Below are 57,671 nucleotides of genomic sequence, written 5' to 3'. Positions count from 1 at the left end.
ACGGTCTTTTTGTTCCTGACTCAGGTACGTCATCCGGGAGTAAATTTTTGTCCAGTATGTTTTCCGTTCGTAGGTAACAACGCCTTCTGTTTGCTGGGCTACTGCCGATACGCTCATCAGCAGCATAATAAACATTATAAAATTTTTCATATCTAAAAGATAGTCAATCCATTAACCACAACTAACCATTAAAATCCATCCCGGCGCATCTTCGCTGTAACGCCACGCATATTATAGGTAAAGCCAAGCATAAAATAGCGGGCCAGTGTTTGGGTGCGTTCATATTGCGCGTAATTCTGGCTGGCATTTGCCGAAATAGCTATGTTCCGATTGAGCAAATCAACCGACGACAGCCGGATCTCAGCCCGCTTGGCTTTACCCAGAATATGATAAATCGAGGCATTTAGCAGTGGAATACGTTGATCAAAATTGAGCAGATCATTTTTATTGACCCGGTAATTCAGCGTCGTGTTAATATAAAAATCATGGGGCAGCTTCACCGTCAGATCACCGCCAAAATTATTATTCAGGAAAACCTGATTCTGGCCTGTGTTAATTGAATAACGGGTATTGCTGATACCGATATTGGCATTACCGTAGAATGTCAGCCAATCGGTGGGCGTCAGACTAAGACGGGTTCCGAAGCCATAGTTCTGACCCCGTGTCTCATTCGTTACATTGTTAATAGTGGCTGGGTTTGTACTAAAATTCAGGTTCGCATTCAGGTCCAGCGTTGCTTTGGTTTTTTTGAGCGGAAAACCAAAACCCAGATATGATCCAATCATACGCCCGCCCGACAGATTTTCGGGCTGAATAGTCGTAATAAGCGTTTGCGCGTCCGTATTTCGGCTATATACGATCTGATTAACATACTGGGTGCCGTTCACGCCAATATAGAGGTTAATGAAACTCCCCGGATTGAAATAATTGAACCCAATGTTCAGGTTATGCCCTAACTGCGGCAACAGATTCGGGTTTCCCTTATTGATGAATAACGGATTACTATTATTCGTCACCGGTTGCAAATCGCGGGATGTTGGTATCTGTACACTAACATTATAACCACCGTAGAGATACCGGTTATTTTTCAGATCATAATTCAGGTTTACGTTCGGAATAACCGTAGTGAACACACGATTGATTTCCCCGAGTAATGGAGACGTTTGATCACGGGCAAATTGTCCATTCAGTGTAAAGCGCTGCACAGCCAGTCCACCCGATATATTCAACCCTTTAAACGTATAGCGAATACTGCTTCCAAGGCGATTATAGATGTAATTATTCTTATAATACAGGCTCAATGAGTCGTTTCGGACCCGATCGCTGTTGTTTTCGCCCCGGTCAATCACATCCCGATCAACTTCGTCATAGCGTAGGCTAAAATTGTAGAATGTTTCCCAAAAAAACTTTTTGGCAAATGGCTCCACATATTGCAGGCTGGCTTTGTACTCGCTGCGGTGGCTATTGGTCCCCTGATCCTGACGAATAAGCCGCAAGGTTTCGTTGACGCTTGTTGGTTGTGAGAATTGATTGCTGGCGTCCAGTTTCAAATTGGCGTCGTTGGTATTAATTTCGTAGGTAGCGCTGGCGGCAAAACTTCTGCCTTTCTTTTTCATTTTCAGCCGATAGATCAATGAGCTAGACGAAGCAATCTGGCGTTGTGTACTGGCATTTTTGGTCGTATTTTGAGTCGTTACACCGTTATTACGATCCAAATCCTGGATTCTGTCGAGGTTGGCGTTACCATTACCTAACCGGCTGTTGTTAATAAAAACCAACGTATTGACCGAATCCAATTGGGTCTCATACCGTAAACTGACCCGATGGTTTCCGTTAAAATTTAGCTGATTACTGGTTTCATTGATCTGATATTGGCCCTGCGGCAGGTAGTATGTCTGATTTCGGAGGGCGCTTAAGTCAAGCCGTGTCTGGTTATAATAGTAGCTGCTGCTGAATTTCTTTTTCTTCGTATCATAATTATAGTTGATTCCACCAGCCACATTATTAGAAAAACCAGTCCCCTGCCGACCGCTTACTGGAATGCCCAAACCTTCATCGCCACTATCGGAATAGTAAAAGAAGTTGCCCCCACTAAACCCAAAGTCAGCATTTTGATTCCCGTTATATGAATTACTACCTCTAAAATCCTGATAATCATTATACGACAATCCCTGCTGGTTCGTATTATTACCCAGTCCAACCAGCGAAAACTGATTTTTAGCATTGAATTTATTGTAGCTCCCCTTGATTTCGCCCCGCGCCGGTATATCATTGGAAGCAGGCCCGGCACTGGCAGTTACTTTTCCGAAACCGCCTTTCTTAAACTCTTCTTTCAGTTCCAGATTAACCGTTTTTTCTTTCTTCCCATCGTCAACGCCGGTTAATTTAGCCTGCTCTGTTTTATCATTGAAGACCTGCACTTTTGAAATCGATTCGGCCTGTAAGTTTTTAGTAGCCTGTTTGGGGTCATTGCCGAAGAAATTCTTTCCATCTACGGTAACCCGCTTCACCTCCTGCCCCTGAGCGCGAATATTTCCGTCCTGATCGATCTGTACACCGGGCAGTTTACGCAGCAAATCCTCAACAGTCGATCCGGGGGGCACTTTAAACGAACTGGCGTTATACTCGATAGTATCGCCCTTTATCGTTAGTGGAGCCTTAGCTGTTCTGACAACAACCTCCATCAGCTCTCTCGTAATTGGCTTTAGCTTCAAAAGCCCAAGATCAATCAGGGCTTCACCGCCCGATTTGATAACCTGGTTGTAAGGGATAAATCCGACGAATGAAATTTTCAGAACGTAATTACCAGTCTTCAGATTCTTGAATATGAAAGCTCCCTTTTCATCAGTTCTGGTAAAATTGACCAGCGACGAGTCTTTAGGATTTAGCAACATAACCGTAGAAGAAGCCAGTGGAGCCGCTGCGGTGTCAACGGCTCGCCCCTGTAACGTAAATCGAGGGGAGCCCGTCTGGGCATAAAGTGCAGCCGTAAACAGGCATAGCACAGCCAGCATGAAGAGGTTTTTCATTCGCGAATAGGTAAAGGGTGATCGGTGTATCAGAAGCAAAAATAATCGGAACCGAACAAGTTGGTTACAAGGTTAACGTTTTTTAACTAAATTTATAGTAGTAAATTTAACAAACGGTCGACCTCGCTCATAATGAGCGTATCTGATTAGAAAATGTTGCTTCGCTTACAGAAGAAGACTAGAAAAGCGGACGAATTCCACACCGAAAAGCCAATTATATTTTAAACGGTATGCAGTTTTCAGCTGGCCAGGCTCAGTCTGTGAACATTCGTTGATGATTTGCCTGATGCCTGAGGATTACTTACTGAAAAGATCGTTCCAGCACTTCCCGAATAGCCCGCGCCTTTAGCAGACACTCTTCCCATTCCTGCTCGGGGTCAGCATCGTAGGTGATAGCGCTTCCGACAGAGAAGGATGCATATTGACTTTGTGAGTCATAAAGCAGCGTACGGATAACAACATTGAAGTCAAAGTCGCCATCGGGCGTGATGAACCCAATTGCTCCAGAATAAACACCCCGCCGGCTAACCTCTAGTTCGTCGATCAATTCCATTGCCCGGATTTTAGGCGCTCCGGTCATACTGCCCATCGGAAAAGCATGACGAATCGCATCGGCCCAAGTGACCGTATCTCGTAACGTTGCCGAAACGGTCGATATCATCTGATACACCTGCTGAAAACCGTATATCCCAAAGAGCTCGACTACGTGCACAGAACCCGTTTGGGCACTCCGGGCCAGGTCATTGCGAACCAGATCAACGATCATTAGATTTTCGGCCCGCTCTTTTTCCGAATTCAATAATTCAGCGCGAAGTCGGGTGTCTTCATCCGGCGTTTTTCCGCGCCGAATCGTGCCTTTTATTGGCTGCGATAAAACCGTTTGGCCTTCTTTCTTCAAAAACCGCTCTGGCGAAGCACCCATTACATACCGATCACCAAGTTTGAGGAAGCTCGAAAACGGCATTGGCGACCGCTCATTCAACGCCTGGTATACGGTCAGGGGGTCGATGTCGACGTGTTCGGCAAAAAATTCGATGCAATAATTTAACTCATAGACATCACCTGCCAGAATATGCTGTTGTATCTGGCGGACATTGGCCTGGTATTCGTCGGGGGTAACACGGCACGTTATCGTAGTCACGGCACTACCCCATCGATCTGATGGAGGAGTAAGGGAAATCGCATGCATAAGCGCATCTGCGTCACCTTCTCCCCACACGATTACTTCATTCTCCAGAAAGTCGATTACCCACTCTGGCTCAACAAAGTAGGCGTTCGGGAATCCCAGCCGATCCGGATTACGGCTGTTTAGCGCTTCGAGCTCATTTTTTACATCATACCCGAAATAGCCTACCAAAAAGCCGGGCCGGGCGCAATGAGCGTCATATAATTCCTGAAATGTGTCTTTACCCGATAGCGAAATGACCCGTTTCGCCCCAACAAACAGTCGGTTCGGAAACGGGTCATTCGGGTAAGAAATATCGTTATTTGTAAGAAAAGCAACGAAAGCGTCCTCGCGCGTCTGCCGGGTTATGGCCCATGTCAATGCCTGCCAGCGGAAAGCCGGTAAATCAGTAACGAATACACGCTTACTGTTCATGCTTAGGGACGCAGCATCCGTACATCAACAGCAATATCTTTACCTTCGGCGTTCTGGCCAATTGTAAACTCAACGTCGTCGTCTACCTGTAATTCGTTGAAATCAGTATCTATAAGGCTTGTATAATGAAAAAACAGGTTGTTTGGCGGATAATTTATAAAACCGTAACCCGTTTTTAAACTCCGGATCGTACTGATTTTACGGCCTTCCGGATCATCGTCTACCGTATCGGCAACGTTATAATTGGGCTCATCAGAATGCGGGTATTCATCATAGCCATTACCGGAAGCCGAGAACCCGTTCCCGAAACTACTACTGTAACTTCCTCCATTGCTCGCAGCAGCCACAGCAGTAAAGGTTGGTCGCGCCTGTTGCTGTTGTTTCACGAACAGGTTCTGAATAACCAGATCGTTTCTACGGCTCCGGTCGTCAATCATGCCGTGCATCGCAACTGGATAAGAGACTTCCTCCAATAAGTCCTGCGACGTACGAGTCACCTGCTTTTCGCCCTGTTCGTTCAAAAACTCGAAATCCCAGCTTAACACCATGATGCGCGAGCCGAGGGTATTGAGTTTACGAATCAGTGGTACATAATCCCCATCGGATGTAATAAGGACAACGACATCGAATTTCTTATACTGAGCTAATTCGAAAGCTTCGAGTGCCAGCCACACATCGATACCTTTTTCCTGCCGATAGCCCTGGTAGGTTTTTACAGGCAGGTAATGCGTAACGACGCCCTCCGACATTAGAATGTCATCAAACAACCGATCGTAAAATAATTGATTACCCCGCTGATTAGCCTCGTGGGCATTTAGCCGACCTCTAAAATAGTGTGCATCAACAATTTGGCATAAACGCTCATTGACCCCTTCTTCTTCGGCAACCTGCCGCCGTATAAATGCGTGTAAACCTGAAATACTAATCCGGCTGCGCCGTTCGTGAGAGTAATTATAATAATTGCTTACGTGTAAAAAATAGTTACCGTCATAAAAAACCCCTATACGGGTCAATCTTGATGCTGCTGTTGGCATAACTTTATTTGTAATATATGTATGGTACGAAATGCACTTTTAACCTTATCTTATTCTTTGATGGGATAGATATTTATTTCTCTACGGTAAAGCGAGTTACGAACTGATCGGACTTTAAACGTATAAACAACCGGAGGGACACTACAGAAATCCTACTTACAGTATTAAATCGGAATACGCTAAGACGTTGCAAAATTAATACGTTTTCGCTTACAATACGGTTGGTAAGGTATCTTTGTCGATCAGATATTCTTTTTATGCGAAAAATATTGTTCATCGACCGTGATGGGACGCTCATTATTGAGCCCCAGCCCGATCAGCAGGTCGATTCATTAGCCAAACTCGATTATATTCCTAAAGCGATTTCGGCCATGCGTAAGATCGCCGAAGAAACCGATTATGAGTTGGTTATGGTTACCAATCAGGATGGTCTCGGCACCGACTCTTTCCCCGAAGATACTTTCTGGCCTGCTCACAACAAAATGCTTTCTACGTTTGAGAGCGAAAATATTTCGTTTGATGCTGTCCACATCGACAGGCATTTCCCGCGCGACAACTCGCTTACCCGTAAGCCCGGAACGGGGATGTTGACCCAGTATTTTAGCGACGCCTATGATCTGGCCAACAGTTACGTTATCGGCGACCGCCTGACCGACGTGCAGTTAGCGATCAATCTCGGGGCAAAAGCAATTCTGTTTCTACCACCCAACGGCTTACCAACCGTGCAGGCGGCTGATGTGTCGGGGTTGACCGATGCGATGCAGAACGCCATTGCCTTCTCGACCGACGATTGGGATAAGATCTACGAATTTCTGCGTTTACCCGCCCGCACGGCCACCGTCGAGCGGAATACGAAAGAAACGCAGATTCGTGTAGACCTCAATCTCGATGGTCGTGGTCAGGCCAACGTTCATACAGGTCTCGGCTTCTTCGACCATATGCTCGATCAGGTAGCCAAGCATTCGGGTGCCGACCTGACCATTCGAGTACAGGGCGATTTGCACATTGATGAACATCACACCATTGAAGATACCGCTCTGGCGCTCGGTGAAGCCTATCGGCGTGCCCTGGGCGACAAACGGGGAATTAGCCGCTATGGTTTTCTATTGCCTATGGATGAGGCACTTGCTCAGGTCGCCATTGACTTTTCGGGTCGTCCCTGGCTTGTTTGGGACGCTACATTCCGGCGTGAGAAGATCGGCGATATGCCTACCGAAATGTTCTATCATTTTTTCAAGTCATTTTCCGATACGGCGCTCTGTAATCTAAATGTGAAGGTAGAAGGCGATAACGAACATCATAAGATCGAAGCTATTTTTAAAGCCTTTGCCAAAGCCATAAAAATGGCCGTTCGGCGTGATATTAAAGAATTGGATAACCTACCCAGCACAAAGGGAGTCTTGTAAGTGATTTAGGCACAGACAGGAGATTTTCATTTTTTGTCTAATGCTCAGTGTCTAATATCCAACGTCTATTGTACTTTTGCATACGAATTCAACCGAACACAGATATGGATTTATCAACCCCGCTAACACTCCTGTTCTACGTTGTCCTGCTGACGGCTTCATTTATCACTGGCCGCTGGTTGGAGAGCAAAGACCGGAAATACTAAATTGGGTTTACAGTTTATAGTTTTCAGTGCACAAGGCAAGGCTGCCTTGTGCACTGAAAACTATAAACTGTAAATTCTAAATTACAGAAATGCTCAGTGCCCTCACCCGTTGGTTATTTAAAGTCGCCGGTTGGCAGGTTGTTGGCCCTGTACCACACTTACCCAAGGGCATTTGGGCAGTTGCTCCTCATACAACCAACTGGGACTTTCTGGTCGGGTTAGGTGTCCGCCCGACCATTCACATCTGGATTCAATATCTCGCCAAAAGTTCGCTCTTTACCTGGTATTCAGGCTGGCTTTTTCGACTACTGGGGGGTAAACCGGTATATCGTGATAAATCGCACAACCTGGTCGATGCCATCGTTGCTATATTTAACCAGAATGAACAGCTTCAGATTTGCATAGCACCCGAAGGCACTCGCAGTAATGTGTCAAAGCTAAAAACAGGCTTCTATTACATTGCCCTTAAAGCGCACGTCCCCATTATTCCGGTTGGCTTCGACTGGCCCCGGAAACTAGTTATTATAGGCAAACCCATCTATGTAACAGGCAATTACGAGACGGATATGTTCCCATTTTACGAATTTTTCTCGCAGGTTCACGGCATCAGGAAAGACTGGCTGAAGAAGTGGGAGGAAACAGGTGTGATTGACTGGAAAAGCTAGTTAATCTTAAAAGCCATTAGCTTTTTGTTTCCTGTGCGCGTCTCAATTCATCGACCATCCGGCTACCGGCTCGCTCCGATGCGCCGGGTTCGCCCATTTTCCCCTGCACAACTGCGTAACCGGCCAGTTGCCTCTCCCGACCCGGTTCGCCCGGCAAGATGGCTCGTAGTTCGTCCGCAATGCGATCGGCGGTGAGGTCGTTTTGAATCAATTCCTTCACAATCTCACGGTTCGCAATCAGGTTTACAAGTGATATAAACGGCACCGCAATCAGTCGTTTCGCAATGGCATATGACACCGTTGTTGTTTTGTAACAAACGACCTGTGGCACAGTAAACAAGGCGGTTTCGAGCGTGGCCGTACCAGACGTAACCAGCGCAGCCGTTGCAATATGCAACAGATCATAAGCCGCGTCATTAACACGCTTAACAGTTGGGTAACCGCCCAACAGATTGCCATAGAGCGGAGCAGGCAAATTACTGACCGTGCCTACAACAAACTGATAATCTGGGAACTGGCGCGTTGCCGCCAGCATAGCGGGTAAAATAGAGGTAATTTCCTGACGGCGGCTTCCGGGCAGAAGGGCTACAACAGGGCGCTCATCCAATTTCAACGTTGAGCGAAAATTGGGATTTGGCTGAAAATCAGCCAGAGCATCCAGTAGAGGGTTGCCAACGTAGTCGACGTTGTAATCGTATTTCGCGAAAAACTCCGTTTCGAACGGCAGAATCGTAAATAGCCGATCGACATTCGCTTTGATTTTCAATGCCCGGCGTTGGTTCCAGGCCCAAACCTTCGGCGAAATATAATAAAACACGCGAATGCCATGCTGTTTGGCAAAACGGGCCATCCGCAGGTTAAATCCGGCGTAATCGATGAGAATAAGCACATCGGGACGGTGTTCAAGCAGATCGGCCTGACATTCCCGCATGATCCGGCGAATCGTGCCCAGGTTTTTCACTACCTCCAGGAATCCCATAAACGCCATCTCCCGATAGTGTCGCACCAGTACTGCTCCGGCCTCTTCCATCTGCTCACCACCGTATGCACGGCACTGTGCATCAGGATCGTGTCGACGAATGGCCCGAATCAGATTTGCCCCGTGAAGATCGCCGGAACGTTCGCCAGCAATGAGGTAATAGTTCATCTAGTATTGTATGTTATGGGTTGTATGAGACTTGATTATCGGCTTTATCATACACCCCATATCATCCATACAGGCCCTATTCGCCAAAATAATCCACAAAATTTTTCGGTGTTTCGTAAAGTCGAAGCTGGTGCAGGTGTGCTTCTGTTACTTCGCCCAGTGCAAGTTCGAGGATTTTCCAGATTTCCATGATAAAGATCTCACAGCTAGCCATTTTGCCCTGCATGAAATCGACATCCAGATTCAGGTTTTTGTGATCAACTTTTTCAATTACCTCCCGCTTCACAATATCACCCAGCAGTTTCAGGTCAATCACAAAGCCTGTATCCGGATCGGGCTCACCCTTCACCGTTACGATCAGCTCAAAGTTGTGCCCATGCCAGTTAATGTTGGCACATGGGCCAAAAACTTCCTTATTGCGCTCCTCAGACCAGGCCGGATTGTAGAGCCGGTGGGCAGCGTTAAAATGTTCGATTCTGTTAATATAGACCATTTTTCTGGTTTAGATGGGGCGGTTGCCAGAAACGCCGATTTTGAAAATAAGCCACAAAGGTACGAACTCTTTGGGCCTAATGAAACCGTTAGTTTAGTTAAAAAGGCTATTAAGGCATATTAGAGGTATATATGAAAAATACAATTTAATCACTAAAAACGCTATTCCTTTGTTCATCTTAAAATCTGTATCTTTACAGCCACTTTCACTTCATGCTAGCTAGCCTTTTTCTCTTTATCGCAATCAATACGTTTACTTCTAGCTCTTTATGATTATTGTTACGGGGGCCGCTGGCTTTATCGGAAGCTGTTTGATCAGCAAATTGAATCAGGAAAATTTCAATTTTATCATTGCTGTCGATGATTTTTCGGACCCTCGTAAAGAAGCAAATCTGACTGGGAAACGGATTCAGGAGCGTGTTGACCGGGAAGAGTTTTTCGGTTGGCTCGACAACAATTATCAGGAGGTGGAATTTATTTTTCACATCGGTGCCCGCACTGATACCACCGAATTTGACCGCCAGATTTTTGAGCATCTGAACGTTGAGTATTCCAAGCAAATCTGGAATCGCTGCATTGATTATCAGATTCCCCTCGTATATGCGTCATCGGCAGCAACTTATGGTATGGGCGAGTTTGGCTATGATGACAATGAGTCGATCATTCCGCAGTTGAAGCCGCTTAATCCTTACGGTGACTCAAAGAATGAATTTGATATTTGGGCACTGGAGCAGGAACGTAAACCCTTCTTCTGGGCTGGACTGAAATTTTTCAACGTCTACGGGCCCAATGAGTATCATAAAGACCGCATGGCATCGGTAATTTACCATGCCTACAACCAGATTTGCCAATCAGGCCACATGAGGTTGTTCCGGTCTCATAACCCCGATTATACCGACGGTGGGCAGATGCGGGACTTCATTTACGTGAAAGACGTAATCGAAGTTTGTTCATTTCTGATGCATCACCGGCGAAATTCCGGTATCTACAACCTCGGAAGTGGCAAAGCCCGTACATTCCTTGACCTGGCGACACTTACTTTTCGGGCTATGGACCGCGATCCGCAGATCGAATTTATCGATACTCCCGCCGATATCCGCGATAAATACCAGTATTTTACGCAGGCTAACATGGCTAAGCTTCGTTCTATTGGTTATGACCGACCTTTCCATTCGCTCGAAGAAGGCGTTTCTGACTACGTAAAAAAATACCTCAAAGAAGGAAAGTATCTCTAGCTGCTGGTAATCAATCTTTTGTTTTCCGGTACCAGAAACCGACGCACAGAGATCGCCCACAGGCTAGGTCCCTGTGCGTCGACTGGTAGCGTACTTACCATTTTTTGAAGATAAAAAATACCGCTATCACAAGGAATACAAAGCCAACCAGATGATTCCAGGCGAGTTTGTCGGTTTTAAAAAAGTAGACGGTTATTAAGGTAAAAACCGTCAGCGAAACGGCTTCCTGAATTGTTTTGAGTTGGAAAAGTGAAAACGGCCCGCCCGTTTCTTCAGAACCGATACGATTAGCTGGCACCTGAAAAATATATTCAAAAAAGGCAAGGCCCCAGCTAAGCATAATGATGCCGAAAAGCGATAGTTTGGCCAACATAGGGTACTGCTTTAGTTGCAGGTGGCCATACCAGGCCAGTGTCATGAAGATGTTCGATAACGTAAGCAATAAAACGCAATAAAGTCCTTTCATTTATTTATGTTAAAAATTCAGTTCTGGGCAGGACCAAGGTACTGGTAAATCGGAATTCCTGCCAATTGAGGAGTAACTCTCCATCAAGTAAAGTTGTTAAACGATAACTAATCCACAAACCCAGTCCATGCCCTTCTTTGAGTGGATCAGCCCGAAAGTAAGGCTGCATCAGATCAAGTACAGGCCCCGTTTCCCGAACGGTTTGATTCTGAACAAGAACTGTCGGTGCGTTTTCCCAAATCAACCGGATACTCACCACACTACCCGGAACGGCGTACTTGATCGCATTTTCGAGGAGATTCAGTAACACATGCTCCAGCTTAACGGCATCTGTTCTGATCGGTGTAGAAGGCCCTGTTTGTTCCTCAAACTGCGTTATTACTTCATAATCAGTGGCTACAGTTTCCAACTGAGCCAGGCAGTTTTTTATTAATTCCGGCAAATCGACCGGTGTTGTTTTGAGTACCTGACGTGCATGATCTGGGCGGCTCAGCGTCAGAAATTCGTCGAGCAGACGCGTCAGGCGTTTTATTTCATCCAGTTGTCCCAGCAGAAACGGTGTTGTCCGGCCATCTACCTGACCACTGTCAAGGGTCACTTCAAGGCCGGTTTTCATGATGGCAAGTGGCGTCCGAAGTTCATGCGCAGCGGCTCCAAAAAAATTACGCTGTAGTTCAGCACTTTCCCGAATTCGGGCCAGCATCTGGTTTAGCGTATCGGTTAACTGATAAAGTTCATCACGAGCGGTTGGCAGGGCGATCGGTTCAATTGTGGCTGCATTGGTGATCTTTCCCGCCTGATAAACAATTGCCTGAATTGGTTTCAATAGCCATCCAGCGATAACATACCCTCCCAGGAATGCCAGGATCAGGCTTACGAACCAACCGAGCCCAAAGACCCAGCGTAACTGTCGGATATCCTGCATCAAACTAGCATCGGGCACCGCTAATGTCAGACCCACCTGACCACTGGGAATCTGATACGCCATAGTCTGTACAGTCATGGATCGAAATGAACGCGGATGCCGGTCAACGTCGTGCCCTACGCCGGATGCGTTTGGAAAACCAGGACTGCGAAAAAGCTCACGGCTCCGGCCATAACTATGGTATATTACCCGCATCTGCTCGCTTTCGGTAGGCAATGGCAACACAATAGGATCGACACTTACCTGCGAAAGCAACCATCCTGCTCTGGTCGCTACCGCCCGATCAAAAGCGATCTGGAGGCTATTTTCGGCACGGACCAACATAAGCCAACCGGCCAGCAGACTTACTCCAGCAAACACAGCCGCAACGGCCAGCACAATCCGGCTGCGCAGGTTCATACCGATTTGAGCCGATAGCCACGGCTGATAAGCGTCTCAATCAGCCCACGTGTACCAACCGCATCCAGTTTCTTACGCAATTGATAGATGTGTACTTCTATCACGTTACTGCCCATGTCATAATCGGCGGCCCATACCTTCTCGGCAATCTCATTTTTCGTTACCAATAGGCCGATTCGGCGCATGAACAATTCGAGTAAGGCAAACTCCCGATTGGTCAGTTCCAGCTTGATGCCTGCCTTGAAGACTTCATGCGAAACAAGCCTCATTTCTAAATCCGCCATGCGCAATACGACGTTATCTCCGGAGTGGGTTCGTCGCTGTAAAACCCGAATCCGAGCCAGCAACTCATTAAAGTCGAACGGTTTCCGAAGGTAATCAATGGCGCCAAGATCCAGCCCCTCCACCACTTTATCGGAATCACTCAACGCTGATAAAATCATGACCGGCACCATCAGGCCAAAGGCACGAAGGTTTTTAAGAACCTCAAACCCGGTCTGTCCGGGCAACATTAAGTCCAGCAACACAAGATCGTATAAGCCTCCGGCAACCTGATCGAGTCCTTCCGAACCGGTATGAGCCAGATCGACAACATGACCATGTTGTTCAAGCCCCTGCTTTATAAACCGGGCGAGTTTGCGTTCATCTTCAATAACCAGAATTTTCACGCGAGTAAGGGCTGGGTGATTTATTGACTGCTGAAATTGCTGAATGATACCCATCAAATCAATTATTCCAGCAGTCAATCGTTAATTAGCGAACCAGATATTGCTGACCGTTGATTGTCAGCACAACGGCGTTTAAGATATTTGTTTTTTCTAACTGAACCTGGCCTTCCCGAAGGCTTTTAGCATATCCCTGAACCGTAATTGTGCTGCCTTTGGTAGCCAGATTTGTCAGTTGATAAGCCACATGAGGAGGAACGCGCACAACTGTTTTATCATCCAGGACAAGACCGCTAACGCGCCCATCCCGGCCTATTTGATAATCGGCTATCTTGCCCGTTACGGTAGCCTGTGAAGGGGCCGCTGGGGGTGTAACAGGCATTGCTGGAGGAGCGTCAGAGATCGTCGTTTTGCCAGCCGTAAGACTAACCAACCGAAAGCGCGATTCTCCTTTGGGAGTCATTTCAGAATAGCCCGTCACGCTGACGCTACTACCCGGCTTAATCGCCTTTTGTACCTGCTGACCGAGATGGGGAGGGAATTTTACAGTGGTCGGTGTATTCGTTGATCCAGTAAACGTAAAACCCTCCAGAATAGCATCATCGTTACCAATCCATTGGCCTACTGTTCCAGAAACGGTAGTGAGCGATGTAAGTCCACGTTCATGACCACTTCGATCAGCCCGACCCGGCCCTGACTGAGGTGGCCCCATACGGTGTCTGCCAGGACCACTGGGTTGATGCCCACCTCGGGGGCCATGCGGTCCGCGACTATCCAGTCCGGGACCGTCCGGTCGGGAACCATTAGGGGTGTTCAGAGCAATGGGCGGAGGAGGTGTACCCGGTCCTGGATCAGCCACTGTCTGGGCATTAACCTGTGAAGCAGTCAGCATGACCGCGAATAGAAATGGGGTAATTAATTTCGTGTTGCTTTCCATTGTTACTTGTTATTTACTGTTCATGATGGAAGCAAAACTAGTGGCCTCATATAAAGCCAGTCTGAAAACGAAATTAATTTTTCTTCATACTGTCGAAGGTCTTTTGTTTAGAGTCGTGGAGCCATGCCACGGTTTTGAATCGTGGCATGGCTCCACGACTCTAAACATTATTCCCAAATCACCTCAATGACTTCTGTTTTCAAATCTACTGTCGTTTGCTTTTCGCCCGTTGCCCGACGGAGCGCCAGTTTCCCGTTGCTAACCTTCATGGCCTCCTGCTGCAAAATGTGCATGGCATCTTTTTTATGAAAGACTGACACAACCGACTCTTCCGTCGATACAGGTAACGTAAATGACTTGCCGGAAGCTTTTACGGAGCGAGCGGTAGCGGGTAACGGCTGATTTCGAAGTAATGAAATCGCCCGGGAGGCTTGCGGCACACCGTAGCCAACATAGTTGTTGCCATAAGGATATAGATGCGACGATTTTTCAATAATGTCCATGACCTCTTTGTTGGTCAATTTCGGATTTGCCTGCATAATACAGGCTGCAAATCCGGTAATGACCGGAGCCGATAATGAGGTTCCATACAAAGAAAAACAGGAAACATTGGGTTTCATATATGGCAAACTCTCAGGACCGATGCTGCTGTAACCAATCCGATTCCAAAGTCGGGCATTCGTTGCACCAATGGCCAGAACACCCTGAGCATCAGCGGGGGTGCTGATGATTCGCCATGAACGATCATCGCCTTCATTTCCGGCTGACACAACAATAAGAATACCTTTTTTATCGGCCGCAATCTGTGCCGCCCGACTAATCAGGCTGGTATGACCATCCATCTGACGGGGTTCATAATTTTCTTTAGGGTTGCTCATCCCTTTGGCATAACCCAGCGATGTATTGATCAGCCGAACACCAAGACTATCCATCCATTCCATTGCCGCTACCCAGTTATCTTCTTCGCCCCGGTATTCACGATTGCCCTGATCTGTACGGGCGAGGTAAAATGTTGCATCGGTGGCCAGGCCATATTGCGTATTTTCGATCGGATCACTACCGGCAATAGCCGCCAGAACTTCGGTCCCGTGAAAATCCGACATGGTTTCGAGCGTATGGAACAGATCACCGTGGGTCTTTTTGTCATTCACATAATCACGAACCCGTTTCACGCCTTCCCGCGCGAATACATGCTTCAGCGCATTAGCCGAATCTGCACCAAAAAAACCAGCATCGATAACTCCAATGTTTACAAATCGTCCGGTTAATCCAGCCTGAGCAAAATCGGAAGCCTGAATCTGCGTCATGACCGGAGCCATGTGCGGGCTGATTGAACGCGAACCATCAGGATTACCGATTGATGTAATAATAATAGCCGGATCAATAGCCTGAATCCCTGCTACAAAGGGTAAAGCCGCAACCTGAGCAAATTGCTCGGTCGTAAGCCGGGCCGAAACAGCATTCAGCCAGCGCGATTTATTGAGCGGCTGAACACCTTCCTGTTTTAATTGACTCAGATAGGCTGCCGAAACGGGCTGATCAGTCTCATCAAGCGGAAAATTCTGGGCTTTTCGCCGGGTTATGGCTGTTTCCGATAAGGCTGGCCGGACACTCTGGTCTTTAGCCTTGAAAAGAATCCAGTATTTAGGACTATCTGGTCCATAGCCCTTTGTAGTTAGCCAGGTCGCACTGGGATGTGAAACGCCAGGATTCGCTTGAATCAGTAGCGTAAACAGACAGAATAAGAAGTTTAGGCGAAGCGTCATGAACCAGAGAATAGCTATTTACCGTGTTTTCCAGGCAAACCGTACGTTAAAACATAAACACACAAACACGCAAAAACTCTTATAGCTTTGAGTTTTCTTTGCAATTTAATTAGAAAAGCAGTTTCAACGTCCTGATATGCGCTACTTGCCCATTGATAATCAACTTTTCGTTCAAAGTCGCCATCGGCTCACTCAGTTACTGAAACCTAAATCGCTGGTGATTCTGAACGCCAATGACATCATGCCGACCAATGCCGATGGCACAATGACATTTCGGCAAAACAACGATTTATTCTACCTAACGGGCGTCGATCAGGAAGAAACCCGGCTCGTTCTGTTTCCTGACCATCCCGATCCTAAATTTCGTGAGGTCCTGTTTCTGCGTGAAACCAGCGAGCTGATCGAAATCTGGGAAGGCCATAAGCTTACTAAAGTCGAAGCCGAACAAACTTCCGGGATTTCACAAAAGCAGGTCTATTGGACGCATCAGTTCGAACAGATTTTTGTACAAATGATCTTCGAAGCGGATCACGTTTATCTGAATACCAATGAGCACACCCGTGCCGGTATAGATGTTCAGACCCGTGATGCCCGATTTATCGACGAATTCAAACAAAAATACCCGCTGCATCATCTGGAGCGGCTTGCGCCATTGATGCACTACCTACGAGCGATCAAACAACCGCAGGAAGTGCAACTGCTTCAAACAGCCATTAACATCACCGACAAGATGTTCCGCCGGTTGTTGGGTTTCATTAAACCCGGCGTATGGGAATATGAAATTGAAGCCGAGATGATGCATGAATACCTGCTTAACCGGTCGCGCGGGGCAGCCTATTCGCCAATCATTGCTTCGGGAGCCAATGCCTGCGTATTACACTACATAGACAACAGCCAGCAGTGCCAGGATGGTGATGTGATTTTGCTCGATATAGGCGCGGAATACGCCAATTATAATGCGGATATGACCCGTTCAGTGCCTGTTAACGGGCGATTTACGGAGCGCCAGCGAGCTGTTTATGATGCGGTATTGCGTGTGCTGAAAGAAGCGAAACAAATGCTTCGTCCCGGTAATCTCTGGGACGATTATCATCGTGAAGTAGGTAAAGTGATGGAGTCAGAACTTATTGGTCTAAAGTTGCTCGACCGCCTGGAAGTCGAAAAGCAAGATCCTGACGCGCCTTTGTACAAAAAATATTTTATGCACGGCACGTCACACTTTCTGGGGCTTGATGTTCACGATGTGGGTAATAAATACCGTCGAATGGAGCCCGGAATGGTCTTTACAGTCGAACCAGGTATCTATATTCCTGGAGAAAAACTAGGAATCAGACTTGAAAATAACGTGCTGATTACGGAGTCAGGGAACACAGATCTAATGGCCAACATTCCGCTCGAAGCAGAGGAGATTGAAGCGTTAATGAACCGATAACCAGGAATGATGAGTGATGAATGAAAAATACGGTAACAACCAATTCGTCAGTCATCACTCATCATTCCTGATTACTTTACTTCAGCTTTTTTAGCATTTTCACGTTCGAGGGCAATGCTCAAACTAGAGTAAATGCGACGAACTGCGGTTTCGAGCCGCTCCCAACCGGCTTCTGTACGGAGGTCAATATCGCCGATGTGGTCGCGTTGGGTGCTGGTCAGCACAATATGCGTTACAGCGGCCACCATCAGACTCGTAATAGCAATAGGGTCGTAGTCGGCAAATGGCGCCAGTTTATCAACCAGTTTTTTGTAGGAATTATCACGAAATTCGGCCAATCGGCGTGCAAGCTCTGTTTCCCCATGACTCATCTCCCACCGAATTAACTCCTGCGATGGCTTGCGGGTACGGAATTCGCGCATGAACTGAATCGTATATTCAGACCACACTTTGCTTCGGTTGTCCGAAGGAAGATTATCTGGCACGGAGTCCAGAAACTTCTCGTTGAACATGGACAGAAAGAAACCACGTTGTACGTAAGCCTCCAGCAATCCATTCCAGCCACCAAAATAACGATAGATCAGTACTTTATTAACGCCTGCTTTTTCAGCCACGGCATTAATACCGGCCTTTTCGGTTCCCCGCTCGGCCATCACATCACCCATCGCCCGCAAGATACGCTCCATGGTCATCTGGCGATTTCTACGCTTGACAATTTTCATACTGCTAGTAGTTTTTTTTTGTGTTAAAGAGGGGTGTAATGTCTCTACATTCTTTGTAGAGACAAACAAAGAAATCTACTGAAACTTTAGACTGGCGACAAATATGGGGATAACTAATGATGTTATCAAGAGATTACCTTAACGACGTATCGGAAATTTCATAAATTGTTTTTCGGGTTGGGTAATGACTTCTCCCATTTTTGTTGTAGAGACAACAATTGGTAGCCAAAACGAAGAAAATGGATCGTTGCGCCAGACCTGAGCGCTTTCAAAAGCTAATTTGATCTGGAGAAAAAAAATAGTGGCAGTAGCGAATAAGCGGCTAATACGTTGACAGGATTGACCGAAAAGCAACCGCAGTCGAGAGGAAGGGATTTGGTCAAATTGGCGCAGCCAGCTGATCAATACGTTAAAAAACATAAGCTCACTATAGGATAAACAGGACGCTTGCAGGAGGCCGATTAAAACGCCATGGATGTCAAAAAGGAGCCTATATGTCTAAAAAGCAAACCCTGATAAAGCTCAGGTGCCTTATCAGGATTTGTGCTTCAGCCATATAAACTCACCATTATTTACCGCTCGGGATAGCTGGCTAGTTGGCCAGACAAGTCCTGAATAGCTTCGTCTAATTGTTTGCGATTCAGAAGCATATCCATTTCCAACGGAAAGTCAGGATAGGCATGCCATGCAGGTGTTAACGCATGGTCCAATTGAATCTGTAGCTTATAGTTATCGCCAGGTAGTGCAGTAGCTTCAACGCTTAGACCGGGCTCGCAGAATGTTAAGGCAACATGATTAACGGCTTTATTCCAGAGTGAACGAAGGCCACTTAACAACCGCCTAACTTCCCAGGTTTGGAGTGGAGTAGCCTGCGAATCGTGTTGTTGCCGCCAGATCGTTGATACCCGACAACGTAAATTATTCCGTTCGCGCCAATTCGTTGTTTTATTACCGTAGCCTAATATCGAGAATTCGAACGAGCCAGAGGAGGAGATAAATTTCATAACGTGCAGAAGCTTAGTTGAGCGTATTTATTTGCCTACCTAACAAATATACTAAGTGTTTGTTTTCCATCAAAATCAGTTAGCCAATTAATTAACAGGTCAATAAGCCAGAGACTTATTATTCTCGATTCAGGAACATAATCTCTTAACCGACTCTCTAACTGACTTTGACTATCTTTGCGGCCAAAAAATCTGATCTAACAATATGGCAAATGTGCTCATTATTGGAGCGGGTGGAGTTGGTAGCGTAGTAGCGCACAAATGTGCGATGAACAGCACTATCTTCACAACTATAATGCTTGCTAGCCGCACCCAATCGAAGTGCGACCGAATTGCAGCCGAGATTCAGGAAATGCACGGCGTAACAATCCAGACAGCACAGGTAGATGCCGATGTGGTTGCCGATGTGGTTGCGCTGATTCAGTCTTTCAATCCAGTACTGGTTATCAACGTGGCGCTCCCTTACCAGGACCTGCCTATCATGGATGCCTGCCTCGAAGCGGGTGTGCATTACATGGATACGGCTAATTATGAGCCTAAAGATGTCGCCAAATTTGAGTACAGCTGGCAGTGGGCGTATAAAGAGCGGTTTGAAAAAGCGGGCTTGATGGCGCTGCTGGGATGCGGCTTCGACCCCGGCGCTACGCAGGTATTTACCGCGTATGCCAACAAGCACCACTTCGACCGGATGGACTATCTGGACATTGTTGACTGCAATGCGGGCAATCATGGTAAAGCCTTTGCCACCAATTTCAATCCTGAAATAAATATTCGTGAGATTACCCAGCCAGGGCGCTACTGGGAAAATGGCGAGTGGATCGAAATTCCGGCAATGAGTATCCATAAACCCATTGAGTATCCCGAGATAGGTCCGCGCGAGTCGTATGTACTGTATCACGAAGAATTGGAGTCTCTGGTCAAAAACTTCCCTACACTGAAACGGGCTCGCTTCTGGATGACGTTCGGGCAGGCTTATCTGACGCACCTTGAGGTTTTACAAAACGTCGGTATGACCCGCATCGACCCGGTGAAGTTTAATGGAATGGACATTGTGCCGCTCGAATTCCTGAAGGCTGTTCTGCCCGCTCCCGACACGCTTGGCGAGAATTATACGGGACAAACCAGCATCGGTTGTCAGATCAAGGGAGTGAAAGATGGCGTTGATCGTACTTACTACATCTGGAACAACTGCGACCATGCCGAAACCTATCGTGAAGTACGCGGGCAGGCCGTTAGCTACACAACAGGCGTTCCAGCTATGATCGGAGCCATGCTGATTCTGACGGGTGTCTGGCTGAAACCCGGTGTCTGGAACTGCGAAGAACTAGATCCGGATCCGTTCATCGAGCAGATGAATAAACAAGGGCTACCCGTCAATGACCGGGTAGATGTGCCTTTGCCACACGAATACTAGGCAGAGCAAAAGTCCTAGCCTAATTACTTGTGATTAAAGTCGTGCTGTGGTTATTTTGAGTGACATCAGAAACCTGGCACGGCTTTCTGCTTTTATTAACACCCGAAATCACTATTCTTCTGCTACGAATGAAACGTATCCTTGTCTGTTTTCTGATAGCGATAAGCGGAGCCGCATTAGCCCAAACCGCCAATGATCCCACCATCGATTTGCGGCTCAACAACCTGAACAATCCATCGACCGGACCGCTCATTTTTAAGATTGATTCACGTTATGAAGGGCAGCATGGATCACCTTATTTGCTGCCCGACTGGTCAAAAGGTCAGGTTAGTTTACGCGATGGCCGACAGTATAAGGATGTATTGCTTAAGTTCGATGCCTACCGACAGTCCCTGATACTGCTTCGTCCTAAATCAGGTAACGATTCAATCATTCTTGATCGGCAAACAGTGGCCCGTTTTCTGCTCACAAGTCCCGATGGGCAACCCTACTTATTCAGTCGTTATCCAATGGCAAAAACGAGCGATGACGAGGTGAAAGATGGCTATTTTCTGATCTTGTATGAAGGAAAATCGGCCCTACTCAAGCGAGTAGCAAAGACCTTCAAATCGGCTGATTATAAGGGTGGTTACTCAGCCAATGTCCGCTACGACTCGTTCAACGACGCCATCTCTTATTATCTGTTAAAGCCCGATCAGATGCTCACAAAAATAAAGCTCTCGAAGAAAGCCATGCTGGAAGCCCTCAGCGATAAAGGAGAGGCATTAAAGACATTTGTGGATCAACAGAAACTCCTCTTCAAAACGGAAGACGACGCGATAACCCTAGTCAAGCAATATGACAGTTTGTAAGTAATTGGCCAGTGGTCTTCGGAGGGTGTTGGCCACTCTCACTTAGGCTTCATATGGAATTTTTGCCTGGTTGACATCCATGCGGTATAAACCAAACCCGCATACTGTCATGCTTCAATCCGATACTCCTGCACTCACCCTTGACGAGATCATTTTTCAGACTCGCAACCGGGCTTATGGCGCTTTCGATTTGCGCTTACATTACCGATCCGCACTCACCCGCGCCCTGGGATTTGGCATCGGTCTGTTTCTATTAGGGTTATCTGCTCCTACTTTATATAACCAGTTTTGGCCACACAATTTACTGGTAGACAAGCCAGTTATGACAGAAGTAACGCTAACGAAACTCGCTGAACCACCCGTTGAGCAACCGCTAAAAATCCCCCCTCTCGAACAGGCTCCGGCGGTCAAAACCGTTCGCAACCTGCCGCCTGTTGTGATGCCTGAAGAAGAGGTCATTGTGGAAACTCTCCCCCCTACCACGGAGCAATTTCAGGATGCAACCTCAGGCACTCAAACTGCGGAAGGAACTGGCGATGTGGACATCATTGCCGCACCTGAAGTCACTGCGCCAACTGTTGTAGAGAAAGCAATCGAAGCAGAACCTAAACCTGATGAGTTATTTATCAGCGTCGAACAAAATCCCGAATATCCCGGTGGACTTGAGGCTATGCGGAAATTCTTGTCTAAAAATTTAAGTTATCCTCGTCCGGCGGCTTCGGCTGGGGTTTCGGGCCGGGTTTATGTGAGTTTTGTTGTCAATTCGGATGGTAGCCTGACCGATGTGCAAGTACTAAAGGGCATTGGATTTGGGTGCGATGAAGAAGCAACCCGCGTCATTCAGAAAATGCCCCACTGGAAACCGGGCAAACAATCGGGCAGAGCGGTTCGGGTAAAATTCAACCTACCGATCAGCTTCACGCTGGAATAAGCATACAGGATTGTTTGTCGCGGGAAGTTCCCGCGACAAACAATCCTGTATGCTTTATTACTTTAACTACTACGCCGGGAATATGGTATTGAGGTCAAACGCTCCAAAACGCATGGGCTTCATATTCACCTGCATAGCTTTATTTTACAGCATCCCGGCTATAGTGTTGAGCAGGTGCGTCTGGTGGTCAATCGGCTTTGGCGCAAGCAAACCGGCAATGCGTCGACCTATTCGGCATTCACTACGAAACACTCTACACCTGAAAACGCGATGAGCAAAACAACATCGTTCTCGACGGAAAGGCTTTCCCGTAAAAGACTACATCAAACCCGGCCAATCCGATCTGAACCAGTATTTATCTGGCGTATTGGAGTGCATCAAATACCACTTTAAGCCCGATTGCATCCAGATCACCGACGGCAAGTATGGCCTGGAACTGATTAATGAGATCCTGTGCAATACCAAAAACCTGCGCAAGTACAGCCGCTTTGGGGCCTTCTACGGGCAAAGCCTGTTGAATTTCAACGCCTTACAGCCCGACGAAATGCCCACCGGCTTCATGGAGGTTGATGAGGAATGGCAAGAGCCTGGAAGGATGAGTACGACAGCCAGACCAGCGTGGACGGCGTCGAAGAAAACATTATCAACCCCTTTAGGGGCCGACCGGCTACCCGCCGGGAGTTTGATATTGCCATCGGCAGACCCACCGATTTGCAGTACCGGCCCAAAGATTCCCCCACTCCCAACGAAGGCTTTCTCTATAAACGCGATTCGAGGCTGTTCCGAATCGCGCCCAAACTCACCCTCAAACAGGTGATCAAGTTTGAGGGTGAGTTTGGGCAATTACACTCCATGCGATTTTAGCGCCCTACTTGAGTGATGACAGGGCGATGGCTTGGCAGCATCTGGACTGGTTTCAATCGGATCACCGTTGCGACAGACAGCTTCACGGCTTGTCCTACCTTGCTGCTTTTGGACCGTGGCTATCCCTCCATTGACTTGATCGCTCAATTACAGCAACTAAAGATTAACTTTTTGCTGCGCATTAGTGCACAAAATTCGTTGCAAGAAGTGAGAGATTTTGCCGCTACAGGGCAACGCAAGGCTACAATTACCTTAGATGTGACCACCGCTAAACGGAAGAAAAACCAACGCCTACAAGCAGCTCCGGCGTCCCGGTACTCTTCGACAACTAAACCAAGCACCTCTGGTTGTCAATTTGATCTGCCTCGATTTAGCTGAGGGCCACAAAGCGTATTTGATTACCAACTTATCTGCCAATCGGTACGGTATGGCTTTCTTCACGGAGGCTTACCGCAAACGCTGGGGCATAGTTCGGAGCGCCGAAGCGAACCCAGTATGCTTTTGATAAGACGCAGTTGGAAATGGAAAATTTTTCCAGTAAAAAAGTGGTAGGTGTGCGTCAGGACTTCGATGCCTGTATCTTATGCGGCAATATCAGTGGGTTACTGAGTTTAGATGCTCAAAAGCAAGTAGTGCAGCAGGAAGATAAGCCAATCAAAGCGTTCTATCGGATCAATCGATCTGTTTCTTAAGGGCTGCTCAAGGATGAGCCGCTCGGCGACCGTCCGCGGCTGCGGTCCGATTGTTACTATGCTCTTTGGCTGCAACTCTCTGGAATCCAGTTATGACTGGTTAGTGGCACAACTCAGTCGACATAAATGCTTATCGAAACCGAATTGCTCCTTTAGCCGCCAACGAAGCAGGCCTAGAAAACCTCAAATTAATCGAAGAAGAGCTACCCGATGATTAAGTTGACAGCATTGTACGATCCGCCGTGGCGGTTAAGCCCTTCTCGTCGACAGATCTCGGCCACTGACTGCTCGCCTTGCAGCCCTTCCAGCACAATGCGAATCTTTTCTTCAGCCGTGTATTGGCGTCGGGTCTGTCCCGCGCCGGCGTCTGGCTGAATGTCTCTGATGATGGATAGAGCTGGTTTGCACTCGGAGGTAGATAAAGTTGGCTGAGCCGTTTTGGAGCGGCTAGAAGAGGACTTTTTGGCTGAATTGGACCTTACTAAGGTGATTTGAGTGAAACAATTTAACAAATTGTCGCTTCCCATTCCCACCCTATTTGTCCACTTTTATTTGACGATATACACTTTTACGTTTCGTTAACATTCTTTTACAGGGCATTAACAGACGACAGGATAGAAACTTTTAGCTTTGCGGCCCACCGCTGTGGCGGCCACCGCTGTGGTTGAAATCCTTGAAAATAAAAAGAATGCCTTAAACGGATCTGATTTATCAGGACATAGATTCACTTTAATTAAACCTACAAAAAATATGAAAAAAATCATTTATGCCCTAATCTTACCGCTGGTTGTGGTAAGCGGACTAGTATTTGCTAATCGTGAAATTAAAAATGAAGCTTCTAAAAAGTCAGCCTCAAAGCCACTCTCTGCTGCTGAAAGGAAAGCTGCATTGAAAAAATGGGAGGCTACCCCTGATGGTATAAAGTACAAAAAATGGGAAGCGTCTCCCGAAGGTAAAAAAGTGTATGCCGGTGAAGCTAAAATAAGGAAGCATATAAGTGCTTTTACCAATATGGAGGCTGTTGTAACCTCTCTTTCTCTTCCGCCAGGCTCACGATTAGGTTTCGGAGTGATGGTCAGGATTAATGGTGACGATTATATTCTTAGTTTTGGGCCGGAAAAGTCTGACAAGAATTTTTTGAACTTTACCAATGAATTTCAGCAATTGCATAGCCTGAAAGTTAACGACAAAATAAGTATAAGAAGCCATTGGGTATCGCACGCCCCCAAGTATTCATATCCAATAGTATCGGGCGACTATGTAGAACGAGATAGTCAACTAATTTATAAACGTGCCCCTCGCAAAGGCGGTTGCTAAGTAAATTATAAAATACATTTATGCTTTATTCTTAACCGTTGTTTTTTTACCTCCTGTGGACAAAACCAAACAGGAGATAAAAAAAATATTATCAAGTCCGAAACCAAAGACGTATCCACTTCCAGATGGATTGACACCAAATATGAGGATACTGATTCTATCGGTAAGAGCCTGATCATACAAAACAGCTTCCCAAAAGGTGGAACAAAATACACTGACCCTGAGGGTGAGGTATATATTATGCTGTATTTTTCACTCGAATAATCAATGAAACAGATAACCCTTTTGAATTGACGATTGATTTTTCTGGAGATTCATATGAGCTTCAACCCAATCGCTTCAGTAGGTTATTCATATTTACAAACTCCGTAAAGGGTAGGCAATCTAAACCACCGTATTTGTTAGCAATTGCCTTTGCCCGTGGATGATAAGGAATGAAAGCCGGTTGCTGGATAACCTGCAGATATTCAAGGCCAGATTCATCAGTTAATATCGATTGGTCACAACTATTACATCCGTCAATGTAATGTAACCCCGTATAGCGAAGGAATAGAAAGCAGTCGACAGCTCGTCGTTGAGCGTCAGTTAATTCAACCGTTTCAAGGAGTTGTATTTCTTGTGCTGTTAAAGGAACAGGCGTTGTTGGTTCGGCGGGGGATACATGAAAAAAAATACCAGGAGCCTGTTTTATGACCTCATTTGATAAAGCGAACTTAAGTACTTATTTGAAATGGGCAATGGCAAGATTTATCGTGCTTTGCTTCAACGGCTTCTGAGTAGTGCGAGTCCTTAAATACTGTTCGAATCGCAGGAACCAGGTTCCGTTTATGCTTTCAGGATTGAGCGTAACATTTTTGTTGCTACGAATGTAGTCTTCCAGATAGGCCCGATTTGTTCTGTATTGGGTAAATGTCCCCTCCGTTAATGGTTTACCTTTTTTGCCCTTTCCATACTTTCGCTGGTGTACTTCAAAATCGGTCAATAAGGTCAAGAGTGAACCTGGTCCGCTTTGTTGTTTGAGCCATTCAGCCCGGACGGATTCAGAGTTAACCTCTTTTTTTGCCGCCTGAAGTTCCTGTTTTATCGAAATCAGATTTGTTTGGATGGCGCCTAATTCATCATTTAGAATTAGGCTATGTTACCTATAACCTTCTGTACTTTGGGGTTCCAGTTCTCACTTTTTACTGAGATTCCGGTTGAAAAGGGTTGGGAGCGAATTCTGTTGATTGTAATGGTGCCATAGAGTATGCCAAGTTTGGTATTGGCTTGGCCCTGCTGCTTACGAAACCAGAAGCGAACTTTCATTTTGACAAACATGAGTCGCGTGGGTTATGTGAACCCATGCGACTATTAATGCGCACTAAGTAATATGCTTTAGAAAACAGTAAGCAGAATTAACTACTTCTATTTTAGTTTTATAAAGACCAAATGTGCCATAGCTGTACTATGAGGGCGTTTTAGACAGCTTATGGAGGTCAATTAGTAGTTAATACTTAATCATAAATTCGCTGAGGTTAATATCACCTTCGATATCCAGCTTTTTACGCAGTCGGTATCGCTTCAATTCAACACTTCGATGGGTTATATTCAGCAACTGGGCAATCTCTTTGGTTGATAGGTTCATTCGAAGATAAGCCGCTAGTTTCAGGTCGCCCTGGCTGAGGTCGGGGTAATTTTCGATCAGATGTTTTAAAAACTGTTCGTGCACTTTATTAAAGTTTGCTTCAAATAGTTTCCAATCCTGATCTGTAGAAATATTAGCATCGATCAGGGTATTGATACGCTGGAAATCTTCACCAGAAAGCTTATTGCCAGATCGGGCTTTTACCCGATCCAGTTCATCTTTTAATTTCACCAGTAGTTCGTTCTTCTGGATAAGCGACATAGTCGAATTAGCCAGTTCTTCCGACTTTTGAATCAGCCCCTGTTCCAATTGCTCTTTCTGGAGTAAAATAATTTCCCGCTGGCTTTGTTCTTCCTGATGACGCAATTTCTCTTCAAGCTTTTCACGAATCCGGTTTTGCTGAACGGCAACGCGCCGAAGATGAAGTTGGTAGAATAGCTTCACTAATGCACCCATCAAAAACAGATACACAATCTTACTCCAGGCAGTCCAATACCACGGAGGGCGGATCTCAAAAGCTAATGTGCTTTCTTCAGCATTAAGATTTGATTTTAGATGCAACCTATACTGTCCCGGCGGAAGATTACTAAACTCCTTCTGATGGATACTCATAAAGGGTGACCAGGTTTCGGCATTGTTTTCAAGCCAGTAACTGTATTTCGCAGGGCGGGTATAATATGGTGTAGAAAATGCAATTACCAGGTTGGCCTGACGATGCGAAAACGAAAGCAATGGCGCTGGCCCCTGGAATGTGTAATTCGAAGCCGGGCCATCGACAACCGACACAGACCGGATCACTGGCCGCCGAACGGCCCCACCAACCAGCTGAGGTAATTCTTTTCGGGGCAATAAAGCAAATCCATTTTCGCGGCAAACGGCAATATAGTTTGTGTCGAGTGGCACAATGTTTTCGTACTCTTCTACCCACTCATTCGTTTTAACCTGAATATCACCGACAGGGCTTGTCCCCTGACGCATCCAGCTTAATGTACCATCCTGGCGCAGTAAAAATAACTCCGCACCTGACACCGGAAATAGCTTACGGGCCGTTGCTCCAAGCCAGGGATAAACGGACTGAGCCGAAATAAACCGATCGGAGGAGGCATCGTAGGCAAGCAAACCTTTTTCCGAAGTCACCACAATGCGTTGCTGGATACGGCACAGATTAACGGCTGGCCCATGAAAATCGGCATCAGAATATTCCTTACTCGCTTCAATACGTCGCAAATCAGCTGACAAACGAAGCCGTTGTAAACCCTGATTCGGTGCTTTATTAACCCATATCGTACCGTCTGCGTCTTCCTCCAGTTGCCGAACCGGTGCTGAAAACCCGTCGATCGTATGCGAAAAGGCCCACCGCCCCTGGCTGTTTTTCTGGTAAATACACAGTTTCGTATAGGTTCCCTGAATAAGCAGCTCAGGATGACGATTCAGGCGATGCAATACCCATCCTCCGGTAATACTGTTCAGCAGTTGAGCCTGTGAACCCTGAATTTTAAACGTACCTTTATTATGGCCACAGAGCAACTCGCCATCGATCACAGCAAGATCCCAAACCTGACCCTGTGTTCCGGAAATTAAGCGAAAGGGTTCATCATTTCGAACGAGCGGCTTATAATAAACACCCTGATTTGTGCCTAAATACAGGTTGTTAGCATATTGCGCCATGTCATAGGGTGTACCCAACTCCCCTTCATTATCGCTAAAGTAGCGAATTGGGGAGTTGAGGTTAATGAGATCAATACCTTTATCCAACCCTACCCAAAGATTACCTTCTGCATCCTGACACATTGCCAGAACGGTACTATTCTGCAAGCCATTCTTCTGGCTGAAGTGGTAGCGAATCTGCCCGGCAGCATTGGTCAGTAAAACCCCGTTCAACAATGTACCAAAAGCATATAAATCTGGCCCAACGACCAGCCCTCTATTGAGCCGGTTCTGTTGAATAAATGCGTTAAGCTGCTCATTGAAGGGGCGAAACAGATTACCATCATAGCGGTAAATAGACCGTTCTGTGCCTATCAGGAGTTCATTGTCGCCCAGGGGCAGAATGGTATTGATGGTTTCGCGTCCCAGAAATTCACTTCCCTTTATCAGCGTATAACGGTCGCCGTTTAACGCATAAAGCCCTTTGTCGAGCACTTCGAGTAATAGCTTATCGCGAGCCTGATGCACAAACAGAATATTGCCGGGTGGCTGGAGGAGTTGGACCTGCCCTTTTTGATAGCGGTAAATAAAGGCAAATGACTGAAACAGGATTCCCTGGGAAGTGACCAGAATATTCCAGATTTCTTCATTCCGAAAGGATTTCTCTTTAACCCGGTCGGCCAGCGAGTGATAGACCAGTTCGCCTGATGGCCCCGGCGACCAGTAACCAAATTCACCAAGCGCCCCCGTATAGACCCTTCCCTGTTCATCAATAGCAACCGAGCGTACTTTTTGCTTTCCAGGCAACTCATAGGTTCGCCAGCTACTCCCATCAAACTCAAGTAGCCCTTTCGAATTTGCGAAATACAAGAACCGAGTCTGACGATGCTGGGCGACACCCCAATTCTGGTGATAGGCATTATAGGTTTGCCGGGTATAGTGGATCAACTCCGGACGACAAAACGCATAAGGAGATTGAGCAATACTAGTCTGACAAACTCCGCATAACAGTAAAATCCAGACAAAGACTATCAAGTAAAAGTATATTATACGGTCTCCTCTCGACTTTCTCATAAAAATCAGCTCCATAGAGCCTTGATGTGATAAAAACCAGCCTAAATAAGCTAAAAAACAAGATATGATGTGGTAATGATGTACTCCATTTTTAGGTGGCAAGTTATCATGGCCCTACTTTTGTACAAAAAAATATAAGAAAATTATTGCTAATTCTTGACGTAACTGGTAACCGTACTATCTAACGAAGACGACCGTCAACTTTTTTTCAGCAATGGTTTTAATCGATTTATGTATGAGAAACATTCTTCTTAACCGGAACGCAAGATGGCTGGTGCCATTATTAGTTGCCCCTCTTCTTATTCTGCTTGCAAATAGTTCCATAGCCGGGCAGACCGATACCCGCGTAACAGGTAAAGTCACCGACAAAGCTACCAACACAGGCCTGCCCGGTGTTACTGTTCAGGTGAAAGGCACGAATACCGGCACAGTAACTGACGCAACAGGTACCTATAGCATACAGGTTACCGAGAATGCAACTCTCGTTTTTTCGAGCATTGGTTTCGTTAAATCTGAAGTATCTGTTGGCGGTAGAGCAGAGATTAATGTTACGCTCGAGGAGGATACCAAGGCACTCGATGAGGTTGTTGTAGTCGGTTATGGAACCCAGCGAAAGTCTGACGTTACCGGTGCAACCGTTACCATTAAGGGCGACGAACTGGTTAAACAACCCGTATTGACCGCTACGCAGGCTCTTCAGGGAAAAGCCGCCGGTGTACAAATTATTAGCAGTGGTCAGCCGGGCAGTTCTCCGGTTGTTCGTATTCGTGGAACCGGCAGCGCCATTGGCGGCACAGCGGCTCTCTTTGTAGTTGATGGTGTCCTAACCGATGATATTACCAATATCAATACAGCTGACATTGTAAACGTAGACGTTCTGAAAGATGCTTCGGCAACGGCTATTTACGGCTCCCGTGGAGCAAACGGAGTCATTATTATCACAACCAAGCGCGGCACGGCCGGAAAAATGACCGTGAATTATTCGGGAAACGCAGGCTTTCGGATGCCTTCATACCTGGTGCCGATGGCCAATGCCGCCGAATATGCTAATTATGCCAGTGTGGCCAGCGGAAATCTTGTCAGCCCAGGCAGCACCTCTACCGATTGGTATAAACAGATTCTGCGTAATGGTTTCCAGCAGAATCATGGCCTTTCGATCAATGGAGGCACCGACAAATCCACCTATTTTGTCAGCGCAGGTTATTATACCGATCAGGGGCTGGTTATCGATAATGTATACAAGCGATTCTCGATTCGGGCGAACAACGATTTTACGTTCAATAAGCACGTTAAAGCAGGGCTATCAGCCTCCTACGCCAACGGCGACAACCAGATTGCCAACCTGAGTTCGGCCTATAACAATGCTTATCGGGCGGCCCCAATCATCCAGTCGAAGGAAAATGGCAAATATGGTAACACCTCCGTTTATCAGAATGTAGGCAATCCACTGCTGGATATTGAAAAGAACAACAACCATGCGCAGGATAACCGTCTTCTTGGATCGGCCTACCTCGAAATCAAGCCCATTGAGTGGTTAACTTTCCGGAGTAATCTGGGTGGCGACTGGGTTAATCTTAACAGCCGGGAGTATAACTACCAGTTCAATAATGATACGACAACATTCATTAACCCTGGCGGAAACCAACGAAATCCGAACAGTAATCTTAAGTTTATCAATACCCGAACTTTTCACTGGACCTGGGATAACCTGGTAACATTCAATAAAAAGTTTGATAAACATGCCCTGACAGTTCTGGTGGGTACAACCGCCGAAAAATACACCCTGACCAGCTTTACGGCTTATCGGAAAGATGTACCGGCCGCACAAAACCTGTGGTACATCAATACGGGCGATGCCAACACCTCAACCAACGATGGTGCCGGTGATCAATACAACCGGAATTCCTATATCGGTCGACTGAATTACAGCTTCAACGACAAATACCTGTTCACGGCTACGATTCGGGCCGATGGCTCGTCGCGTTTTCCGGCTCAGAACCGATGGGGTTATTTCCCCTCAGTGGGTGCTGGCTGGATGATCAGCAATGAGGACTTTATGGCTAACCAGCACATTTTCGACATGCTCAAACTACGAGCTAGCTGGGGAAAAGTCGGGAACGACCGGATTCCGACCGATGCGTATACAGTTACCGTTACTCCTAACCTGGCGTATCCGTTTGGTGGAGGTATTGCTACACCCGGTAGCGCCATTACCCAGATTAAAGATCCCAACGTGAAGTGGGAAACAACTGAAGAAGCGGATCTGGGTATTGAATTTACGGCACTAAGTGGTAGGCTGACCGGTGAACTGAACTATTATAACAAAAAATCCCGCGATCTGCTGATCAACGTTAAAGTGCCTTCCGTAACGGGCGATGCCGATGGTGTTGTCCTGACAAATGCAGCGTCTATTCAGAATCAGGGCGTCGAATTAACGTTGAACTGGCGCGGAAAAATAACAAACGATTTATCCTATCGCATTGGGGGAAATGCTACACTGAACCAGAATAAGGTCATCGGTCTAAATGGTGGTCAACCCATTCTCGATGGGGCTATTGGGGGGAATCAGCAGTATACGACCCGAACCGATAACGGACAGCCCGTAGGTAGTTTCTATGTACTTCAGGTACTGGGTGTTTTCCAGAATGACGCCGATATCGGTAATTACAAGAACGCTACGGGTCAGGTTATTCAGCCTTCAGCCAATCCCGGCGATTTTAAATACCAAGACACGAACGGCGATGGCAAGATTGACGATAATGATCGTGTGTTTGCAGGCTCCTACCAACCGAAAGCCTACTTCGGGCTCAATTTGGGGCTAACCTACAAAGGGTTTGACCTGAGCGCCGATTTTTACGGCAACGTTGGCAACCAGATTTATAATGGGAAACGGGCCTTCCGCCAGAGTGCGCTGGACAACGTCGAGCGGTCGATGGCCTACAACCGCTGGACACCATCGAGCGGAACCCAAACAAACCCGGCGGCAAACAGTGGCAACCTCCCTGCCTCTACCTACTTCATCGAATCCGGCAATTTTGCCCGGATCAATAACCTGACGCTGGGTTATCAATTGCCCGGCACGCTGCTGCAAAAAGTGGGCATCACCACCGCACGGGTGTTTGTAACTGGCCAGAACCTGTTTACGATAAAAAAATACAGCGGTTTTACGGCCGAATTGCCGGGTTTCAACACAACCAGTAATGCAGGTATCGTAACAACCGGAAGCCCCACCACACAGGGCATCGAGTTGAACGCCTATCCAACTGCCAGTACGGTTGCCTTTGGGCTAAACGTAGGCTTTTAATCGAACTCAACCGACATAACCATGAAATCATATAAATTCATTCTTCTCAGCACGAGCTTCGGCATTGCTTTACTGGCTGTTTCCTGCCAGAAAAGCTTTCTGGATGTGCCTGTTCAAGGGCAGGCTACAACCGCTACCGATCCTAATCTGGCCGTAAATCTGGTAACTGGCGTCTACAATAGCCTGTACAATAGCGAAGCTTTCGGTGGGGCCGGTGGCGATGTGCATGGCATCAGCTTTATTGCCGCAACAAACATCATTTCCGATGACGCCGATAAAGGGAGCACAGCAACCGATCAGCCGCCTTTAGTCGATATCGATAACTTCACCACGACACCGACCAACAATTTTGTAGCCGCTTTATGGAATGGTTATTATAGTGGCATTTCCAGAGCAAATCAGGCATTGGCAGCTTTAGCAACGTCTTCGATCGATGCTAAAACCAAGAATCAACTGATTGGTGAAGTCCGGTTTATCCGGGGTTATTACTACTTCAATCTGGTTCGCTTCTTTGGTAAAGTTCCTAAAGTTGTTCGTGTCCCCAAAGATGCGCAGGATGCTAATACTGACCCGGCTTTTCAGACACGGGCTCCTGTCGATACTATTTACAACGTTATCACCCAGGATTTGCTAGTTGCGCTTGCCAACTTACCGCTAAAAGCCCAGGCGGGTGTCGGTCACGCCAATAAAGGTGCGGCTCAGGCACTCCTGGCCAAGACGTATCTGTATCGCAAAAACTGGCATCAGGTCCAGGCGCTAACGCAGGAAGTGATCAACTCCGGTCAGTATGCACTGGTACCCGACTACACCACGATCTGGCGCTACGTAGGTAATAACAACGCTGAATCCATCTTCGAAACACAGAGCGGTACGTTCAATAATGGCGATATAGCCGTTGGCGGTTATTGCACCTGGCAGGGGCCACGGGTAGGCGGTAAGGGCGGCTGGACTGATCTGGGTTTTGGCTTTGACACGCCCTCTCAGGATTTAGTGAACGCCTACGAAGCGGGCGACAAGCGAAAAGCCTCAACGATTATTACGGTAGACAACAGCGGTAAACACGTTGGAACGGTGCTCTATGATGGTTTCCGGATACCTAGCTCCGATTCGGTACAGAACCTCTTCTACAACTACAAAGCATACGCCAGCGAGAATAAAAATGTGGAGCCCTACCTGGGCAACCGCGATAAGAAGCAGAAAAACCTTCGGCTCCTTCGCTATGCCGATGTGCTGTTGATGAATGCCGAAGCAGCCAATGAACTGGGCCAAACGGCGGCTGCGGTTACCTATCTCAACATGATCCGTACCCGTGCCGGTTTACCGGCTACGAAAGCTGCTTCGCAGGCCGATGTGCGCACGGCGATCTGGAAAGAACGCCGAATTGAGCTGGCGATGGAACACGATCGTTTTTTTGACCTTGTGCGAACGGGCCGTGCCGCCCAGGTTATGCAGGCTGCTGGCAAAAACTTCGTAGCTGGGAAAAACGAATTACTTCCCATACCGAGTCTCCAAATCCAGCTGAGCGGTGGCCAGTTAGACCAAAATCCGGGGTATTGATTTTATATCCTAACCCTATATTCTAGACCTATAAGATTTTTTAAAACCTTATAGGTCTGACAGTCAAATAATTACCAAGTTAATGCCAATTCAAATTACAAAACGAAACGATCATGAAAACAAGACAAATCACAGCGTGGGTAGTGGCGAGTGTAGTAATGAGCACTGTGTTTACTTCCTGTAAAAAAGAAGATACGCCATCGTTGCCACCCATTGGTGGTTATAATAGTTCGGATGACATTGCAACTACAAATCTCCTGGCTCACTGGACATTTGAAGGAACCCAGAATGAATTGATCTCCAGCACTGCCCCTGCTAACACCTATGGCACAGTGAATTATGTTGCGGGGGCCTCGGGTTCGGGCCAGGCGCTTAATCTCACTTCGGGAACAGTGGTATATCCTCCAATTGCCAAGATTAATACGGCTAACGCATTAGGCAGTTACACACTAAGTATGTGGGTAAATGTGAAAAACAATAAACAGTTCTTCACGTCATTCTTTGGGCTATTTCCGACAGCAGTTGGTGAAGCTTTCGGCAATTTAAGTGGTGGTGCAGAAACGGGTCAATTCGCCCCAAGCACTACTGCCGATACGTTGGTTCTGAAGGCAAACTACAAATCGTTAATGCCGGATGGAAGCTTTAATGGCCAGGATAACAGACCTGATCCAAAAGGCAAACCCCCAGTAGGTGTATTCAAAGGAGCAGGCGTATGGAGCCACTTTGTCATACGATTTGATCCAACTACCCATAAACTTCAGGTATTCGGCAACGGACAATCGATTGGCGCTTACGATGATCGAGGAGTAAATACAGTCGCTCTCAATATGATGGTGCCCTGTCAGGCCGTAATTGGCAGCCTGGCAAGTTCCGAAATAGGGTTTGCCAAAGCAGGTCCTCTGCCATCCTATACAGCCAAGGGTACTTTTGCAATTGACAACATCAGAATGTATAACAAGCCCCTGAGCGATGGCGATATTACATCGCTGTATCAACTGGAGCAAGCTGGCCGCTGATAGCCGTACCCGCTAAAACCGAGGGCTGTTTCGTGAGAGAAACAGCCCTTCTTTATCCTTCTCCGTTATGAAATCAATGAAACTCTGGTTGGCCTTACTGGTTTTGTCGGCAGTATGTTCCTGCAAAAAACAACAGGATGTTACGCCCAGCGGCCCTTTCTACTACAAAACGGTGTTGGTCAATGGGCAAACGTCGGCAAATCTGCGCTACACGGCGGTTAATGCAACACCCGTTGTTACGCTGTCATTTTCGGCACCCATTAAGCGGGAGTCCGTTGCGGCTTCGCTCAAACTGACTGAACAGGCTACGGCCAAACCGGTTTCGTTAACGTACTCCTTTTCGGGAAATGATACCCTGCTGACCGTTACGACACAAAGTCCGCTGCGCTCCTTAACGAACTATACGCTAACCGTCACACCCACGCTCACCTCTACCCAGAATGCTACTCTGATTTCTGAAGTATCGGTTGGCTTAACTACAGCCCTCGATAGTACTGACAAGTTGCCCCGAATCAGCGATTCGCTGCTACTAGATCTGGTTCAGAAACAGACATTCAACTATTTCTGGGATTTTGGACATCCGGTTTCGGGTTTGGCCCGCGAACGAAATTCGTCGGGCGATGTGGTTACGTCGGGCGGTTCGGGATTTGGGATTATGGCCATCCTTGTGGGCATCAACCGAAATTTCATTACCCGGCAGGAGGGTCTGGCCCGTCTGACTAAAATCACCAACTTCCTCACCAACAACGCGAAACGCTATCATGGCGCGTTTCCGCACTGGCTTAATGGCGCTACGGGTGCTACGGTTCCATTCAGTCAGAAAGACGATGGAGCCGATCTGGTCGAAACGTCGTATCTGATGCAGGGACTATTGACGGCCCGGCAGTATTTCAGCAGCACAACCGATGCCAGCGAAATTACGCTTCGGAAAACCATCAACACCTTATGGGATGGCGTTGAGTGGGACTGGTTTACCAAAAGTGGTGCGGAAACAAATCTGTACTGGCATTGGTCACCCAATTATAACTGGGACATGAATCTGCCCATTCGCGGCTGGAACGAAGCATTGATTACCTACGCATTAGCCGCATCTTCCAACACACACCCAATCGCGAAAACGGTTTACGATAACAGCTGGGCACAGAACGGAAAAATGGCCAATGGCAACAGCTATTACGGCATTAAGCTTCCACTCGGACCTGCCTACGGTGGACCGCTTTTCTTTTCGCAGTATTCCTTTCTGGGCATTAATCCGCATGATCTGAAAGACGCTTATGCCGACTATTGGCAACAGAATACGGCCCATTCACTCATCAATTATACGTACTGCAAAACCAATCCTAAACAATTCTATGGCTACAGTGCCAATTGCTGGGGGCTAACTGCCAGCGACGAACAGAATGGCTATTCGGCTCATGAGCCAAACAACGACAATGGCACTATTTCGCCAACGGCCGCTTTATCGGCCATGCCTTTCACACCCACTGAATCGATGCAGGCCCTCCGGTTTTTCTATTACAAACTTGGCGACAAAACCTGGAAAGACTACGGGTTTATCGATGCATTCAACCTGACCAATATCTGGTTTGCCGATTCATTCCTGGCCATCGATCAGGGACCAATTATTGTCATGATTGAAAACCAGCGGTCGCAGCTACTCTGGAAACTATTTATGAGTTGCCCGGAAGTCAAAAAAGGCATGAAAAATCTGGGCTTCCAAAGCCCTAATCTGAATTGAATTTCTCTGCCATGCTGCCGATAACAGTAATTTGAAGCACTAATCTGAAAATGCTTCCATATCGTTGGGATGGCAAAAAATTCGTAGAAACTCTGTATTCAGCAAAAACTACGATGAAGACACTACTCTTTCTCTTCCTTACCTTAAGCATTGCCTACGCCCAGACGAAAACGCCGGTTTATCGATTCACGTCGGCCGACAATCGGTTTCTGGATAGTCTGGAATACGACACGTTCCGCTATTTCTGGGAAACCGCCAACCCCGCCAATGGATTGATCCCCGACCGGGCACCAACGCCATCTTTCAGTAGTATTGCTGCGGTAGGTTTCGGGTTAACATCCTATCTGGTCGGCGTTGAGCGGGGCTATATCACACGAACACAGGCTGCCGACCGGACACTAAAAACGCTCCGTTTTTTTGCCAATGCACCGCAATCGGAGAAAGCAACCGGTGTGTCGGGTTACAAAGGCTTTTTCTATCATTTCCTGGATATGAAAACCGGGGAGCGCTTTAAGCAGGTTGAACTGTCTACGATTGATACGGCCTTACTACTGGGTGGTATTCTAAGCGCCCAGACTTATTTTAACAAGAATACGCCGGTTGAGGCCGAAATCCGGCAACTGGCCGACCAAATTTACGGTCGTGTCGACTGGACGTGGTTTCAGCATCATAAGCCATTTGTATCGATGGGATGGCATCCCGAAAAAGGATTTATCTCTGCCGACTGGAAAGGCTATAATGAAGGTATGCTGCTCTATATTCTGGCACTTGGTTCGCCCACCCATGCTGTTGGCCCAGATACGTGGGCGGCCTGGACGAAAAGCTATGAGTGGGCTGCCCCGAACTGGGCAACGTTTCAGAGCCAGGCACACGTGAATTTCGATCCATTATTCGGGCATCAATATTCGCATGTCTGGGTCGATTTTCGGGGCATTCAGGATAGCTATATGAAGAGTAAAGGCATCGACTATACCGAAAATTCGCGACGGGCAACCTACGCGAATCGGGCCTATTGCCTCTCAAACCCGGCCAAATGGCAAGACTACGGACCAACTATCTGGGGTTTGACTGCCTGCGACGGGCCGAAAGATACGACCGTTGCCAATCGTCACTTTTTCTCCTATCGCGCCCGCGGAGCGGCCAGCCAGCAGGTTATCGACGACGGTACCATTGCGCCCACAGCAGCGGGTGGTTCGCTGGCCTTTGCGCCTGAGATTTGTTTACCGGCTCTGAAAACGATGAAAGCCAGCTATGGCGGTAAACCATACGGTAAATACGGCTTTCGGGACGCCTTCAACCCCACCTATCGTTACCCATCTGCTTTCGCGAATGGGTCAACAAAAAACGGTTGGTTCGATATCGACTATCTGGGTATCGATCAGGGCCCCATTTTATTAATGGCCGAAAATGCCCGGACTAATTTTGTCTGGAATTTAATGAAACGAAATCCGCACATACGCCGAGGATTGCAGCGTGCCGGTTTCACAGGTGGGTGGCTGAAATAGCTTGCCTATTGACAAGTGAACGATACAGGCTTAGACCCCAACTGCGTTTTCGGATTGTCTTAGTTTGCTTTTCCGGAAGCCGTATGAGAAATAGATAGCCAACCCAATGATGAGCCAAATACCAAAAATCTGCCAGTTGCTTGCTCCCAGTTCGGTCATCAGGTACAGGTTCGTTAAAATGCCCACCACCGGAAGCAATGAGAAATTATGCCGAAAGCCCTGAACGGCCAGCAACGCCCAAACGCCCCAAAACACGAATAGCAAGGGTTTGCTTTCCATTGTTTCCAGCAAATTGGAACCGGTTAGCGCATAACCAGCTACCACAAGAAAAACCGGCGCGATAATATACTTACCATTGATGTAGGGAACCTTGAATTTAGACTGCGCCGAAAGTCCTTTGGCGTCTAAAAACAGGATACCCGCACAGACAAGAATAAAGGCAAAAAATGTACCGACGCTCGTCAGATCGACAAAGAATTTGAGATCCATGAACATAGAGGGTAAGGCTACGATTATACCGGTAATAATGGTGGCAAATGAGGGCGTTTTAAACTTGGGGTGAATGGTGGCGAAACGTTTCCAAAGCAGGCCGTCCCGGCTCATGGTCATCCAGATACGGGGCTGACCGAGTTGATAAACTAGTAAAGCACTCGTAATAGCAACAACCGCACTCACCGAAATCACACCCGCAACAAAATCAAGGTTTACCTTTTGAAACACATAGGCCAGAGGATCGCTTACGCCTAGTTCCTTATAATTAACCATTCCGGTTAGCACCAGCGTAATGAGCACGTATAGAACAGTACAAATAGCTAAGCAATAGAGCATGGCTCGGGGTAGATCGCGCTGTGGATTCTTGCACTCTTCGGCCGTTGTCGAAATGGAGTCGAAACCGATAAATGCGAAAAACACAGACGCTACTCCGCTCAACACGCCCGATATGCCATTGGGTGCAAATGGTGACCAGTTTGCCGGTTTTACGTAGAAGGCTCCTACTGAAATAACCAGGGCAATTACGGCCAGTTTTAGTACCACCAGAATATTACTTGCCGTTCGGGATTCTTTGATGCCGATGTAGACCAATGCCGTAATGAGGACTGTAACTGCTCCGGCAGGGAGATTGGCAATCAGTTTCAAACTACCTATTATCGGTGCATTCGCATACGCATCAGCCAGTAGGCGCGTATTTTCGGGTAATGTGCTTAGTGCAGCCCCACTCAGTTTCGTTTGCTGAACGAGATCGAATGCTTTTGAGGCTGAACCGTAGTCTGTAGCGAAATATTTGGGAAATGTGATACCAAATCCGCTCAGCATGGAGGTAAAATACTCCGACCATGAAATGGCGACAACCATATTGCTGACGGCATATTCCAGAATCAACGCCCAGCCAATGATCCAGGCAAAAATCTCTCCGAAAGCAACATAAGCGTAGGTATAAGCGCTACCACTTACCGGAACCGTACTGGCAAACTGTGCATAGCTAAGCGCCGTGAAAACGCAGGCAATGGCCGTAAACACAAATAATAAAGACACCGCAGGGCCACCGTTATAGCTTGCCAGCCCAATCGTGCTGAAAATTCCAGCGCCAATGATGGCTGCGATACCAAACGAGGTCAAATCACGAACACCCAGTGTCTTAACCAATTTGCTTGATTCGCCCTCGGCGGCATCACTCAGAATTTGTTTTACAGTTTTTTTGCGAAAGATGGACATGTATAGGTGGTGGAAAACGGTGTCTATTCACGTTAAACGCTAAAAATAGACATTCTTTCCGGTTCCAGCAAAAGCGAAAAACAGGTCTAAATCACTATTAGTAGGCACAAGCAGTTGATGGCCGTCGTATTCTGGCTAGACTTTCGAAAGACAGTTGATGCTTGTGCTCACTAATTACAATACTAAATGATCCAGTAAGATTACCTGCATCTCCTCCCCCATGCCTATGCGCAAGAAAATGAAAATCCACTACTGGTTTCGGCAAGCACAATCAAATTTGAAAGACACAATCTACGGAACGGTTACGATAGACCAGGAACATGTACAGCCATTTAGTATTGGAGTGAGTAAGGTAAGGCTCTTAATCATGAGCTCCGCGAGGAGGATTGTCGGTTTTGATTAACCGACCCCACATCGACCGCTTTTACAGACGAATTCACGGATATAAAGTATAGATTTTTTGCCCATAATCTTCGGATTATGGGCAAAAAATCTATACTAATTTACTAGCTACTATTATTTTCTTATTCACTCAAAATGATCGTTAAATTCAAAAAATTCAAGAGTTTTTTTGAGTCATACTTAAGAAAATAAAGCTAATTATTTTTCTTTTTCATACACGAAATCCATATTATAATACCTAAGTGTGAATGTATTGCCTGATACGACCGTACTCAAAGACGCCCCATTGAAATTAAGGATTAAGTTAGGAGGATTGTACTCATAGGTGCTAACTACAGGGGCAGTTGCCAGGTCTGTCTTGTTGTATTTCGAATAGCTCTCTACTGCATTGCTGGTTTTAAATGTAAAATAGTTGTACGTATCCTTACCCGTGAACTGGTCTTTATAAACAGGACCAATCCAGGTTGTACCGACTAATCCTCCAGGAACAACAGGAGAACTGTCGTCTTTTTTCGAACAGGAACCTAATACCGTCAGTAAGAACAGGAAAGCGAAGAGTTGTTTCATAAAGGGGATAAAAAATTGTTAGACATTACTTGGTTAGGACTTTGGCTTCGAGCCGTGCCACGGTTTCTAATCACGTGCTTCCTAACCGTGGCACGGCTCGAAGCCAAAGTCCTATTGGCATTATACGCTGGTTTAATAGCTGATTGGCTTCAAATGATTTATCGATAGATGAGTATGCTTCCGCGATATGTCTGAACTACATCACTCTTCAACGTCCTGTAATAGAAGACGTAAGAATAAACATCATTAGGGCAAACATTGCCTTTATATTCGCCATCCCATTTTGGGTTTGAGCTTTCTTCGCTGTAGATCGGATTACCCCAACGATTATAAATATCCAGCTTTATAGCTTCTCCGCCGACGACAATCAGTTTGAAAATATCGTTTGCACCGTTACGATCAGGTGTAAATGCAGTAGGGGCAAAAATTTGAGCCGAACAAGGTCCATCGACTGTTATGGTTCTTGTCTTGGAACAACCAAACTGATTGCTGATTTTTACCTTGTAAATGCCTTCATTTTGAATCTCAATAACTGGTCTCGTTTCTCCCAGATCCTGCCACTCGTAACTTAAATTATCTTCTAAACCACCGGCTTCAATCGTTTTTTCCAGGCACATTGTCAGGTCACCCTTTATTTTGGGCGAAGGATTCATGGTTACGTTAACAGAATCTTTGGCCTGGCAAGCCGATTGGTAGACAGACAAGGTATAGAGCCCCGATTTTTTAGGTGCTATTGAAGGGGTTGTCTCGCCGGTTGACCAAATGTAGGTTGTGGTAGCTGTCAGGTTGGTTATTTGGGGCTTAAATTCTATCGGCTCTCCCTCGCATATAGTTACATCATTACCCAAATCCACGATTGGTGTTTGACCTATCTCAATGCTTCGGGTTGCCGAACATCCTTCAGCAGTACTGACTTTTACCTGGTATTTTCCAGCATTATTGACTGTCAAACTTGTATTTCTAACTCCGCCCGGAGACCATTCATACGTTAAATTGTTGCCAGTGGCACCGGCATCAATGGTTATTGAATTAGTGGATAAACAAAGCTTCTCATCAGGTTTGATTGTTGGTTTGGTGCCGACAATGACATCAACAGTATCTTTCGCTTCGCAATTTGACGTGGTGTTTTTGACCGTAATTACATATTTCCCACTCTGACGAACCAGTATTTTAGTTGAGTTCACCGTTGTTCCGCCCGGTAATGACCAAACATAGCTGTTCCAGGTCGCGTTAGTTGGGCTGGAAAGTGTAACTGTATCACAAGCTGAGATATTGTTTTTGCCGAAACTGTAGGTAGCTGCGCTTGTAAAATCGACAGTAATTTCTTTTTCCAGATAGCACGTATTATCTGTTGGATTGGTAACTCTGACTTTGAAGATTTGAGTGCCTGTACCAGACACCGTCAATGTATCCTGAGTCGCTTTTGTAGTGGGAATTCCGTTTCCAGACCACAGTAGGGGTGAATTGGCATTAGCCTGAAGTTGAACACTTCCACAAGCTCTGCCTACAATTTTCGGATTTACGTCTAAAATGACAATGGGTATTAACGCCGATTTCGCTGAATCAATTATGCACTGTCCCACTTCTTTCACGCTAACGAAATAGCTTCCTGATTGAGTGGGCTTAAACGAAGATTGATTAGCTGCACTTATTGGTTTGCTGTCCAAAAACCATTGAAAAACCAGGCTGGGAGCACTTGAGGTCGCTTTTGCCGATAATGTGATATCATTGCAATTGGCCCCTTTGGTAATTGTTGCTGTAACTGATAATGGTTCTTTTATATAGGAACTAATCAAATTGGGTAATCCTAACTGGCTATTCTTGTTTGAGAGATAGATTCCCTGCTCAACATAATTACAGGCTGTTCCTTTAAGATCAGGTTTATTGATTACGCCTAAATATTTCGTACCATCAAGAGCTACATAAATTAAATTGTCGGGCGCAATTTGTAATGCTCCAATTCTGACCGCTCCTGTTGCATTGGTAGCCACACCTATTTCGACTCTGGACGATGCAAAATTTGCGTCGCTAGTAGCGTTAGCGTCAAATTGATGAATGATTTTCGACTCAGCGCTTGAAACATATAAATATTTATTGTTAGGAGAAAATTCTGCACCATAAGCATAGCGCGTGGCAGCATCCTGAAATGTAATAACGTTCGATAAAACGCCAGTAGCATTGTCGAAATTAAACAATTCTACCCTTCGGGCAGACCAACTGCATACGGCAATTTTCCGTCCGTTATTGGATGCTTTCAGATAACCAATTGCTGCAGTAAAATCACCCTGAACGCTGCCTACTTTGCTTTCTACAAAAGTCGTACTCAATCCATCTTTGGTAATTTGATAGGCTCTAAATGTATTATTGTTGATTTCATGCATAACTACCCAGAAATCTATGTTATTACAGTGCCTGATCGCCGTAATTTTTTCGGATGCTTTTACCAGCAGGCTATTATTTTTAGAAATTATACCTCCCAGGCCTCCGTTCAGGGTCATATCAACTATAGCATATTGAAGAGGACCCCCTTCTTTATCCACTGAAAAAACAAAATACCGATTAGGATTGCCAGGTTGTGGAACAATTATTCCTGATTGCGAAGCTGATTCATCACCACCTAAACTTACTGCATTTGGCATAGTTGAATGTGTCTTATTCCAAATAGAACGGCCATCGGTGTAGAAGAGTAAATTGCCGTTTTGATTACAAATGGTAGCACAGCCTTCCGATATACTCAATGCTCCATCTGTCAGCGGAATAGGCTTTCCGGAATTAAAATCAAGACCAGCGTTTTTTCCGAAATACCATACGTTGGCCTGCTTACTAGTTTGGCCCAATAGAAATGGTGGATTAAAAAAAAGCAGTATTGAGATGAGTAGTACGTTTTTCATTTTATGTAATGGGTGGAATCTGCATTGCAATGACAACCAATTTTACCAATCTTCATTAAGCTAGCCTCGACAAGTCGGGTAGCTTGTGTCCGACTTCTCAAGGCTTCAAGTCAGAGAAGCTGGTCTGCCGACGGGAACTACCCAAACGAATGCCCATCAACTTTTTCTTTATGCCTTCTGAGCCTGTTAATGTAACAGCAAACAGATTATTTTTTTAGTGTTTTGCTTACTGTTTTGTTTGCTATACGATTAAAAGCCGCCTTCCTGGCTTTTAAAGTGGGTTCTGGAAGGAAATAGAAATTCTTTCCATTTTTTTGTACGTTGCTTACACATTCATCTCATGCCAACAGTGCATGATTTGTCGTTTATCATTTATCATTCATGATCCAGTATGTCCATTCGGGTTCAGAACCTAACGAAAGAATATAACAACCAGCGGGCCGTTAATCAGATTTCACTGACGGTTCAACCGGGTGAAATTGTCGGATTTCTTGGTCCTAATGGGGCTGGTAAGTCAACAACCATGAAGGTCGCTACGGGTTACCTGCCTCCTACTGATGGTACGGTCGAAGTGAACGGTTTCGATGTCAGAACGCATCCAATGGATGTGCGTCGGAGCATTGGCTACCTGCCTGAACACAATCCGCTTTACCTCGATTTATACGTTAAAGAATACCTGCGCTTTGCCGGATCATTACATAACCTGCGTGGTTCAGCGCTGACCCAACGCATGGCCGATGTACTTGAATTGGTTGGATTGGGCCGCGAGCAGCATAAACGCATTGGTCAACTTTCAAAAGGTTACCGCCAGCGGGTTGGGTTAGCGCAGGCCCTACTACATAACCCGCCCGTACTGATCCTTGATGAACCAACTACGGGCCTGGACCCGAACCAACTAGCCGAAATCAGGCAGGTTATTCGTAATGCCGGACGCAACAAAACGGTCCTCTTTTCAACGCACATCATGCAGGAAGTGGAAGCCGTCTGCGACCGTGTTGTGATCATCAATCGAGGGCAGATTGTTGCCGATGGGTCATTAAGCCAGCTCAGAAGCGCATCGGCAGGCGATGGCATCGTGGTTGTAGCCGAATTTGAGGATGATTTATCGACGCCAGATATATTGAAAACCGTATCTGGAATTGAGCGGGTCGAGCCGCTGGGGCAGGGTCAATATCGAATCACAGCGGCTCCAAATACGGATTTAAGGGCCGCTATTTTTCGTCTGGCTGCCGATCAGAACCTGACCCTTATTGGTCTTCGCCAGCAGGAAAGTTCGCTGGAAGGGATTTTTAAAGAGCTGACAAAATAAGAAATGGCCATGCACCAAAGCAGAGTTTACCTTGGTGCATGGCCATTTCTTATTTTGTAGTACTTATCGGGCCGTTGCCATCAACGGATATTGATCGAAAATTGATCGGACAATTCCTTTGAAGTAATTATTCTTAAAGTTTGGATTACGCATCATCTTCGACGCATAGCCTTTCCAGATAACCTGATACGACTCGGCATCGATCAGCGAAATCATCAAAGTACCTTCATCCAGGTTGTAATCAATACGCTTGTAGGTTGCATCATCGTCTTCACGAACAACCCAGTCCTTGATAACGGGCTGCTGATACCCCCGGAACCGAAGATCTGACCGGAAAATATTATACGATATCAGCAGGTTCGGATTGCGGTTACTAACACGATAACCACGAGCTTCCATCTGATGACGGATGGCGTCCTGAATATCGGAGCAGAGAAGTGTCGAGTCGACAAATTCGCACTCTAAAAAATTAAACGATTCGTAGTTCTTAAAATGGCCCTCGTAGCTATAATCATGCTCCACAAACAGTCTACTGGGCGAACAACCCGCCATAGCGACAATAGCCAGTACAAACAAAACACCGATGCACTTTTTCATACTCCAGCTCGTAAAGGTTTTCGATAAATATACTCAGTTGAATTAGTAGTGAAATCAATCTTTTGGTCGAACCCAAATATAACCGTAAATGTTTGGCAAACAATAGCCTACTGCCAAATTTTAATTCTTATTTACCCCCCGGTAAAACTCCAGCCCCCGGCGCATTTCGCCTGCCGTAACCGAAACATCGAATGTACAACTACCCGGTCCATCGAGCAATGCCATCCGAACCTGATTACCCCGATTCTTTTTGTCCTGTAAGGTAAGTGCCAGAATCGGTTCCGTATCTGCATCGGTTAGTCGTACATTTCCATATACGGCAAACATGTATTCTTCGATTTGTGTCAGCAGGTTTTCATCGATCATCTTTTTGTGAAAGGCAATGTAGGCTTCGGCAACCATGCCAACGGCAATGGCTTCGCCGTGTAACAAACGCTTCCGGGGCTGCGTCAAATAGTAGGTTTCCACAGCATGGCCCAGTGTATGGCCGAAGTTCAGAATTTTACGTAGCCCCTTCTCCGTTGGGTCTTGCTCGACTACGCGTTGCTTCACGGCAACAGAATGAGCTACCAGGGCAGCCCAGTCCTGCTCGTCAAGATCGCGACGGCGAATCTCATCCCACATGGTCGCATCGGCAATCAGGCAATGTTTGATAACCTCGGCAAAACCCGACCGTAATTCCCGCTCTGGCAGTGTTGTTAGAAATACGGGATCAATCAGGACGGTATCTGGTTGCTTAAAAACCCCGATGTGATTTTTAAAACCTCGAAAATCAATACCCAGTTTACCGCCCACGCTGGCGTCTACCTGTGAGAGAAGTGTAGTAGGCAGTTGCGCAAAGGCAATACCCCGTTTGTAGGTAGCTGCACAGAAACCGCCCATATCGCCAATAACACCACCACCGAGGTTCAGTACCAATGCATGACGGTCGAAGTTAGCTCGTGTTAGAGCGTCCCAGATCATTTCACAGGTAGCGATATGCTTCTGTTCCTCACCAGCCTTAATCCGAACAAGGGTATGTTTCGGTAAAAACGCTTTCAGATCAGGATAGCAAAAACGAAAGGTATGATTGTCGGCAATAATGGCAACAGCCGAAAAATCGTAGGATTCCAGGAAAGCAGGCAGGCTTTCAGCGATGGGGGCAATAGTTACAGTTGACATATCGTAAAAGTACAGTAGTACTCGGTCGGTACATAAGTAGACCGGCAAGTATTTTTAATATCGGCCGAAATTATAGCTTTGTAGGTACTATTCAGACTTAACCTATATCCTTTCCCACCTATGAAGTATCGCTACCGCGTTCTGACCGGTTTATTTCTACTCTCAACCATCACGTATCTCGACCGGGTCTGCATGAACGTGGTCAGTAAATATGTAAAAGCTGACCTGCATCTTGACAACGAACAATTTGGCTATATTCTGGGTGCATTTTCGTTATCATACGCCTTATTTGAAATCCCTACTGGCTCGCTGGGCGACAAAATTGGGCCGCGCCGAATTCTGACTCGGGTAGTGTTGTGGTGGTCTGGTTTTACGGCCCTTACTGGCACGGCATTCTCATTTATTTATCTACTCGTAGTCCGGTTTCTGTTTGGTGCTGGTGAGGCCGGTGCCTACCCAAACGCGTCTATTGCGATTGCCCGTTGGTTCCCGGCCGTTGAAGTGGGGCGGGCTCAATCGGTCATCTGGGCCGCCGGTCGATTGGGTGGTGCCTTAACCCCTTTACTGGTCATTCCTCTCGTCCACTGGGCTGGCTGGCGGTGGGCCTTTGGCATATTAGGTATAGTAGGCGTTCTATGGGCTGTAGTCTGGTTTTTCTGGTTCCGCGATGAACCAGCAGCTAAAGAAGGGATCAGTGACGAAGAAGTCCGGGAAATTGAGCAGGGGCGAAAAATCAAATACTCCGACCATCAGATTCCGTGGCAAACCATCATCCGCAACCCTGATTTATGGGCCCTGATGTTGATGTGTCATTTGTTTTTCTACGGCTCGTACTTCTTCACAAACTGGTCGTCAGTCTATTTTCAGGAGGGGCGGGGTATGACCGAAGATCAAACGAAAAACTTTATTTCCCTGTCATATTTTCTGGGCGCAGTTGGCTGTCTGGTGGGTGGAGTCTTGAGCGACCTGCTGACCAAACGATACGGGCTGAAAATAGGCCGTAGAGCCGTTGGCATAGGTGGCCTGGGGCTATCAAGTTTGTTTTTTCTGCTGGCAGGAATGACTACCGACAATCAGATGGCGGGCTATTTGCTAGCGATATGCGTATTAATGAAAGACTTAGCCCTGCCCGTTGCGTTTGCGGTATGTGTCGACATTGGCCAGCGAAACGCGGGTACGGTAACGGGTTCGATGAACTTTGCCGGGCAATTAGGCGGCTTTTTTATCACCATCCTGTTCGGCATTATCGTCAAACAGACGAATAATTTCAATTACCCACTATTCATGATTTCGGGTTGCCTGCTGGTCAGTGCCTTATTATGGCTCCGCATTGACCCAACTAAGGCTGTGACTATAAAATAAAAATAGCGTGGGTACAATACCCACGCTATCAATACTAGAAGGCTGTTTGGTTAGGAGATCACTTTCAACCCATCGGCAAAGGCTTTCATCTGGCCTATTGTGCCCAGACTGACGCGGCATCAATACGGACCGTCGAATTTCCACTGGCGCATACTTACACCCTGTTTCAGCATCCGGCCCACAAAACCGTCATCCGAATCGGGAACATCACGAAGGTGGCCCCGAGGACAATCACTTCAGAATCAAAAACCGAACCACTTGCCGCCTGTTATTCGTCCCGTCAGCTGTAATAAAGTAGCTTCCTGCGGGGAAAGCCCCAAGATCAAAGGTGATCTTTTCAGTAGTAGCTGACTTTTTTTGTTGCACTTGTTTCCCATTACTATCAATCATAGTGAACGTATAAGTCTCGGAGCTAGTGGGATACACATGGATAAAGTCAGACGCCGGATTGGGGCCAACGGTAAAAAGGGGATTTTCCGTTGGTAAATCGCTCTCCAGAATCACGGCTTGTCCTCTTCGGGCAGATGCTGACGACGCATAAACAGGGCTCGAAGGAGTGATCGTTGTGCTCACGCTGCTTCCGGCGTCTAATCCCGTTGGCAGCGTCATATCGGCTGACTTCATCTCTGAAAACAGATCCGTTTTAAGGCCCAAATGGATCTGTTGAGCCTGCTGGGCTGGATCAGCCATATGTACGACAACCGTATTGGTGGTAACATTTTTCAGTATAACCACACAAGGCTTATCGACCTTTACAAGTACACCGTCGGCTTTAAACTCCCCGGCCTGATAAAAGACGATCTGCCAGATTCCTAACGCATTATGCCGGACCGCCTGCTGGGTTGAGTCATTGGCCAGGATACTGATATTGTTGCCGTTATAAGCCTGCATTTGGCTGGCAGACGTTTTTCCAGGGGTCACAATGTAGGCGTAGTCCGCATTGGCAGGCTTCAAGCCGTGTTTAAACCAAAGTTTGAAAACGTCCGCAGTGACCTTTTCAGAAGGTATGGCGCTATTGATCGATGACCAATTACCGGTTTGTGCCTGATTGCTAACCGAAACCTTGCCTCCTTTGGGGAAAAAATAACCGACATTTCCCTGCAACACCCATTTTACGTTGCTGTCATAGTCACGACCACCTTTGCCCAGTACGGACACAGTACCTGAACCATCAGCTATCGTAACATCGGTTTTCAGCAGGCATTGATTGAGCGTAGTATTGATAGCCTGGGCAGCTCCGGAAGTTATGCCAGACCCTAAACAGACAATCTCCTCGTCAAAGAAAAACCATGATTTCTTCGCAGTAGTGTTATAATCCTTCATGGCATAAACACTGGCCCCATACACCCCATCCGATACACCACCAACAAAAGGTGTTTTTCCAAAATTTTTGCCCCATGCTGTCCGTACGGGAATACTGGTAATTTCCGGCACGGTTGTACCTGGAATTTTATTCCAATCCCAAACCGGAAAAATATTGAAATATTCATCCCCATTCACGGCAATGTAACTCACTCCCTCGGTCAGGTAATACCCTTTCAGGTTTTCACCATTACCATTTTCAGATTTTGCCGTCCGGGTGGAAACGCTACGCAGCCCAAAGGTATAGTCGGGCCTGAGATGCAACGAATAATCGGACCGCCAGTAATGAATATGTTCAGAAAGAACGTTATAGGACGCAGGCTGTTTTTGCCCCATTCGTTGAATCGCATCATCATAAGCACCTGCATTGGCGGAGATGTCGACTGCCTTCGCTTTTTCTAACACCCCTTCGTCGGCATCACCCGCGTTTTTCCGGCTCACGCCACGACCAAATAGATTAAAATCGGCATAGGCACCCCTGTGAGGTTTGATGAACCCATTTCTAACAAAGTTGGAAAAAATAGCGATTTTATCTGCCGGGAACGCAAGAGACGTGCCTACCACCCAGGAGGCAATATTTGCGAATCCGGAAATGTAGTTGCGCCCGTATCCATATGTGTATAATTGGGGCCCATGAAACCTAAACGAATTGTCTTTCTGCAACCCCATTGCCCCCATTGCAATCCGAATTGTGTTTTTTACCGGTGTGATTGCCTGATTTAATGTCGTTTGATTTTTTGTGAGGCATGCACGCATCACATAGTGCTCCGCAACGTCGGTTAGGTTGGAGCCGGTCTCATCTGCAAATCTGCTAATTGGACGGCCTTTTGTCATCCAGGCAAGCATTTGATTTTCCAGCGTTGACGATATGCCGTTGGGCGACTTTCGAAGGCAAATCAATGTGTTACCAATAGATCTCGGGACACTGATCGTAAGAGCAAACCAGTTCGCGCACCTTGGCTCAGGATCCAGTCCTAACCAGTAATTCATTCCCCCCTCTATTTTTTGTTTCAACTCAGCCTTGTCATAATAAGCGCTGGACGGATTAGCATATGCCCTGGCAAAAAGTCCTAATCGAACCAGATGGGTAAGGGGTTGCCAGTTATTCAGGCTGGTTGACTTATAATTAATATCGCTCCAGGAATAGTCGGAGCGCTGAGCATTTGATAACGAGGCTACATTAGCGTCCAGGGTAGCCCCGCTTGACGACTGGAAATCATTGTAAATCCGGTCCATGATCAGATCAAAATCCGCAGTAGATTGCCCGTAGCTGTAGGCCTGCGCAAGGAGTACAATGAAGAGCATTTTAGCTCTATCCGCCAATTTAAAAAAATGGAACAATGACTTCATAAACGATACAAGTTAAATGGAATAGAATTAATTGAATTTTTGTCACTTATTTTTATAATTTTCCCAAAAATAAGTATATATTCTAATACATTACAACTAATAAATAAAAAAAATATACAATTTAATATAAGTATAGTATAAACATAGATTTATCTCCATTACAGGCCTCCTTGTGGTGTCCTATTTTTCAACGTCGATAATGTACTTAAAAGCCACTCCTCATTACAATACTATTTTAAATTTAATTACTATTTTTATATAGTAAAATTTAGCTATATTGTATATTTATTTATATTTTGATGGCTAGATTTTAGTTAAATCCAAATGAAGTATCTATTAATCCATTTGTTTTCCTCTAACTATCAGAATCGGTATGGCAACCAGTTGCCATACCGATTCTGATAGAGATCTGCCAGTTTAAATGTTAGAAATTTGCAGCTTTACCTGTATCCCACCACAGGCGGGTTGCAATATCATCCTTCGCGCCTGTACCCATTTTTGTTACAGCATCGGTAATAGCGTCAGTATTACCAGTTCGCTCAGCAGTTACAAAAGGCATTCTTTTGATCCATTGATCTGCCGGAATAGCGCCCCAGTCACCATTGCTGTCATTTTTGGCCACACCAGGTATTTTCGGATAGCCCGTCCTTCTAAAATCTACCCATGCTTCCACTGTATTGGTGAAGGTATTGATGTATTTCTGGGTAATAATTTTCTCCAGTTTCATCTCGTTCGGGTCCGATTCGTTCCATGCAACAGTAATGGTCGAGGCCGCCGTGAAATTGTTACGCGCGTCAATCGGGTCAACATAGTTAATCGGCTTGCTGGTTTTGTCTGCCAGATAAGCATCCACACCACCTGCGCCCCAATCCGCAAAGGACAACTTGATACCTTCTTCGTAGTTGGTTTTGGGATCACCTGCGCCCGTCCAGCCTCTGAGTCCGGCTTCCGCTTTCAAAAATGCCACTTCTGCCGCCGTGAAGTTTCTTCTGGTTTGTACAGTCTGAAAATCTTCACTCACTTTCGAGAAAGGCACGTGATCCGCTTTTGCCTTGATGTAAGCACCATTCCTTATACCTTTATAAGGCACAGAAGGGTGATCTGCATACAAGGCGGCATTGGATATGGGCGCAAAATATTTAGAAATCCGGCCATCTTTTAAACCTATCAAGAAGGATTCCAATGGCGCTCCCATGCGGGTATCGTCCCACTCGTAGCAAATCTGAGCAACCGGTATCTTGTTACCATTCAATGAATTGACAAAATTATCGGCATTAGTCGTTATTAATCCAGCAGGATCGCTCAATGCTTTTTCACCCTGGGTTTTGGCCATTGCCGGGTCCACTTTTGATATACGCATAGCCAGTCTCAGACGCAGGGAATTTACTACTTTCATCCAGGAAGGAATACTGCCATTGTATTTGGTAGGATCAAATTTTTTGAACCCTGTATACTCTTTATTAGCAGTAAATTCTGTTTGGATAGAATCTAGTTGACTAAAAAAAAGTGGATACAAATCGGCTTCCTTGTCATACGGAATTGAATTAGCAGTAGTACCGTATTGCGAATAAATGATCGGCCCGTGTAGTGCCGTCAATTTGGTCATAGCCAGAATACGTATCAACTTGGCCCAGGTTGCAAATAAGGGCAAATTATTTTCCTGGGCGAGCTTAATCACTTGTTTTGCCGGAGACATGACGCTACCATACTCCCTTCCCCAAAACGAGTTCCAGCGTATGTAGTAAGTCGTGTTGTTCACATTACCCACAAAGTCTGTCGGCGTACCCATATAGCCCATCCAGTTATCAGCGCATAAATCCTCTTCGATCTGGTGACCGTTGAGGTTGAAGATCATATTAGAAAAAGGGGAGCCGACGAGGTTGAAATCCTGTTTGAGAAGCTCATCCGAAATTTGATTCGGATTCTGGTTAGTCTCTATAAAATTATCGGTACACGCTGCGAATGCGATCAGGCATACCAGTGCTATAATTATTTTTTTCATGTTGCTGATTTTAAAGCTATTAGAAACTAAACTTCAGGTTCAACCCGTAGGACCTTGTCGATGGTAAACCAAACACGTCAGTCGACTGCAAAGCATTGTTCGTACTCATAGCCTGCTCTGGATCAAAAGGCGCTTTTTTGTAGAAGAAGAATAAGTTTCTGCCTACGAAAGAGATAGAAGCATCTTTAAACACTGGGTTTGCCCCTTTGCTTTTAAAGTTGTAGCCTATCACAAGCTGCCCTAACCTGACGTTTGTTCTTGAAAACACATAAGGTTCCATGATCTTATTTCTGTCTCCCACGGCAGAATAATACGTGTAAGGAGCAATGGAAGTAACAGTTGCTCCCTCTGGTGTAACTGCATTGATTGGTACTGCCCCCGCATCTCTCGCGTCTGCAGATCTTTTACTCACTCCATAAGAATCCAGAAATGCTTCTGTTTTGGAGAATGCAACACCACCGAATTTACCATTGACCAGTACGCTGGCGAAGAAGTTACGGTAACTCAGGTTATTGGTCCATCCCAGTAGCAGCTTAGGGTTCACGTTACCTACGAGAGTTTGCGTAGCTTCCTTGGTAGGGACACCATTTTTATCCAGGATGATCTGCCCTGCGTCATTGCGCGCGAACTTGTAGACATAAACATCATTGAAGGAGCCCCCCGCTTTTATGAGCGAAGCAAAGCCTTCGGTATCGGCACCTACCTGGTAGTTAGGGTTAGAAGCGATCAATTCTACAATCTTGTTGTTGTTCTGAGAAGCGTTGATCGTAGTGTTCCATCTAAAATAATCCGTACGGAAAGGTTCTGCATTAAGCGTTAGCTCAAATCCGTTGTTTTCGATCCTTCCCGCATTGACATAGTAGGTTGTATATCCTGAGCCCGAAGGCGCTGCTAATGAGAGGAACTGGCTGGTACTGACTCCGTTGTAATACGTAAAGTCAAGCCCTAACCTGTTGTTAAAGAACTTGGTTTCCAAGCCGTATTCGTTGGCTACGATTTTTTCAGGCTTCAGGTTCGTAAAGGGCACCTGCGTTGGCCTGTTGATACCCCCTATGCCAGTTGGGCCGCCTGCACCGCCGATAGAACTCAATGGAACCACCCTGTTATAAGGTACTTCGTTCGCTGTTTGTGAAAACGAAGCCCTTACTTTCAGCAATGAAATAGCCTTAGGCAAATCAAGAATCTGGCTGATAACGGCAGATCCTCCGATAGATGGGTAAAAGTAAGACTGGTTTCCGGTAAGGGCCAGGGTAGAAGCCCAGTCATTACGCCCGGCAAGGTCCAGGAACAGAAAGTCCTTGAAACCGAGAGACAAGTTGGCAAATGCACCCTGCTTGATGGTATTGCTATAATCCGGATGGCTATTGAAAATTACGTTATACGGCATGTTCGCAAATGTGTATACGTTGGGATACTGCAACGATACCGTACCATTGTTCACGGTCATTCCATCATTGTATTTGTTTTCCTGATAACTAAGTCCGGCAAGTGCATTCAAACTGAAATCGCCCAGGCTCTTGTTATAGGTAAGGATACCATCCGTGTATACGGATTGATCGGTATATCTGGCATAGGCCCATGTGCCGTTCGGGCTAACGCTTACAGAGTTACCACTGGCAGCGTAGCGCTTATCATCCAGAACATTATTATAATCGATGTTGGCCCTTACCTCGAATCTTAGGTTCTCAAGGATATCATAGGCGAGTTTCACGTTGGCAATGAGTCTCTTGTAAGACTGCCGTTTCGGATCCCTGTTGAGTTCCCAGTACGGATTGTTCTGCTTCTCTTCTGTTGAATACCAGTTCATCTTGTCCATGTTCCTGGCCTCATTGAATACCGCATAGTTATTTTTATAACTAGTAAAGTCGCGGTCCCTGGCGAACAGATACAGACCGGTCAGCGGGTTGTTATAGTAACCTGCACCCGGGCGGTTTCTGGACACTTCAGAAGACAGGATCACGCCGGAGCTAATTGTAATCCTGTCATTCAGCAGTCTGGTGCTTTGTCTGAACGAAAAGTTATTTTTCCCATAGGTATTCGTTGGCATGATACCCTTCGAAGAAATATTTGCGTAGGAAAAATAGACATTCGTATTAGCGTTCCCGCCAGTAATTGCTACCGAGTTAGTGAAGGTGGAGCCAGTCTGGAAGAAATCATTGATATAATCTTTCTGATAATTGTCAGATTTAACCTCAGGTGTCCCTACGGGAGTCCAGCTGTAATCTCCGCCCACAGTTCCATAACGATACTGAAAATCAGGAAGACCGGATACTTTTTCCAAAACCGCACTGGAATTGAAGTCCACCGACAATTTACCTTCCTTGCCCTTTTTGGTTGTGATCAGGATAACGCCGTTAGCACCCTGGCTACCATAAAGAATAGAAGCATTCGCTCCTCTCAATATGCTGATACTTTCGATATCGGCCGGGTTAATGGCAGAAAGACCATCGCCACCATCCGTTCCACCATAAGAACCTGGTTGCGCGCCTTTGTTATTGACCATAGGAATACCATCAATTACATAAAGGGCCTCACTCGATCCCTGCAAGGATTTATTCCCCCGAAGGACAGCCCTGGTGGAACCACCGGCGCCTGAGCTACTGACTTTAATGTCAATACCCGCGGCCTTGCCATTTAGGGCGTCGACGAAGTTGGTATTGGCGGCTTGCCGCAATTCGGAGCCCCCAATCTGCTGGGTTGCATAGGTTAACGCCTTCTTTTCCCGTTGGATACCCAAGGCCGTTACTACTACTTCGCCCAATTGATTTACGTCTTCAACCAGCACAACTTCTATGGTCTTTTGACTACCAACCGCAACCTCTTTCCTCAAATACCCAATCGACGAAAATACCAGGACAGCATTGTTATCAGGCACATTGATACTAAAAGCACCATCCGCATTAGTGATTGTCCCAACGGTAGCGCCTTTGAGCACAATATTTACACCTGAAATAGCTGACCCCTTTCCGTTCTTAACGGTTCCTTTGATTTCCTGAGCCAGACGACTATTAATTTGTTTTTTGTTCGAAGAAACCCGCTCTGTTTTGTCGAGGTCAACAGCCAATGCTGGCAGACCGGCAAAGTTCATGACCCCAAGAAAAATAAAAAGCCCACCACGCCCGATAGTTCGAGGGACAAGTCCTCGTAGTTGTTTTCTCATAATTAGTAAGAAAAAAAGTTAACAGTTGGAAAATAGTAATAAAATATGCCAGGATTTTGAGTTGGGAATCTGCGTCCGCCACTTCCCTAGTTGAACATTAGAACCGGTTTTGCTATGGAAATTCTGGATGCATCTGCACCTGGTTCGCTTTCAGGCCACGCAGCACAGGACTACCGCTCCCGCCCTGACTTTTTTGAGGAAACACGTTGCCCGTCTGCATTAATATTTCGGCTGGATTGGGGCTATTTTGACGGGAGGTATCTTCCTGCCCACCAGGAAGGAGCCGAAACAGAGGCTTTCTTTTCGATTCTGCCAACTTACCCTCTATTGCAACTAGCTGATTCAGTTGCAGGCTATTCTGTAAAGCGTTTGGGGCCACCGACTGCCAACTGATCGCAATCATGACCAGACTCATGTAATCTCAAGAAATACGGTTTAAAATTTTGTCTAAAAAAAGTATCCGAAAAGCGTGGCCTTTCACAGTAGATTAAATACCTCTTCGCTTGTTCCATCATCCAAGATTCAAGTGCACCAATGTGTCTGTCGGATTTAAATTCCCATCAGCAGGTTAACATCCGATAAGCGGAGCGACATCGAACGGGCAAATATTCATCAAACCGTTCACCTTCTTTGTAGCTATTGGTACAATGTTTCAGAGCTTTCGAGCTACATGCGCAGGAACCTTCGTCGGTCAGCCAAAATGTAGCAGTTAAACCCCAACACAACTGCCAACAAGCTGCTTTGAATATCTAATCCAGGTTAAATTTTTGTCTTTAATTTTGAAGAAAAATATAACTGTTAGTATATATATCAATTTATTTCGACCATCAAAAAGGAAAAAAATTTAATTAAATATAAATATATTATAAAACATTGCTTTATCTTCATGGCCAGGCTTTCCCTCAGTCATACATGGTCTCAGCATATAAAGCTATTTACATTGTATCCATCTTGTGTTTGTGTTTGATCACCGAAGGACTTACTCAGACCGCGCTGCCGGTCATTACACAATACTCTACCGATAATGGCCTGCCACAAAACAGTGTTAAAAAGATCGTATTTGATAAATGGGGGTTTTGCTGGATGGCGACTGAAATGGGGCTCGTCCGATTTGATGGTCGAAATTTTTCC

Annotated in this window: 44 protein-coding genes and 2 pseudogenes (2 of these 46 only partly in view); 18 read left to right on the top strand and 28 right to left on the bottom strand. The window is 46.3% G+C overall.

Translation table 11 applies throughout. The features are described from left to right. The 4 genes from GJR95_RS19715 to GJR95_RS19700 form a co-directional block, all read right to left on the bottom strand. A protein-coding gene (locus tag GJR95_RS19715) for a GLPGLI family protein (RefSeq protein WP_162387491.1) crosses the window boundary here: on the bottom strand, positions 1 to 150 show its 5' end (the start). The gene continues 597 nt to the left of window position 1, outside the view; 150 of the gene's 747 nt are visible here — the first part of the coding sequence; the start codon lies at positions 148 to 150; the stop codon falls past the left edge of the window. Between the two features lie 38 nt (positions 151 to 188). Further along, a complete protein-coding gene (locus GJR95_RS19710) occupies positions 189 to 3,029 on the bottom strand; it encodes a TonB-dependent receptor domain-containing protein (RefSeq protein WP_162387490.1) in 2,841 nt (946 codons plus the stop codon). A 301-nt stretch (positions 3,030 to 3,330) separates the two neighbouring features. Then, a complete protein-coding gene (gene pabB, locus GJR95_RS19705; protein WP_162387489.1) occupies positions 3,331 to 4,629 on the bottom strand; it encodes an aminodeoxychorismate synthase component I in 1,299 nt (432 codons plus the stop codon). A gap of 2 nt (positions 4,630 to 4,631) precedes the next feature. Further along, entirely contained in the window at positions 4,632 to 5,663 is a 1,032-nt protein-coding gene (locus GJR95_RS19700; RefSeq protein ID WP_162387488.1) for an NYN domain-containing protein, read from the bottom strand. 257 nt (positions 5,664 to 5,920) lie between these two features. Between GJR95_RS19700 and hisB the strand changes: the two genes are divergently transcribed. Beyond that, on the top strand, positions 5,921 to 7,069 hold the full coding sequence (gene hisB, locus GJR95_RS19695) for a bifunctional histidinol-phosphatase/imidazoleglycerol-phosphate dehydratase HisB (RefSeq protein ID WP_162387487.1): 1,149 nt from the start codon (positions 5,921 to 5,923) through the stop codon (positions 7,067 to 7,069). A 295-nt stretch (positions 7,070 to 7,364) separates the two neighbouring features. After that, the gene (locus GJR95_RS19690) at positions 7,365 to 7,940 is read left to right on the top strand and encodes a 1-acyl-sn-glycerol-3-phosphate acyltransferase (RefSeq protein WP_162387486.1); all 576 of its coding nucleotides are present in this window, start codon (positions 7,365 to 7,367) and stop codon (positions 7,938 to 7,940) included. A gap of 16 nt (positions 7,941 to 7,956) precedes the next feature. Here the strand turns inward: GJR95_RS19690 and lpxB are convergent, their stop codons facing one another. After that, entirely contained in the window at positions 7,957 to 9,087 is a 1,131-nt protein-coding gene (gene lpxB, locus GJR95_RS19685; RefSeq protein ID WP_162387485.1) for a lipid-A-disaccharide synthase, read from the bottom strand. A gap of 76 nt (positions 9,088 to 9,163) precedes the next feature. Continuing rightward, positions 9,164 to 9,580: a 6-pyruvoyl trahydropterin synthase family protein gene (locus GJR95_RS19680; RefSeq protein WP_162387484.1), complete on the bottom strand. Its 417-nt coding sequence runs from the start codon at positions 9,578 to 9,580 to the stop codon at positions 9,164 to 9,166. A gap of 268 nt (positions 9,581 to 9,848) precedes the next feature. Between GJR95_RS19680 and rfaD the strand changes: the two genes are divergently transcribed. Then, positions 9,849 to 10,814 (top strand): ADP-glyceromanno-heptose 6-epimerase, encoded by a 966-nt coding sequence (gene rfaD, locus GJR95_RS19675; RefSeq protein WP_162387483.1) that lies wholly within the window; start codon positions 9,849 to 9,851, stop codon positions 10,812 to 10,814. A 94-nt stretch (positions 10,815 to 10,908) separates the two neighbouring features. Here the strand turns inward: rfaD and GJR95_RS19670 are convergent, their stop codons facing one another. From GJR95_RS19670 to GJR95_RS19650, 5 genes are all read right to left on the bottom strand, one after another. Beyond that, positions 10,909 to 11,280, bottom strand: coding sequence for a DMT family protein (locus GJR95_RS19670; protein ID WP_162387482.1), 372 nt, complete (start codon positions 11,278 to 11,280; stop codon positions 10,909 to 10,911). Between the two features lie 4 nt (positions 11,281 to 11,284). Further along, positions 11,285 to 12,604 (bottom strand): sensor histidine kinase, encoded by a 1,320-nt coding sequence (locus tag GJR95_RS19665; protein WP_162387481.1) that lies wholly within the window; start codon positions 12,602 to 12,604, stop codon positions 11,285 to 11,287. Next, a complete protein-coding gene (locus GJR95_RS19660) occupies positions 12,601 to 13,350 on the bottom strand; it encodes a response regulator transcription factor (RefSeq protein WP_232541247.1) in 750 nt (249 codons plus the stop codon). The genes GJR95_RS19665 and GJR95_RS19660 overlap by 4 nt, the downstream gene beginning before the upstream one ends. Before the next feature lie 7 nt (positions 13,351 to 13,357). After that, entirely contained in the window at positions 13,358 to 14,206 is an 849-nt protein-coding gene (locus GJR95_RS19655; protein WP_198424867.1) for a hypothetical protein, read from the bottom strand. A gap of 167 nt (positions 14,207 to 14,373) precedes the next feature. After that, the gene (locus GJR95_RS19650) at positions 14,374 to 15,972 is read right to left on the bottom strand and encodes a S8 family serine peptidase (protein ID WP_162387480.1); all 1,599 of its coding nucleotides are present in this window, start codon (positions 15,970 to 15,972) and stop codon (positions 14,374 to 14,376) included. A gap of 136 nt (positions 15,973 to 16,108) precedes the next feature. Here GJR95_RS19650 and GJR95_RS19645 point away from each other — a divergent pair, with 136 nt between their 5' ends. Further along, positions 16,109 to 17,404: an aminopeptidase P family protein gene (locus tag GJR95_RS19645; RefSeq protein WP_162387479.1), complete on the top strand. Its 1,296-nt coding sequence runs from the start codon at positions 16,109 to 16,111 to the stop codon at positions 17,402 to 17,404. A gap of 71 nt (positions 17,405 to 17,475) precedes the next feature. On the opposite strand, the gene GJR95_RS19640 is transcribed toward GJR95_RS19645, so the two are convergent. The 3 genes from GJR95_RS19640 to GJR95_RS19630 all read right to left on the bottom strand — a co-directional run bounded on the left by GJR95_RS19640 (position 17,476) and on the right by GJR95_RS19630 (position 19,130). After that, positions 17,476 to 18,126 carry a TetR/AcrR family transcriptional regulator gene (locus GJR95_RS19640; protein WP_232074155.1) on the bottom strand — a complete coding sequence of 217 codons (651 nt, stop codon included), beginning with the start codon at positions 18,124 to 18,126 and terminating at the stop codon, positions 17,476 to 17,478. Between the two features lie 138 nt (positions 18,127 to 18,264). After that, positions 18,265 to 18,546, bottom strand: coding sequence for a hypothetical protein (locus GJR95_RS19635; protein ID WP_162387478.1), 282 nt, complete (start codon positions 18,544 to 18,546; stop codon positions 18,265 to 18,267). Positions 18,547 to 18,698: 152 nt separating this feature from the next. After that, positions 18,699 to 19,130: a WapI family immunity protein gene (locus GJR95_RS19630; protein WP_162387477.1), complete on the bottom strand. Its 432-nt coding sequence runs from the start codon at positions 19,128 to 19,130 to the stop codon at positions 18,699 to 18,701. Between the two features lie 205 nt (positions 19,131 to 19,335). On the opposite strand from GJR95_RS19630, the gene GJR95_RS19625 reads away from it, so the two are divergent. From GJR95_RS19625 to GJR95_RS19615, 3 genes are all read left to right on the top strand, one after another. Beyond that, on the top strand, positions 19,336 to 20,544 hold the full coding sequence (locus tag GJR95_RS19625) for a saccharopine dehydrogenase family protein (RefSeq protein ID WP_162387476.1): 1,209 nt from the start codon (positions 19,336 to 19,338) through the stop codon (positions 20,542 to 20,544). A gap of 128 nt (positions 20,545 to 20,672) precedes the next feature. Continuing rightward, on the top strand, positions 20,673 to 21,395 hold the full coding sequence (locus GJR95_RS19620; RefSeq protein WP_162387475.1) for a hypothetical protein: 723 nt from the start codon (positions 20,673 to 20,675) through the stop codon (positions 21,393 to 21,395). 109 nt (positions 21,396 to 21,504) lie between these two features. Further along, a complete protein-coding gene (locus GJR95_RS19615) occupies positions 21,505 to 22,326 on the top strand; it encodes an energy transducer TonB (RefSeq protein ID WP_162387474.1) in 822 nt (273 codons plus the stop codon). A gap of 355 nt (positions 22,327 to 22,681) precedes the next feature. Here the strand turns inward: GJR95_RS19615 and GJR95_RS19610 are convergent, their stop codons facing one another. After that, the gene (locus GJR95_RS19610) at positions 22,682 to 22,834 is read right to left on the bottom strand and encodes a hypothetical protein (protein ID WP_162387473.1); all 153 of its coding nucleotides are present in this window, start codon (positions 22,832 to 22,834) and stop codon (positions 22,682 to 22,684) included. A 68-nt stretch (positions 22,835 to 22,902) separates the two neighbouring features. Here GJR95_RS19610 and GJR95_RS19605 point away from each other — a divergent pair, with 68 nt between their 5' ends. Continuing rightward, complete coding sequence (locus GJR95_RS19605) at positions 22,903 to 23,190, top strand: hypothetical protein (RefSeq protein WP_162387472.1); 288 nt, start codon at positions 22,903 to 22,905, stop codon at positions 23,188 to 23,190. A 521-nt stretch (positions 23,191 to 23,711) separates the two neighbouring features. Continuing rightward, positions 23,712 to 23,882, top strand: a complete 171-nt coding sequence (locus tag GJR95_RS19600; RefSeq protein WP_162387471.1) for a hypothetical protein — start codon at positions 23,712 to 23,714, stop codon at positions 23,880 to 23,882. A 251-nt stretch (positions 23,883 to 24,133) separates the two neighbouring features. On the opposite strand, the pseudogene GJR95_RS19595 reads toward GJR95_RS19600, so the two are convergent. Further along, positions 24,134 to 24,271, bottom strand: a pseudogene (locus GJR95_RS19595) (transposase); the annotation flags it as partial. Positions 24,272 to 24,527: 256 nt separating this feature from the next. Here GJR95_RS19595 and GJR95_RS19590 point away from each other — a divergent pair. Beyond that, complete coding sequence (locus GJR95_RS19590; protein ID WP_232541246.1) at positions 24,528 to 25,199, top strand: hypothetical protein; 672 nt, start codon at positions 24,528 to 24,530, stop codon at positions 25,197 to 25,199. A gap of 721 nt (positions 25,200 to 25,920) precedes the next feature. Here GJR95_RS19590 and GJR95_RS19585 read toward each other — a convergent pair. After that, a complete protein-coding gene (locus GJR95_RS19585; RefSeq protein WP_162387470.1) occupies positions 25,921 to 26,190 on the bottom strand; it encodes a phage integrase SAM-like domain-containing protein in 270 nt (89 codons plus the stop codon). Between the two features lie 495 nt (positions 26,191 to 26,685). Beyond that, complete coding sequence (locus GJR95_RS19580) at positions 26,686 to 29,505, bottom strand: two-component regulator propeller domain-containing protein (RefSeq protein WP_162387469.1); 2,820 nt, start codon at positions 29,503 to 29,505, stop codon at positions 26,686 to 26,688. Positions 29,506 to 29,779: 274 nt separating this feature from the next. On the opposite strand from GJR95_RS19580, the gene GJR95_RS19575 reads away from it, so the two are divergent. The 5 genes from GJR95_RS19575 to GJR95_RS19555 all read left to right on the top strand — a co-directional run bounded on the left by GJR95_RS19575 (position 29,780) and on the right by GJR95_RS19555 (position 38,664). After that, complete coding sequence (locus tag GJR95_RS19575; RefSeq protein ID WP_162387468.1) at positions 29,780 to 32,848, top strand: SusC/RagA family TonB-linked outer membrane protein; 3,069 nt, start codon at positions 29,780 to 29,782, stop codon at positions 32,846 to 32,848. A gap of 21 nt (positions 32,849 to 32,869) precedes the next feature. Further along, positions 32,870 to 34,405: a RagB/SusD family nutrient uptake outer membrane protein gene (locus tag GJR95_RS19570; protein ID WP_162387467.1), complete on the top strand. Its 1,536-nt coding sequence runs from the start codon at positions 32,870 to 32,872 to the stop codon at positions 34,403 to 34,405. Positions 34,406 to 34,518: 113 nt separating this feature from the next. Further along, positions 34,519 to 35,421 carry a LamG domain-containing protein gene (locus GJR95_RS19565; RefSeq protein ID WP_162387466.1) on the top strand — a complete coding sequence of 301 codons (903 nt, stop codon included), beginning with the start codon at positions 34,519 to 34,521 and terminating at the stop codon, positions 35,419 to 35,421. A gap of 67 nt (positions 35,422 to 35,488) precedes the next feature. Next, positions 35,489 to 37,159 carry a glucoamylase family protein gene (locus GJR95_RS19560; RefSeq protein WP_198424865.1) on the top strand — a complete coding sequence of 557 codons (1,671 nt, stop codon included), beginning with the start codon at positions 35,489 to 35,491 and terminating at the stop codon, positions 37,157 to 37,159. Positions 37,160 to 37,272: 113 nt separating this feature from the next. Then, positions 37,273 to 38,664, top strand: coding sequence for a glucoamylase family protein (locus tag GJR95_RS19555; protein ID WP_162387465.1), 1,392 nt, complete (start codon positions 37,273 to 37,275; stop codon positions 38,662 to 38,664). 30 nt (positions 38,665 to 38,694) lie between these two features. Here the strand turns inward: GJR95_RS19555 and GJR95_RS19550 are convergent, their stop codons facing one another. From GJR95_RS19550 to GJR95_RS19540, 3 genes are all read right to left on the bottom strand, one after another. Then, on the bottom strand, positions 38,695 to 40,377 hold the full coding sequence (locus tag GJR95_RS19550) for an amino acid permease (protein ID WP_162387464.1): 1,683 nt from the start codon (positions 40,375 to 40,377) through the stop codon (positions 38,695 to 38,697). Between the two features lie 600 nt (positions 40,378 to 40,977). After that, positions 40,978 to 41,346, bottom strand: a complete 369-nt coding sequence (locus GJR95_RS19545) for a hypothetical protein (protein WP_162387463.1) — start codon at positions 41,344 to 41,346, stop codon at positions 40,978 to 40,980. 158 nt (positions 41,347 to 41,504) lie between these two features. Further along, positions 41,505 to 44,237, bottom strand: coding sequence for a T9SS type B sorting domain-containing protein (locus GJR95_RS19540; protein ID WP_162387462.1), 2,733 nt, complete (start codon positions 44,235 to 44,237; stop codon positions 41,505 to 41,507). Positions 44,238 to 44,628: 391 nt separating this feature from the next. Between GJR95_RS19540 and gldA the strand changes: the two genes are divergently transcribed. Further along, positions 44,629 to 45,546, top strand: coding sequence for a gliding motility-associated ABC transporter ATP-binding subunit GldA (gene gldA / locus GJR95_RS19535; protein ID WP_162387461.1), 918 nt, complete (start codon positions 44,629 to 44,631; stop codon positions 45,544 to 45,546). Positions 45,547 to 45,609: 63 nt separating this feature from the next. Here gldA and GJR95_RS19530 read toward each other — a convergent pair whose 3' ends face one another. Beyond that, entirely contained in the window at positions 45,610 to 46,143 is a 534-nt protein-coding gene (locus GJR95_RS19530) for a DUF4136 domain-containing protein (protein WP_162387460.1), read from the bottom strand. A 120-nt stretch (positions 46,144 to 46,263) separates the two neighbouring features. Beyond that, entirely contained in the window at positions 46,264 to 47,304 is a 1,041-nt protein-coding gene (gene aroB, locus GJR95_RS19525) for a 3-dehydroquinate synthase (protein WP_162387459.1), read from the bottom strand. Between the two features lie 120 nt (positions 47,305 to 47,424). On the opposite strand from aroB, the gene GJR95_RS19520 reads away from it, so the two are divergent. Then, entirely contained in the window at positions 47,425 to 48,666 is a 1,242-nt protein-coding gene (locus GJR95_RS19520) for an MFS transporter (RefSeq protein WP_162387458.1), read from the top strand. A gap of 50 nt (positions 48,667 to 48,716) precedes the next feature. On the opposite strand, the pseudogene GJR95_RS42185 reads toward GJR95_RS19520, so the two are convergent. The 5 genes and pseudogenes from GJR95_RS42185 to GJR95_RS19495 all read right to left on the bottom strand — a co-directional run. Beyond that, positions 48,717 to 48,889, bottom strand: a pseudogene (locus GJR95_RS42185) (pyridoxal phosphate-dependent aminotransferase); the annotation flags it as partial. Between the two features lie 8 nt (positions 48,890 to 48,897). Beyond that, entirely contained in the window at positions 48,898 to 51,378 is a 2,481-nt protein-coding gene (locus GJR95_RS19510; protein ID WP_162387457.1) for a polysaccharide lyase family 8 super-sandwich domain-containing protein, read from the bottom strand. Between the two features lie 424 nt (positions 51,379 to 51,802). Then, the gene (locus tag GJR95_RS19505; RefSeq protein ID WP_162387456.1) at positions 51,803 to 53,380 is read right to left on the bottom strand and encodes a SusD/RagB family nutrient-binding outer membrane lipoprotein; all 1,578 of its coding nucleotides are present in this window, start codon (positions 53,378 to 53,380) and stop codon (positions 51,803 to 51,805) included. Positions 53,381 to 53,399: 19 nt separating this feature from the next. After that, on the bottom strand, positions 53,400 to 56,540 hold the full coding sequence (locus GJR95_RS19500; RefSeq protein WP_232541245.1) for a SusC/RagA family TonB-linked outer membrane protein: 3,141 nt from the start codon (positions 56,538 to 56,540) through the stop codon (positions 53,400 to 53,402). A 112-nt stretch (positions 56,541 to 56,652) separates the two neighbouring features. Next, the gene (locus GJR95_RS19495) at positions 56,653 to 56,955 is read right to left on the bottom strand and encodes a hypothetical protein (RefSeq protein WP_162387455.1); all 303 of its coding nucleotides are present in this window, start codon (positions 56,953 to 56,955) and stop codon (positions 56,653 to 56,655) included. A 497-nt stretch (positions 56,956 to 57,452) separates the two neighbouring features. On the opposite strand from GJR95_RS19495, the gene GJR95_RS19490 reads away from it, so the two are divergent. Beyond that, positions 57,453 to 57,671, top strand: the 5' portion of a protein-coding gene (locus GJR95_RS19490; protein ID WP_162387454.1) for a ligand-binding sensor domain-containing protein. 1,608 nt of this gene lie beyond the right edge of the window; 219 of the gene's 1,827 nt are visible here — the first part of the coding sequence; its start codon is at positions 57,453 to 57,455; the stop codon falls past the right edge of the window.

Origin of the sequence: Spirosoma endbachense (assembly GCF_010233585.1) — a bacterium.
Taxonomy (GTDB): domain Bacteria; phylum Bacteroidota; class Bacteroidia; order Cytophagales; family Spirosomataceae; genus Spirosoma; species Spirosoma endbachense.
The sequence above is the reverse complement of the archived record's forward strand: the minus strand, read 5'-3'. Positions and strand labels throughout refer to the sequence as shown.

What these genes read in the sequence shown, in the direction of transcription:
- GJR95_RS19710 (WP_162387490.1), bottom strand. Translation starts at nt 3,029, where the DNA reads ATGAAAAACCTCTTCATGCTGGCTGTGCTATGCCTGTTTACGGCTGCA.
- pabB (WP_162387489.1), bottom strand. Translation starts at nt 4,629, where the DNA reads ATGAACAGTAAGCGTGTATTCGTTACTGATTTACCGGCTTTCCGCTGG.
- GJR95_RS19700 (WP_162387488.1), bottom strand. Translation starts at nt 5,663, where the DNA reads ATGCCAACAGCAGCATCAAGATTGACCCGTATAGGGGTTTTTTATGAC.
- hisB (WP_162387487.1), top strand. Translation starts at nt 5,921, where the DNA reads ATGCGAAAAATATTGTTCATCGACCGTGATGGGACGCTCATTATTGAG.
- GJR95_RS19690 (WP_162387486.1), top strand. Translation starts at nt 7,365, where the DNA reads ATGCTCAGTGCCCTCACCCGTTGGTTATTTAAAGTCGCCGGTTGGCAG.
- lpxB (WP_162387485.1), bottom strand. Translation starts at nt 9,087, where the DNA reads ATGAACTATTACCTCATTGCTGGCGAACGTTCCGGCGATCTTCACGGG.
- GJR95_RS19680 (WP_162387484.1), bottom strand. Translation starts at nt 9,580, where the DNA reads ATGGTCTATATTAACAGAATCGAACATTTTAACGCTGCCCACCGGCTC.
- rfaD (WP_162387483.1), top strand. Translation starts at nt 9,849, where the DNA reads ATGATTATTGTTACGGGGGCCGCTGGCTTTATCGGAAGCTGTTTGATC.
- GJR95_RS19670 (WP_162387482.1), bottom strand. Translation starts at nt 11,280, where the DNA reads ATGAAAGGACTTTATTGCGTTTTATTGCTTACGTTATCGAACATCTTC.
- GJR95_RS19665 (WP_162387481.1), bottom strand. Translation starts at nt 12,604, where the DNA reads ATGAACCTGCGCAGCCGGATTGTGCTGGCCGTTGCGGCTGTGTTTGCT.
- GJR95_RS19655 (WP_198424867.1), bottom strand. Translation starts at nt 14,206, where the DNA reads ATGGAAAGCAACACGAAATTAATTACCCCATTTCTATTCGCGGTCATG.
- GJR95_RS19650 (WP_162387480.1), bottom strand. Translation starts at nt 15,972, where the DNA reads ATGACGCTTCGCCTAAACTTCTTATTCTGTCTGTTTACGCTACTGATT.
- GJR95_RS19645 (WP_162387479.1), top strand. Translation starts at nt 16,109, where the DNA reads ATGCGCTACTTGCCCATTGATAATCAACTTTTCGTTCAAAGTCGCCAT.
- GJR95_RS19640 (WP_232074155.1), bottom strand. Translation starts at nt 18,126, where the DNA reads ATGAAAATTGTCAAGCGTAGAAATCGCCAGATGACCATGGAGCGTATC.
- GJR95_RS19635 (WP_162387478.1), bottom strand. Translation starts at nt 18,546, where the DNA reads ATGTTTTTTAACGTATTGATCAGCTGGCTGCGCCAATTTGACCAAATC.
- GJR95_RS19630 (WP_162387477.1), bottom strand. Translation starts at nt 19,130, where the DNA reads ATGAAATTTATCTCCTCCTCTGGCTCGTTCGAATTCTCGATATTAGGC.
- GJR95_RS19625 (WP_162387476.1), top strand. Translation starts at nt 19,336, where the DNA reads ATGGCAAATGTGCTCATTATTGGAGCGGGTGGAGTTGGTAGCGTAGTA.
- GJR95_RS19620 (WP_162387475.1), top strand. Translation starts at nt 20,673, where the DNA reads ATGAAACGTATCCTTGTCTGTTTTCTGATAGCGATAAGCGGAGCCGCA.
- GJR95_RS19615 (WP_162387474.1), top strand. Translation starts at nt 21,505, where the DNA reads ATGCTTCAATCCGATACTCCTGCACTCACCCTTGACGAGATCATTTTT.
- GJR95_RS19605 (WP_162387472.1), top strand. Translation starts at nt 22,903, where the DNA reads ATGGCAAGAGCCTGGAAGGATGAGTACGACAGCCAGACCAGCGTGGAC.
- GJR95_RS19600 (WP_162387471.1), top strand. Translation starts at nt 23,712, where the DNA reads ATGGAAAATTTTTCCAGTAAAAAAGTGGTAGGTGTGCGTCAGGACTTC.
- GJR95_RS19575 (WP_162387468.1), top strand. Translation starts at nt 29,780, where the DNA reads ATGAGAAACATTCTTCTTAACCGGAACGCAAGATGGCTGGTGCCATTA.
- GJR95_RS19570 (WP_162387467.1), top strand. Translation starts at nt 32,870, where the DNA reads ATGAAATCATATAAATTCATTCTTCTCAGCACGAGCTTCGGCATTGCT.
- GJR95_RS19565 (WP_162387466.1), top strand. Translation starts at nt 34,519, where the DNA reads ATGAAAACAAGACAAATCACAGCGTGGGTAGTGGCGAGTGTAGTAATG.
- GJR95_RS19560 (WP_198424865.1), top strand. Translation starts at nt 35,489, where the DNA reads ATGAAATCAATGAAACTCTGGTTGGCCTTACTGGTTTTGTCGGCAGTA.
- GJR95_RS19555 (WP_162387465.1), top strand. Translation starts at nt 37,273, where the DNA reads ATGAAGACACTACTCTTTCTCTTCCTTACCTTAAGCATTGCCTACGCC.
- GJR95_RS19550 (WP_162387464.1), bottom strand. Translation starts at nt 40,377, where the DNA reads ATGTCCATCTTTCGCAAAAAAACTGTAAAACAAATTCTGAGTGATGCC.
- GJR95_RS19545 (WP_162387463.1), bottom strand. Translation starts at nt 41,346, where the DNA reads ATGAAACAACTCTTCGCTTTCCTGTTCTTACTGACGGTATTAGGTTCC.
- GJR95_RS19540 (WP_162387462.1), bottom strand. Translation starts at nt 44,237, where the DNA reads ATGAAAAACGTACTACTCATCTCAATACTGCTTTTTTTTAATCCACCA.
- gldA (WP_162387461.1), top strand. Translation starts at nt 44,629, where the DNA reads ATGTCCATTCGGGTTCAGAACCTAACGAAAGAATATAACAACCAGCGG.
- GJR95_RS19530 (WP_162387460.1), bottom strand. Translation starts at nt 46,143, where the DNA reads ATGAAAAAGTGCATCGGTGTTTTGTTTGTACTGGCTATTGTCGCTATG.
- aroB (WP_162387459.1), bottom strand. Translation starts at nt 47,304, where the DNA reads ATGTCAACTGTAACTATTGCCCCCATCGCTGAAAGCCTGCCTGCTTTC.
- GJR95_RS19520 (WP_162387458.1), top strand. Translation starts at nt 47,425, where the DNA reads ATGAAGTATCGCTACCGCGTTCTGACCGGTTTATTTCTACTCTCAACC.
- GJR95_RS19510 (WP_162387457.1), bottom strand. Translation starts at nt 51,378, where the DNA reads ATGAAGTCATTGTTCCATTTTTTTAAATTGGCGGATAGAGCTAAAATG.
- GJR95_RS19505 (WP_162387456.1), bottom strand. Translation starts at nt 53,380, where the DNA reads ATGAAAAAAATAATTATAGCACTGGTATGCCTGATCGCATTCGCAGCG.
- GJR95_RS19500 (WP_232541245.1), bottom strand. Translation starts at nt 56,540, where the DNA reads ATGAGAAAACAACTACGAGGACTTGTCCCTCGAACTATCGGGCGTGGT.
- GJR95_RS19495 (WP_162387455.1), bottom strand. Translation starts at nt 56,955, where the DNA reads ATGAGTCTGGTCATGATTGCGATCAGTTGGCAGTCGGTGGCCCCAAAC.